The 55,279-nt window shown below is 73.8% G+C and carries 54 protein-coding genes and 1 riboswitch (1 of these 55 only partly in view); of the genes, 32 read left to right on the top strand and 22 right to left on the bottom strand.

Annotated elements, in window-relative coordinates:
* Positions 1-738: the 5' portion of an alpha/beta hydrolase-fold protein gene (locus P3T41_RS12625; protein WP_280689810.1), read on the bottom strand. The gene continues 447 nt to the left of window position 1, outside the view; only the first 738 of its 1,185 coding nucleotides appear in the window; its start codon is at positions 736-738; the stop codon falls past the left edge of the window.
* A gap of 495 nt (positions 739-1,233) precedes the next feature.
* On the opposite strand from P3T41_RS12625, the gene P3T41_RS12620 reads away from it, so the two are divergent.
* The 7 genes from P3T41_RS12620 (at position 1,234) to P3T41_RS12590 (ending at position 7,330) form a co-directional block, all read left to right on the top strand.
* On the top strand, positions 1,234-2,937 hold the full coding sequence (locus tag P3T41_RS12620; protein WP_280689894.1) for a phosphatidylglycerol lysyltransferase domain-containing protein: 1,704 nt from the start codon (positions 1,234-1,236) through the stop codon (positions 2,935-2,937).
* 49 nt (positions 2,938-2,986) lie between these two features.
* Positions 2,987-3,841: a dihydropteroate synthase gene (folP, locus tag P3T41_RS12615; RefSeq protein ID WP_280689808.1), complete on the top strand. Its 855-nt coding sequence runs from the start codon at positions 2,987-2,989 to the stop codon at positions 3,839-3,841.
* Positions 3,842-3,893: 52 nt separating this feature from the next.
* Positions 3,894-4,382, top strand: a complete 489-nt coding sequence (locus P3T41_RS12610) for a nuclear transport factor 2 family protein (protein ID WP_280689893.1) — start codon at positions 3,894-3,896, stop codon at positions 4,380-4,382.
* 106 nt (positions 4,383-4,488) lie between these two features.
* Entirely contained in the window at positions 4,489-4,848 is a 360-nt protein-coding gene (folB, locus tag P3T41_RS12605; RefSeq protein ID WP_280689891.1) for a dihydroneopterin aldolase, read from the top strand.
* A gap of 67 nt (positions 4,849-4,915) precedes the next feature.
* Positions 4,916-5,515 (top strand): 2-amino-4-hydroxy-6-hydroxymethyldihydropteridine diphosphokinase, encoded by a 600-nt coding sequence (folK, locus tag P3T41_RS12600; RefSeq protein ID WP_280689807.1) that lies wholly within the window; start codon positions 4,916-4,918, stop codon positions 5,513-5,515.
* A 123-nt stretch (positions 5,516-5,638) separates the two neighbouring features.
* A complete protein-coding gene (locus P3T41_RS12595) occupies positions 5,639-6,133 on the top strand; it encodes a DUF3180 domain-containing protein (protein ID WP_280689806.1) in 495 nt (164 codons plus the stop codon).
* A gap of 105 nt (positions 6,134-6,238) precedes the next feature.
* On the top strand, positions 6,239-7,330 hold the full coding sequence (locus tag P3T41_RS12590; protein ID WP_280689805.1) for a hypothetical protein: 1,092 nt from the start codon (positions 6,239-6,241) through the stop codon (positions 7,328-7,330).
* A 32-nt stretch (positions 7,331-7,362) separates the two neighbouring features.
* Here the strand turns inward: P3T41_RS12590 and P3T41_RS12585 are convergent, their stop codons facing one another.
* Positions 7,363-7,848, bottom strand: coding sequence for a hypothetical protein (locus P3T41_RS12585; RefSeq protein ID WP_280689804.1), 486 nt, complete (start codon positions 7,846-7,848; stop codon positions 7,363-7,365).
* 77 nt (positions 7,849-7,925) lie between these two features.
* Between P3T41_RS12585 and arfB the strand changes: the two genes are divergently transcribed.
* A complete protein-coding gene (gene arfB, locus P3T41_RS12580) occupies positions 7,926-8,357 on the top strand; it encodes an alternative ribosome rescue aminoacyl-tRNA hydrolase ArfB (RefSeq protein ID WP_280689803.1) in 432 nt (143 codons plus the stop codon).
* A gap of 87 nt (positions 8,358-8,444) precedes the next feature.
* On the opposite strand, the gene P3T41_RS12575 is transcribed toward arfB, so the two are convergent.
* Entirely contained in the window at positions 8,445-8,981 is a 537-nt protein-coding gene (locus P3T41_RS12575) for a flavin reductase family protein (RefSeq protein WP_280689890.1), read from the bottom strand.
* A 410-nt stretch (positions 8,982-9,391) separates the two neighbouring features.
* Between P3T41_RS12575 and P3T41_RS12570 the strand changes: the two genes are divergently transcribed.
* Entirely contained in the window at positions 9,392-11,236 is a 1,845-nt protein-coding gene (locus P3T41_RS12570) for a diguanylate cyclase (protein ID WP_280689802.1), read from the top strand.
* A gap of 110 nt (positions 11,237-11,346) precedes the next feature.
* The gene (locus P3T41_RS12565) at positions 11,347-12,372 is read left to right on the top strand and encodes a hypothetical protein (protein WP_280689800.1); all 1,026 of its coding nucleotides are present in this window, start codon (positions 11,347-11,349) and stop codon (positions 12,370-12,372) included.
* 25 nt (positions 12,373-12,397) lie between these two features.
* Here P3T41_RS12565 and nagA read toward each other — a convergent pair whose 3' ends face one another.
* Entirely contained in the window at positions 12,398-13,567 is a 1,170-nt protein-coding gene (nagA, locus tag P3T41_RS12560) for an N-acetylglucosamine-6-phosphate deacetylase (RefSeq protein WP_280689799.1), read from the bottom strand.
* Positions 13,564-14,496, bottom strand: coding sequence for an ROK family protein (locus P3T41_RS12555; protein WP_280689798.1), 933 nt, complete (start codon positions 14,494-14,496; stop codon positions 13,564-13,566). The genes nagA and P3T41_RS12555 overlap by 4 nt, the downstream gene beginning before the upstream one ends.
* 193 nt (positions 14,497-14,689) lie before the next feature.
* Here P3T41_RS12555 and P3T41_RS12550 point away from each other — a divergent pair, with 193 nt between their 5' ends.
* The 3 genes from P3T41_RS12550 (at position 14,690) to otsB (ending at position 16,656) form a co-directional block, all read left to right on the top strand.
* Entirely contained in the window at positions 14,690-15,478 is a 789-nt protein-coding gene (locus P3T41_RS12550) for a DeoR/GlpR family DNA-binding transcription regulator (RefSeq protein ID WP_280689797.1), read from the top strand.
* Positions 15,479-15,550: 72 nt separating this feature from the next.
* A complete protein-coding gene (locus P3T41_RS12545) occupies positions 15,551-15,778 on the top strand; it encodes a DUF3263 domain-containing protein (protein WP_280689796.1) in 228 nt (75 codons plus the stop codon).
* 29 nt (positions 15,779-15,807) lie between these two features.
* A complete protein-coding gene (gene otsB / locus P3T41_RS12540; RefSeq protein ID WP_280689795.1) occupies positions 15,808-16,656 on the top strand; it encodes a trehalose-phosphatase in 849 nt (282 codons plus the stop codon).
* Here otsB and P3T41_RS12535 read toward each other — a convergent pair.
* Both P3T41_RS12535 and P3T41_RS12530 read right to left on the bottom strand, forming a co-directional pair.
* Positions 16,632-18,098, bottom strand: a complete 1,467-nt coding sequence (locus tag P3T41_RS12535) for a trehalose-6-phosphate synthase (RefSeq protein ID WP_280689793.1) — start codon at positions 18,096-18,098, stop codon at positions 16,632-16,634. The two genes, otsB and P3T41_RS12535, sit on opposite strands and share 25 nt — an antisense overlap.
* 128 nt (positions 18,099-18,226) lie before the next feature.
* Entirely contained in the window at positions 18,227-19,237 is a 1,011-nt protein-coding gene (locus P3T41_RS12530) for a glucosyl-3-phosphoglycerate synthase (protein WP_280689792.1), read from the bottom strand.
* A 152-nt stretch (positions 19,238-19,389) separates the two neighbouring features.
* Positions 19,390-19,521: riboswitch (SAM riboswitch) on the top strand.
* 17 nt (positions 19,522-19,538) lie between these two features.
* Between P3T41_RS12530 and thrC the strand changes: the two genes are divergently transcribed.
* From thrC to P3T41_RS12500, 6 genes are all read left to right on the top strand, one after another.
* Positions 19,539-20,816 (top strand): threonine synthase, encoded by a 1,278-nt coding sequence (thrC, locus tag P3T41_RS12525; protein ID WP_280689791.1) that lies wholly within the window; start codon positions 19,539-19,541, stop codon positions 20,814-20,816.
* A gap of 36 nt (positions 20,817-20,852) precedes the next feature.
* On the top strand, positions 20,853-21,131 hold the full coding sequence (locus P3T41_RS12520; RefSeq protein ID WP_280689790.1) for a MoaD/ThiS family protein: 279 nt from the start codon (positions 20,853-20,855) through the stop codon (positions 21,129-21,131).
* A 548-nt stretch (positions 21,132-21,679) separates the two neighbouring features.
* A complete protein-coding gene (locus P3T41_RS12515) occupies positions 21,680-21,883 on the top strand; it encodes a cold-shock protein (protein WP_030289665.1) in 204 nt (67 codons plus the stop codon).
* A 318-nt stretch (positions 21,884-22,201) separates the two neighbouring features.
* Entirely contained in the window at positions 22,202-23,824 is a 1,623-nt protein-coding gene (groL, locus tag P3T41_RS12510) for a chaperonin GroEL (protein ID WP_280689789.1), read from the top strand.
* Between the two features lie 100 nt (positions 23,825-23,924).
* On the top strand, positions 23,925-24,278 hold the full coding sequence (locus tag P3T41_RS12505) for a hypothetical protein (protein WP_280689787.1): 354 nt from the start codon (positions 23,925-23,927) through the stop codon (positions 24,276-24,278).
* A complete protein-coding gene (locus P3T41_RS12500; protein WP_280689785.1) occupies positions 24,275-24,568 on the top strand; it encodes a DUF4031 domain-containing protein in 294 nt (97 codons plus the stop codon). The genes P3T41_RS12505 and P3T41_RS12500 overlap by 4 nt, the downstream gene beginning before the upstream one ends.
* Here the strand turns inward: P3T41_RS12500 and P3T41_RS12495 are convergent.
* Positions 24,549-25,208, bottom strand: a complete 660-nt coding sequence (locus tag P3T41_RS12495) for a hypothetical protein (protein WP_280689784.1) — start codon at positions 25,206-25,208, stop codon at positions 24,549-24,551. The genes P3T41_RS12500 and P3T41_RS12495 overlap by 20 nt on opposite strands.
* Before the next feature lie 79 nt (positions 25,209-25,287).
* Between P3T41_RS12495 and P3T41_RS12490 the strand changes: the two genes are divergently transcribed.
* The 3 genes from P3T41_RS12490 to P3T41_RS12480 all read left to right on the top strand — a co-directional run bounded on the left by P3T41_RS12490 (position 25,288) and on the right by P3T41_RS12480 (position 27,313).
* Complete coding sequence (locus P3T41_RS12490) at positions 25,288-25,623, top strand: PadR family transcriptional regulator (RefSeq protein ID WP_280689783.1); 336 nt, start codon at positions 25,288-25,290, stop codon at positions 25,621-25,623.
* Positions 25,620-26,552 (top strand): hypothetical protein, encoded by a 933-nt coding sequence (locus P3T41_RS12485; RefSeq protein WP_280689781.1) that lies wholly within the window; start codon positions 25,620-25,622, stop codon positions 26,550-26,552. The genes P3T41_RS12490 and P3T41_RS12485 overlap by 4 nt, the downstream gene beginning before the upstream one ends.
* A 74-nt stretch (positions 26,553-26,626) precedes the next feature.
* A complete protein-coding gene (locus P3T41_RS12480; protein ID WP_280689780.1) occupies positions 26,627-27,313 on the top strand; it encodes a copper homeostasis protein CutC in 687 nt (228 codons plus the stop codon).
* Between the two features lie 44 nt (positions 27,314-27,357).
* On the opposite strand, the gene P3T41_RS12475 is transcribed toward P3T41_RS12480, so the two are convergent.
* Positions 27,358-29,424: an AAA family ATPase gene (locus P3T41_RS12475; protein ID WP_280689779.1), complete on the bottom strand. Its 2,067-nt coding sequence runs from the start codon at positions 29,422-29,424 to the stop codon at positions 27,358-27,360.
* Positions 29,425-29,718: 294 nt separating this feature from the next.
* On the opposite strand from P3T41_RS12475, the gene P3T41_RS12470 reads away from it, so the two are divergent.
* The gene (locus P3T41_RS12470) at positions 29,719-29,946 is read left to right on the top strand and encodes a hypothetical protein (RefSeq protein ID WP_280689778.1); all 228 of its coding nucleotides are present in this window, start codon (positions 29,719-29,721) and stop codon (positions 29,944-29,946) included.
* Between the two features lie 30 nt (positions 29,947-29,976).
* Here the strand turns inward: P3T41_RS12470 and P3T41_RS12465 are convergent, their stop codons facing one another.
* The 3 genes from P3T41_RS12465 to P3T41_RS12455 form a co-directional block, all read right to left on the bottom strand.
* Positions 29,977-31,611 carry a DNA repair helicase XPB gene (locus tag P3T41_RS12465; protein ID WP_280689777.1) on the bottom strand — a complete coding sequence of 545 codons (1,635 nt, stop codon included), beginning with the start codon at positions 31,609-31,611 and terminating at the stop codon, positions 29,977-29,979.
* A 131-nt stretch (positions 31,612-31,742) separates the two neighbouring features.
* On the bottom strand, positions 31,743-32,474 hold the full coding sequence (gene pgeF, locus P3T41_RS12460) for a peptidoglycan editing factor PgeF (RefSeq protein ID WP_280689776.1): 732 nt from the start codon (positions 32,472-32,474) through the stop codon (positions 31,743-31,745).
* A 10-nt stretch (positions 32,475-32,484) separates the two neighbouring features.
* On the bottom strand, positions 32,485-35,001 hold the full coding sequence (locus P3T41_RS12455) for a helicase C-terminal domain-containing protein (RefSeq protein WP_280689775.1): 2,517 nt from the start codon (positions 34,999-35,001) through the stop codon (positions 32,485-32,487).
* Between the two features lie 200 nt (positions 35,002-35,201).
* On the opposite strand from P3T41_RS12455, the gene P3T41_RS12450 reads away from it, so the two are divergent.
* On the top strand, positions 35,202-36,185 hold the full coding sequence (locus P3T41_RS12450; protein WP_280689773.1) for a hypothetical protein: 984 nt from the start codon (positions 35,202-35,204) through the stop codon (positions 36,183-36,185).
* A 20-nt stretch (positions 36,186-36,205) separates the two neighbouring features.
* Here P3T41_RS12450 and P3T41_RS12445 read toward each other — a convergent pair whose 3' ends face one another.
* The 3 genes from P3T41_RS12445 to P3T41_RS12435 form a co-directional block, all read right to left on the bottom strand.
* Positions 36,206-37,090, bottom strand: coding sequence for a methyltransferase domain-containing protein (locus tag P3T41_RS12445; RefSeq protein ID WP_280689771.1), 885 nt, complete (start codon positions 37,088-37,090; stop codon positions 36,206-36,208).
* Between the two features lie 166 nt (positions 37,091-37,256).
* Complete coding sequence (locus tag P3T41_RS12440; protein WP_280689770.1) at positions 37,257-38,225, bottom strand: iron-siderophore ABC transporter substrate-binding protein; 969 nt, start codon at positions 38,223-38,225, stop codon at positions 37,257-37,259.
* Between the two features lie 97 nt (positions 38,226-38,322).
* Positions 38,323-38,559 (bottom strand): hypothetical protein, encoded by a 237-nt coding sequence (locus P3T41_RS12435; RefSeq protein WP_280689768.1) that lies wholly within the window; start codon positions 38,557-38,559, stop codon positions 38,323-38,325.
* Between the two features lie 515 nt (positions 38,560-39,074).
* Between P3T41_RS12435 and P3T41_RS12430 the strand changes: the two genes are divergently transcribed.
* Positions 39,075-39,458 carry a cold-shock protein gene (locus tag P3T41_RS12430; protein WP_280689888.1) on the top strand — a complete coding sequence of 128 codons (384 nt, stop codon included), beginning with the start codon at positions 39,075-39,077 and terminating at the stop codon, positions 39,456-39,458.
* A 43-nt stretch (positions 39,459-39,501) separates the two neighbouring features.
* Here the strand turns inward: P3T41_RS12430 and P3T41_RS12425 are convergent, their stop codons facing one another.
* Genes P3T41_RS12425 through P3T41_RS12410 form a run of 4 tightly spaced genes read right to left on the bottom strand, consistent with a single transcriptional unit; the run spans position 39,502 to position 43,002 of the window.
* A complete protein-coding gene (locus P3T41_RS12425) occupies positions 39,502-40,350 on the bottom strand; it encodes a 1,4-dihydroxy-6-naphthoate synthase (protein ID WP_280689767.1) in 849 nt (282 codons plus the stop codon).
* Positions 40,343-41,041 carry a futalosine hydrolase gene (locus P3T41_RS12420; RefSeq protein ID WP_280689766.1) on the bottom strand — a complete coding sequence of 233 codons (699 nt, stop codon included), beginning with the start codon at positions 41,039-41,041 and terminating at the stop codon, positions 40,343-40,345. Before P3T41_RS12420 ends, P3T41_RS12425 begins: the two co-directional genes overlap by 8 nt.
* Positions 41,038-41,643: a hypothetical protein gene (locus P3T41_RS12415; protein ID WP_280689765.1), complete on the bottom strand. Its 606-nt coding sequence runs from the start codon at positions 41,641-41,643 to the stop codon at positions 41,038-41,040. Before P3T41_RS12415 ends, P3T41_RS12420 begins: the two co-directional genes overlap by 4 nt.
* A gap of 27 nt (positions 41,644-41,670) precedes the next feature.
* On the bottom strand, positions 41,671-43,002 hold the full coding sequence (locus tag P3T41_RS12410) for an MFS transporter (RefSeq protein ID WP_280689886.1): 1,332 nt from the start codon (positions 43,000-43,002) through the stop codon (positions 41,671-41,673).
* 623 nt (positions 43,003-43,625) lie between these two features.
* On the opposite strand from P3T41_RS12410, the gene P3T41_RS12405 reads away from it, so the two are divergent.
* Both P3T41_RS12405 and P3T41_RS12400 read left to right on the top strand, forming a co-directional pair.
* Positions 43,626-44,504, top strand: a complete 879-nt coding sequence (locus P3T41_RS12405; protein WP_280689763.1) for a DUF3027 domain-containing protein — start codon at positions 43,626-43,628, stop codon at positions 44,502-44,504.
* A 348-nt stretch (positions 44,505-44,852) separates the two neighbouring features.
* Positions 44,853-48,167, top strand: a complete 3,315-nt coding sequence (locus P3T41_RS12400) for a molecular chaperone Hsp90 (RefSeq protein WP_280689761.1) — start codon at positions 44,853-44,855, stop codon at positions 48,165-48,167.
* A 27-nt stretch (positions 48,168-48,194) separates the two neighbouring features.
* Here P3T41_RS12400 and P3T41_RS12395 read toward each other — a convergent pair whose 3' ends face one another.
* Together P3T41_RS12395 and P3T41_RS12390 are read right to left on the bottom strand one after the other, a co-directional pair.
* Positions 48,195-50,639, bottom strand: coding sequence for an HAD-IC family P-type ATPase (locus tag P3T41_RS12395; protein WP_280689759.1), 2,445 nt, complete (start codon positions 50,637-50,639; stop codon positions 48,195-48,197).
* A gap of 120 nt (positions 50,640-50,759) precedes the next feature.
* Complete coding sequence (locus tag P3T41_RS12390; protein ID WP_280689758.1) at positions 50,760-51,029, bottom strand: DUF2530 domain-containing protein; 270 nt, start codon at positions 51,027-51,029, stop codon at positions 50,760-50,762.
* A 122-nt stretch (positions 51,030-51,151) separates the two neighbouring features.
* Here P3T41_RS12390 and P3T41_RS12385 point away from each other — a divergent pair, with 122 nt between their 5' ends.
* The 3 genes from P3T41_RS12385 (at position 51,152) to P3T41_RS12375 (ending at position 53,253) form a co-directional block, all read left to right on the top strand.
* The gene (locus P3T41_RS12385; RefSeq protein WP_280689757.1) at positions 51,152-52,558 is read left to right on the top strand and encodes an NCS2 family permease; all 1,407 of its coding nucleotides are present in this window, start codon (positions 51,152-51,154) and stop codon (positions 52,556-52,558) included.
* Between the two features lie 78 nt (positions 52,559-52,636).
* Positions 52,637-52,837 (top strand): type II toxin-antitoxin system VapB family antitoxin, encoded by a 201-nt coding sequence (locus P3T41_RS12380; RefSeq protein WP_280689755.1) that lies wholly within the window; start codon positions 52,637-52,639, stop codon positions 52,835-52,837.
* Entirely contained in the window at positions 52,834-53,253 is a 420-nt protein-coding gene (locus P3T41_RS12375; protein WP_280689754.1) for a PIN domain nuclease, read from the top strand. The genes P3T41_RS12380 and P3T41_RS12375 overlap by 4 nt, the downstream gene beginning before the upstream one ends.
* 7 nt (positions 53,254-53,260) lie before the next feature.
* On the opposite strand, the gene P3T41_RS12370 is transcribed toward P3T41_RS12375, so the two are convergent.
* A complete protein-coding gene (locus P3T41_RS12370; RefSeq protein WP_280689753.1) occupies positions 53,261-53,878 on the bottom strand; it encodes a histone deacetylase in 618 nt (205 codons plus the stop codon).
* A gap of 84 nt (positions 53,879-53,962) precedes the next feature.
* Here P3T41_RS12370 and P3T41_RS12365 point away from each other — a divergent pair, with 84 nt between their 5' ends.
* Both P3T41_RS12365 and P3T41_RS12360 read left to right on the top strand, forming a co-directional pair.
* Positions 53,963-54,205, top strand: a complete 243-nt coding sequence (locus tag P3T41_RS12365; RefSeq protein ID WP_280689752.1) for a hypothetical protein — start codon at positions 53,963-53,965, stop codon at positions 54,203-54,205.
* Positions 54,206-54,257: 52 nt separating this feature from the next.
* A complete protein-coding gene (locus P3T41_RS12360; protein ID WP_280689749.1) occupies positions 54,258-55,181 on the top strand; it encodes a DUF4231 domain-containing protein in 924 nt (307 codons plus the stop codon).
* The last annotated feature ends 98 nt before the right edge of the window (positions 55,182-55,279 follow it).

Raw genomic sequence — 55,279 nt, 5'->3', positions numbered from 1 at the left:
TGAGCGGCTCACCCGGTAGGCGGAGCGCAGCGCGGCGGGCAGGTCCTTGGCGAACCAGGTCTCGCTCTGCGGCCCGCCGGGCACGTCCACGCACTCGGTGTCGCGCGGCGCGGCCACGGTGGGCCGGGCCATCACCACTACGGTCGGCGCCATCTTGCCGGTGCGTTGCAGGTCCCAGACCGTCTGCGGGGTGTGCAGCTCGTTCAGCAGGCTCACCGGCCCGCCCGGGAAGCCGGCCAGGGTGAGCAGCACCGGGAAGCGCTCCCGGGAGTACTTCGGATTGAAGTACTCGGGTGGCAGATAGATGAACATCTGGTCGGAGAGCCCGGTGGCCTTCCCGCTCACCCGGATGGAGTCCACCCGGCCCACTTCTTCCGGCTTGCCCTGCGGCAGGTCGTCGGCGACGCCCGACAGGCCGCCGTCGTCGCTCGGCTGGACCAGGGCGTCCCCGGTCGGCGGCCCGCCCTTGCCGCCGCTCTGCGCCGGCCCGAGTGCGAGCGTGCTGGTGTCGGGGGCGAGCAGGTCCCGCCAGGACGTGTAGAAGCCGTAGGCGTTGTTGACGGTCAGTCCGCAGACCGCCAGGACCGTCAACTGAGTGAGCGCCAGCAGGCCGAGCCGGCCGAGCAGCGACAGCGGCCGCTGGCGGGCCAGCCGCGGCCAGAGCCAGAGCGTGGCCAGCAGGGTCAACGCGGCCAGCGCCGCAACGGCGTACACCAGCACGCTGCTGGTCAGTTCCATCCCAGAGCCTCCCCCGCACGGGGCCGGACGATCTGTCGGGGCGTCATGTCTCAGCTTCAAATGTCTTGGCGAGTTGGGCAACGCGGCGTGAACGGTGAGCGGCACGGGCGCGCCGGTGGCTGCCGGTCGGCTTCACCCACAGGAACCAAGGCTCTAGACTTCGGCGTCGCCACTCGTGCGGGGGGCGCGGATCGGCCGCCCGGCGGAGGTCCGACGCAGGTGGACCAGCCATTACTCGCTCTTGACGGTCACATGGTCAAGGTAAGGACATACGTATGAAGGCCCATCACGGCTCATCCTCCGGGGTGACCGGGCACCCGCGCGTTACCTCTACGCTGAGTCCCCATGAGCGTTCCCGTGTCCACTGAGCCGACCCCTCAGACCCCGGAGCAGCCCCGTCGACGAGGGCTGCAGACGCTGCGCAGTCAGGCCGCCGCCGTCCCCCGGGCGTGGCTCCCGGGCGTGGTGGGGTACGCCTCTCTGCTGATCGGCCTGATGGACATCGCCAGCGCGGTCTTCCCCAGGCTGCGCCGGACCCGGGTGCACACCTGGGCCGGACAGCTGCCCGGCACCACCACCACGCTGGCCACCGCGGGCACCCTGCTGATCGGCATCCTGCTGGTGCTGCTGGCGCACGCGCTGCGCCGCCGCAAGCGCCGGGCCTGGCGGATGGTCTGCGTGCTGCTGCCGGTCGGTGCCGCGCTGCACATCCTGCGCTGGCACCAGATGGGCCCCGCGGTGGTCTCGCTGGTGGTCCTCGCGGTGCTGCTGGTGCACCACGGCGAGTTCTACGCCAAGGCCGACCCGCGCACCCGCTGGCGGGCGCTGCTCAACCTGGTCGTGATGGGCGCGGTCAGCCTGGGCCTCGGGTTCCTGATCGTCAGTGCCCACCCGAGGCGGGAGATGGGCTCGCCCAGCCTCTTCGACCGGGCGCACGAGACCGTCTGGGGGCTCTTCGGCCTGGACGGCCCGATCAGGTACCACCCGGACCGGATCGGCGACGTGGTGGGCTACTCGCTGGCCGGGCTCGGCCTGCTGACCGCCTTCTCCACCGCCTACCTGCTGCTGCGCCCCGAGAAGCCGGAGCCGGAGCTGACCTCCGAGGAGGAGGTCAAGGTCCGGGCGCTGCTGGAGCGGCACGGCGAGCGCGACTCGCTGGGCTACTTCGCGCTGCGCCGGGACAAGAGCGTGCTCTTCTCGCCGACCGGCAAGGCGGCGATCTCCTACCGGGTGGTCTCCGGGGTGATGCTCGCCTCGGGTGACCCGGTGGGCGACGTGGAGGCCTGGCCGGGTGCGATCAAGGTCTTCATGGCGCAGGCCCGCGAGCACGCCTGGGTGCCGGCCGTGATGGGCTGCAGCGAGGTCGGCGGCGAGGTCTGGACCCGGGAGGCCGGGTTGGACGCGCTGGAGCTGGGCGACGAGGCGATCGTCGACGCCAGCACCTTCTCGCTGGCCGGCCGGGCGATGCGCAACGTGCGCCAGATGGTCAAGCGGATCGAGCGCAACGGCTACTCCTGCCAGGTCCGCCGGGTCGGCGAGCTGAGCCAGGCCGAGAAGATCCGGATCGCGGACGCCGCCGCCCGCTGGCGCGGCACCGACACCGAGCGCGGCTTCTCGATGGCGCTGGGCCGCTTCGGCGACCCCAACGACGACGACTGCGTGGTGGTCACCGCGCACAAGGCGCCGGAGGAGGGCGAACCGAACGGTGACGACCTCAAGGCCGTGCTGCACTTCGTGCCCTGGGGCCCGGACGGCATCTCGCTGGAGCTGATGCGCCGCGACCGGGCGGCCGATCCCGGCCTGAACGAGCTGCTGATCGTGGCCGCGCTGCAGGCGGTGCCCGCCATGGGCGTGCGCCGGGTCTCGCTGAACTTCGCGATGTTCCGCTCGGCGCTGGCCCGCGGTGAGCGGATCGGGGCCGGACCGGTGCTGCGGGCCTGGCGCGGGCTGCTGGTCTTCCTGTCGCGCTGGTTCCAGATCGAGTCGCTGTACAAGTTCAACGCCAAGTTCCAGCCGGAGTGGGAGCCGCGGTTCCTGGTCTACCCGAGCACCCGCGACCTGCCGCGGATCGGCTTCGCCGCGATGCAGGCCGAGGCGTTCATCACGCTGGGCATGCCGAAGTTCGGGCGCAAGCGCCAGCGGCAGGGGCTGCTGCCGGTCCCGGCGGGTGAGCCGGGATCGATCGCCCCGGCGGCGTAGGCCCTGGTGGTCACCAGGACCGGGCGGCGGGGCGTTCGATAATGGCCCCATGAACAACCCGCTGCCCGGCCTGCCCGCCCTTGACCGCTGCGCCGTGATGGGCGTCGTCAATGTCACGCCCGACTCGTTCTCGGACGGCGGGCTCTGGCTGGATCCGGGCGCCGCGGTGGCGCACGGTCTGGACCTGGTGGCGCGGGGCGCGGACCTGGTGGACGTCGGCGGTGAGTCGACCCGCCCCGGCGCCAAGCGGGTCACCGAGCAGGAGGAGCTGCGCCGGGTGCTCCCGGTGGTCCGGGAGCTGGCCGCGGCCGGCGTGGTGGTCTCGATCGACACCATGCGCGCCGCGGTCGCCGAGCAGGCGCTGGCGGCCGGTGCCGCGCTGGTCAACGACGTCTCCGGTGGTCTCGCGGACCCCGTGATGGCCCAGGTGGTGGCCGATCATGGTGCCCCGTTCGTGGTGATGCACTGGCGCGGTCAGTCCGACGACATGGACAGCCTCGCGGTCTACGGGGATGTGGTGGCCGACGTGCTGGCCGAGCTGACCGTGCGGATCGAGGCGCTGCTGGCGGCGGGCGTCAAGGAGGAGCAGCTGATCCTGGATCCGGGCCTCGGCTTCGCCAAGACCAGCGCGCACAACTGGGCATTGCTCGGGGGTTTGGACGCGCTGACCGCCTTGGGCCGCCCGGTCCTGGTGGCCGCATCGCGCAAGCGCTTCCTGGGTACGCTGCTGGCCGACCCGAAAACCGGGGAGCTGCGCCCGGCCCGGCAGCGCGACGATGCCACCGCGGCGATCTCGGTGCTCTCGGCCCGGGCCGGTGCCTGGGCCGTCCGGGTGCACGACGTGGCGGGTACGGCGGACGCGGTCCGTGTGGTGGCCGCCTGGCGTGCGGCGGGGGCGAGTTGAGCTGACGGAAGTGGGTGGTGGCGTGACTGGTGACAGCACGGCGGGCAACGGCATGCTGGGCAACGGCGCGGCGGCCTCGGCGGCCGCCGACCGCGAGGCGGTGCTGGCCGCCAACCAGCGGCTCTACGAGGCCCTGGAGAACGGCGACCTGGAGGCCATCGAGGACGTCTGGCTCTCCGCGGCGGACGCCGACGACAAGACCGGCGTGGTGTGCGTGCACCCCGGGTGGCCGGTGCTGCGCGGGCGGGCCCAGGTGACCCGCTCCTATCTGCTGATCATGATGAACACCGAGTACATCCAGTTCTTCCTGACCGATGTCGAGGTCGAGGTGCAGGGCGATGTGGCCCTTGTCACCTGCACCGAGAACATCCTCTCCGGCGGCGAGGCCGAGGAGGAGGGGGAACTGGGCCCGCTGGTCGGCGGCAAGGTGGTCTCGACCAACCTGTTCCGGCGGACCGCCTCGGGTTGGCGACTCTGGTCACATCACGGCTCACCCGTGCTGACCAGCGGAGATGACGAGGACGACGAGGACGGGGCCTGACCGTCGGCGCTGTCGGGGGCCGGGGGTAGATTCGCCGGAGGGTAGATTCGACGGACGGCGGGCGATGGTGCCTGCCGTTCCAAGATCAGGAGCAGTGATTCAGGTGCTGGACCGCGTCACCCTGCGGGGCCTGCGCGCCCGCGGCCACCACGGTGTCTTCGAGCGCGAGCGGATCGAGGGGCAGACCTTCGTGGTCGACCTCGTGCTCTTCCTCGACACCCGCCCGGCCGCCTCCGGCGACGACCTCGCCCGCACGGCCCACTACGGGATCGTCGCGGAGGAGGTCACCGCGATCATCGCCGGTGAGCCGGTGGACCTGATCGAGACCTTGGCCCAGCGAATCGCCGACCAGTGCCTCAAGCACGACGCGGTCGAGGAGGTCGAGGTGACCGTGCACAAGCCGGACGCTCCGATCACGGTGCCGTTCGACGATGTGACCATCACCATCCACCGGGGCCGCGCATGACGGTCCCGGTGATTCCCGCAGTCTCAGCCGCGGCCGCAGCCGTGCCACCAGCCGAAGAGGACTTCCGATGAGCACCAGCGACCCGACCGCCTCGCCGACCACGTTCGACCTGGAGCACCGGGTGGACAGCGTCGACGCCACCCTGCAGAACCCGCGCACCGCGGTGGTGGCGCTCGGCAGCAACCTCGGCAACCGGCTGGAGACCCTGCAGGGCGCCGTGGACGCGCTGGCGGACACCCCCGGACTGAAGATCACCGGCGTCTCCGCGGTCTTCGAGACCGCGGCCCTGGGCGGCCCGGACGAGCAGCCCAACTACTACAACGCGGTGGTGCTGCTGCGCACCACGCTGCCGCCGTACTCGCTGCTGGAGCGGGCGAACGCGATCGAGGACGCCTTCGGACGCGAGCGCGCCGTGCGTTGGGGCGCCCGCACCCTGGACGTCGACATCCTCAGCTACGAGAAGGTGCTGAGCACCGACCCGGTCCTGCTGCTGCCGCACCCGCGGGCGCACGAGCGCGCCTTCGTGCTCGCGCCGTGGACCGACGTCGACCCGGCGGGCGAGCTTCCGGGGCACGGCAAGGTGGCCGAGCTGCTGGCCGGGCTCGGCGGCGAGGGCGCCCAGGGCGTGCGGCGGCGCACGGACATCCAGCTCCGGCTGCCGGAGTGAGCGTGACCGCGCCCTGAGTCGAAGGGCGGCGATCCGGACACGCCGGTGATCGGCCGCCAGGGTGCGGGTACGGTGGGTTGGCGCTGCCCGCACCACCCACCGTCGGGAAGGACCCTCTTTCCAGTGAAGCCGCTCCGCCTCCGTCTCCTGCTCGGCATCTTCGTGGTCGCGACGGCGCTCTCCTGGGCCGGTGCCAAGCTGTGGAACTCGCTGGACACGCTGCCCGGGGTGCCGGCGGCCGCTCCGGTGGTGCTCGCGGTGATCGCGGTGATCCTGCTGGCGACGGCGATCTCGCTGCGGTCGCGGCTGAAGGCGATCCGGGACCGGCAGCCGGGCGCCAAGCGGGTGGACCCGCTGGGGGCCGCCCGGGCGCTGGTGCTCGGGCAGGCCAGTGCGCTGGTCGCGGCCCTGGTCAGCGGCGTGTATGCGGGCCTGGGCATCGAGTTGCTCACGCTGCCGGACTTCGACGCCCACAAGAGCGCGGCGCTCACCGCGGGTCTGGCGGTGCTCGCCGGGGCCGGGGTGGTCGCGGCGGCGCTGTGGCTGCAGCACATCTGCAAGCTGCCCGAGGACGGCGGCAGCGGGAACGGCAAGGGCGCGGCCCCCTCGCCCCGCTGACGATCCGTCGGTTTCGGTTGGCGCTCTGTAACGACCTCGGTCTGTCAAGGTCGAGATCGGGTCTCAGGCTGACAATGCCGGTATTCGCACGCTAGTTTCTTGCTCATGCCTCGCGGACGCCACCGACACTCCTCTCTGCTCAGCCGCGCCGTGCCGCCCACCGCGGCCGCCGGCCTCACGGTGGCCGCGCTCGCCGCCCTGCTGGTCAGCGAGGACCACGTGGTGGTCAGCTCGGTGGGCGTCGCGGCGGTCTTCGCGGTGCTCGGACTGGCGCTGGTGCTGCGGCAGCGTGACGCCGCCGCCCGCACGGCGGCGGACGCCGCGGCCGTGCGCCGGATCCGCGACGAGGAGCGGTTCGAGGAGCAGCTGGCGGAGGCCGAGTACGCCGCCGAGGTCGCCGAGGAGCGGGCCACCCGGCTCGGCCGGCGGCTGACGGCGGAGAAGTCGCGGCTGGCGAAGGCGGAGACCGAGATCGCCCGGCTGCTGCGCGAGCGGGCCGTGCTGGCCGCCGAACAGGCGCTCAGGGAGGCCGAGGCGGCCCAGCGGGCGATCGAGGCGGCCCGGCCCGTGCACCCGGTGACGCCGCTGGCCTACCTCAAGGCGGCGAACGCGCTGCGGGCCCTGGAGCAGCGGGCGGCCGAGGCGGAGCGGGCGGCGCGGCGGCGGGGGAGTGCCCTGGCACTGCCCGAGGTCCGCACCGCCCACGCCCCGGCGGTGCCGGTCGAGCGGATCGGCCGGCTGGAGCCGGCCGCGCCGCGTGCGGAGCGGCCCGCCGTGGCCGCCTCGCCGGTGCGCCCGGTGCTGGCGGGCCCGGCCGAGGCGGCCGTCGCGGCCGCCGCCATGGTCCCGGTCGAGCGGCAGCGCCCGCGCCCGCAGCAGGCGACGGGCCGGGGCCCCGGGTTCAGCTTCTTCGACCGCGCCGCCGCGGTCCGTGCCGCGGCGCCGGCGCCCGCGGTCGGCTCGGTCACCGAGCTGACCGAGCCGGCGACGCAGGCCGAGCGCCCCGGGCTGGTCGAGCGGCCCGCACCGGCTGCGGCGCCGGTGACCGCAGGTCAGCGGGAGCTGGCGGATCTGGCGGATGTGCTGGGCGACGAGGTCGCGGCCGAGCAGGAGCGGCCCGAGGTGGTCGACCTGACGCCGGAGGACGACACCGAGCTGCTCGACCTGGGCGAGCTGCGCGCCTCCCGGAGTAGCTGAGCCAAGCTCACGTTCGTCTTTTCCCCGGGTGGTCAGATCCGGGGGAAGCGGGCCTGCACCGTCCAGATGTTCGGGTTGTCGGCCAGTCCCGGGTGCAGGTCGGTGAGATCGGCCAGCACGTCCTGCAGGAAGTCCCGGGCCTCGCGGCGCAGCTCCGCGTGCCGGACCACCAGGGGCTCCTCGTCCAGCCAGGTGGCCGAGACCTCGACCAGCCCGAACCGGCGGGCGAACCGCAGGAGTTCGGTGTTCTGGGTGAAGTCCAGGTCGGCCCGCTGGAGCGCGGCGGCCCGGCTGCCGCGCGGGTCCTCGTCCAGCCGCTCGGCGATGTCGCACAGCGCCCAGGCGAAGTCCAGCACCGGCACCCATCCCCAGGCTGTGGACAACTCCAGCTCGTCCTGCGCCAGGTAGACGTCACCGCAGAACAGGTCATGGCGCAGCGCCCGCACCGCGGCGGTGCGGTAGTCGGTCTGCGGCGGGTCGGGGAAGCGTACGGACAGGGAGTAGCCGATCTCGATCACGTGGGCCATTGTTCCGGCCCGCGGCCATGGGCGATAACCGGGTGACGGCACGGGGCCGGGCCGGGGATGATGGACCCATGCCCGAGCCCATACGCGTGCGGGGCTCGGTGGTGGTTCCGGAGGCCGAGCTCCAGTGGCGGTTCTCCCGCTCCAGCGGCCCCGGTGGCCAGCACGTCAACACCTCCGACACCCAGGTCGAGCTGCGCTACGACCTGGCCGCCTCGGCCGCGCTGCCCGAGGTGTGGAAGCAGCGCGCCCTGGAGCGCCTGGCCGCCCGCCTGGTGGACGGTCGGGTGCTGGTGGTGCGGGCCAGCGAGCACCGCTCCCAGTGGCGCAACCGCGAGGTCGCGGCCGCCCGGCTGGCCTCGCTGCTCGGTGAGGCGACCGCGCCGCCGCCCCGGACCCGCCGGGCCACCAAGCCCAGCCGGGGCATGGTCGAGCGGCGGTTGGAGAACAAGAAGCGCCGCTCCGAGGTCAAGCGCGGCCGTGGCCCGCTGCGGGCCGACTGAGCGGGCCTCCTGCTACGCGCCGCCTGCTACGCGCCGCCTGTTACGGGCCGCCTGTTACGGGCCGGCCGTTCGGTCGGCCGGCGCCGGTCAGGCCAGCTGGCGGTAGCCGGTCCGGAAGTAGATCAGCGGGCGGCCGTCCGGCGCGGGGACCCGCGCCTCCAGCACCCGCCCGATGAGCAGCAGGTGGTCGCCGGCCGGTATCCGCTGCTCGGTGCGGCACTCCACGGTCGCCAGCGCCCCGGTCACCAGCGGCGCTCCGCTGGCCGGGCCCCGCTCGTGCGGGGTGTCGGCGAACAGCAGCCGGTCGCTGAGCCGGCCCTTCATCGCGAACCGCGAGGCCAGCGTCCGGTGCTGCTCGCCCAGCAGCGAGACCGCCCAGCGGTCGTTCCGGGAGAGCAGCTCGTCCATCCGGGAGTCCTCGCGCACCGAGATCAGCACCAGCGGCGGCTCCAGCGAGACCGACAGGAACGAGGTCGCGGTCATCCCGGCGTCCTCGCCCGGCTCGTCGGCGTCTTCGCCCGTGTCATGGACCGTCACCAGCGCCACCCCGGCGGCGAGCTGGGACAGGGCGGCGCGGAACTCGTCCGGCGTGGCGAGGGAGGCAGCGGCGGGCTGCGGCGACATGGACACGTACCGCACGGTAGTCGCCGTACGGGTGCGGCTGCATCAGGCGGTGGGCCTAGGTCCATCGCCCCGGGCCCGGCGGCTCGCCGGTCGGCCGTCCGGCCGCCTGCGGTTCACCCTGGACGGGGGCTCGCCTCACTCCGGGCGGTGAAGCGGTGCGGCCCGCTGGCGGGCGCGGGCTACAGCTCGCGGCCCGTCCGACCGAACTCGAAGGTGTCCATCGCTGCATCGTGTCCGGGCATGACCGGGATGAACCGGGTTTGCCTGTCTATGCGTTGTGTGATTTGAGTCACAAGTGGCGACCTATTGCTGACCGAGCGTGCCGATCGCTGTGCTCGCTGTGATTCAGTTCTTCTGGCAATCGGACGATAACCATCAAGACCTATCCGAAGAAGCCGGGGAGCCCCCGCATGGAAGCCGAGTCGGAGCCGTACGTCCGCCTCGCGACCCTCCGCACCTTGCACCGGGTCGTGGCGGACCTCAATGCTGCCCGCAGCCTGCCGGGCACTCTGCAGGCCGTGGTCGAGGGTTCGGTGCACGGGCTCGGCTTCGACGCCGCGGCGCTCTCCCTGGTCCGCCCGGACGGCGACCTGGTGGTGGCGGCCGTCTGGGAGTACCAGGAACGCGACTACGGCGGTCCGTCGGTGCTGCTCGGCCAGGTCGGCACCCGGGAGTCCTGGGACCGGCTGCTGGCGGTCAGCGACCACTGGGGGACGCTGCGCTTCCTGCCGCACGACCGGGGCTGGGCGGTGGGCACCGACATCCCGCGGTGGACCGGGGACGGCCCGCTGCCGATGTACGCCAACGACTGGCACCCCGAGGACGGCCTGCTCGCGCCGATGTACAGCGCCGGCGGCGAGCTGCTCGGCGTGCTCAGCGTGGACCGCCCGCGCAGCGGCAAGCGCCCCGGCGCCTGGACCCGCGAGGCGCTGGAGATGTTCTCCCTGCAAGCCTCCATCGCGATCGGAAACGCCCGGTTGCGCGCGGAGATGCAGCGCGCGCTGGCCCGCCTGGAGAAGGAGCAGCAGGCGCTGCGGGCCAGCGAGGAGAGCTTCCGGCACGCCTTCGAGTACGCCCCGAGCGGGATGGCCATCACCGAGCTGCACGGCAGCTCGCGCGGCCAGCTGACCCGGGTCAACGACGCGCTCTGCCGCCTGCTCGGGCGCCCGCGCGCCACGCTGCGCCGGCAGAGCTTCCTGGACCTGGTGCACCCCGACGACCGCGGCCTGCTGGAACGCACCAGTGCCGAGTGCGGCCGGGCCGAACTGCGGCTGGCCCGGCGCGACGGCGACTACCGCTGGGTCTGCCTGCGCAACTCGATCGTGGCGGATTCGGCCGAAGGGCCGACCTTCCTGCTCACTCATGTGGAGGACATCGAGGAGCGCAAGCGGCACGAGCTCCAATTGGCCCACCGGGCCAGCCACGACGCGCTCACCGGCCTGCCGAACGGCGCCGAGCTGCGCTCCCGGCTGGCCCGCCGGCTCTGCTCGCTGCCGCAGGGGCCCGGCGGCGCGGCCGAGCACGGGGCGGTGGACCCGGTGCCGTGCGCGCTGGAGGGGGCGGCGACCGGGCACGGCCCGCTGGGCTCCTACGGGCCGCACAGCCCCCGCTCGGGGCACGAGGCGCTGGAGCCGGCCGGCGGGCCGCTGGAGGGCGGCTGGAGCGCCGCGACGCGCGGCGGCACCCTGGTGCACGGCTACTCCGACCGGGTGGGGCGCGGCGGTTACGGTGGCGTGCCGGCCGAGCATGTGCACGCGGTGGTCCCCACCGAGGCGCCGAGCCCGCCGGAGGCCTGGCAGCGCCGCTCCCGCCCACCGGCAGGGCCCCCGGAGAAGGGGCTGGCGGTGCTCTTCTGCGATCTGGACGGTTTCAAGTCGGTCAACGACCGGTTCGGCCACAACGCGGGCGACGCGGTGCTGGTGGAGGTGGCCAGGCGGCTGCAGCAGGCGGTCCGCGAGGGGGACACGGTGGCCCGGCTCGGCGGCGACGAGTTCGTCGTGCTGGCCGACGGGATCGGCAGCGAGGAGGCTGCCGACCTGGCGCTGCGGCTGCGCAACGCGGTGGTGCCGCCGATGCGGATAGCGGGCCGGGTGGTCCGGGTCGGGGTGAGCATGGGGATCGGCTGGGCGGGCTGCGGGATGAGCATCGAAGAGGTGCTGCACGCCGCCGACAAGCGGATGTACGACGAGAAGCGGGCCCGCGGCGGGGCGGTCCGCGGGGCCCGGGGCGAGCGCTCGCACCGCCGGGCGGTCTAGGCGCCGTCCGGGCGCCTTTTCGCCTCCTCAGCCGCGACGGGTAGGGTGCCGTGGACAACGGGTCCAGCCGGCCTCGGCCGTAGACCGCCTTTGGGGAGTTGACCAGCGCGATGACAGCCGACAGCAGCCGCGGACCCGAGGGCGCCGAGCAGCCACCCGCCGAGGACGATCCTTTCGCCTACCTCTACCGCTCCGAGGGCGGCGAGGGGGACGGCGCGCCGGAGCGCGCGCCCGGCGTACCGCGCACCTCGTACACCCGCCCGATGGAGGTCGGCCGCACCCAGTACGGCGCGCCCCCGCAGCAGCCGCAGGGCGGCTACCCGCCGCCGCACGCCCAGCCGCCGCGCGGCCCGTACGGGCCAGGCCCGGACGCCACCACGCAACTGCCGCACCAGCAGTCCCGCTACGCCGAGCGGTCCCGGCCGCAGCCCGGCGAGGACGCCCCGCGCGGGCGCGGCAAGGGCCCGGTGATCGGCGTGGTCGCGGTGGTCGCGGCGATCGCCATCGGCTCCGGGATCGCGCTCTCCGGCAACGACGGCAAGAGCACCAAGGACAACGGCGCCCCCGGCCCGGCGACCGCGACGAGCACCGGCCACGCCACGGCGCCCGCCGGCTCGGCCGCCGGGAGCAGCCCGTCGGCTGCCGCCTCGCCCCCGGCGAGCGCCTCCGGCGGCTCCATCAGCTTCGTCGACGGCTCCAAGGCCCAGGCCCAGGGCGCCGCGCCGGGCACCGGGGTGAAGGGCGCGATCTCCTCCGACGGCAGCTACCTGACGCTCCAGCAGGGCTCCTCGGCGACCTGGACGTTCACCGCGCCCGCCGCCGGGCAGTACAAGTTCTGGGTGCACTACAACAACGGCGGCGGCCCGGTGAAGGCCTCGGTCAGCGTCAACGGCCAGGACAAGGCCGGCGGCACCACCTTCAAGAACTCCAACCCGGCGGGCGGCGACCCGTACTGGTCCTACACGAACGTCTGGCCGGACCTCCAGGCGGGGAACAACACCATCACGGTGTCGGTCCCCGCCGGTGGACCGGTCCTGGTGGACCAGGTGGCGCTCACCCCGTTCTCCTACAACGGCGACTACCCGAGTGCGGCGGGCGGTGCCTCGGCCGCCGCGCCGGGGTCCGCCAGCAGCTGACGGACGGGAGAAACCTGAGGGAGACTCAGTTCCCCTTGGTGAACCGCTCGGCGCCGTTGATCCACTCGCCGCGGCGCAGCACGGCGACCAGGGCGTAGGACTCGGAGTCCAGGACGGCCAGGTCGGCCCGCAGCCCGACGGCCAGCGAGCCGACCGTGTCCGACAGCCCGAGCAGGGCGGCCGGTGTGGTCGAGATCGACTGCACGGTCTGGGTCAGGCTCAGCCTGTTCACGGTGACGGAGCGCTGGAAGGCGACGTCCAGGGTGAGGGTGGATCCGGCGATCGAGCCGCCCTCGACCAGCCGGGCCACCCCCTGTTCCACCCGGACCTGGAGCGGGCCGAGCGGGTAGAGCCCGTCGCCCATGCCGGCCGCGCCCATCGCGTCGGTGATCAGCGCGACCCGCGCGGCACCGGCCGTGCCGTAGGCCAGGTCCAGCACCGAGGGGTGCAGGTGGGTGCCGTCGTTGATCAGCTCGACGGTGACCCGCTCGTCCTCCAGCAGCGCGACGATCGGGCCCGGGGCGCGGTGCTGGATGCCCGGCATGGCGTTGAACAGGTGGGTGGCGACGGTGGCGCCGGCCTCGATCGCCTCCAGCGTCTTGGCGTAGTCGGAGTCGGTGTGGCCGACCGCCGCGATCACCCCGAGGTCGGCGAGCAGGCGCACCGAGTCCAGGCCGCCGGGCAGTTCGGGCGCCAGGGTGACCATCTTCGCGGTGCCGCGGGCGGCGTCCACCAGCTTGCGGACCAGCGCCGGGTCGGGTTCCCGCAGCAGGTCGGGCCGGTGCGCGCCGCACCGCCCGGGGGAGATGAACGGCCCCTCGAAGTGGACGCCCGCCAGCACCCCGTCCTCGACCAGCTCGGAGAGGACGGCGGCCTGCCGGCAGACCTCGTCGATCTCCCCGGTGACGGTGGAGGCGATCGTGGTGGTGGTGCCGTGTGCCAGGTGGGTGCGGGCCGCCGTCAGCGCCTCCTCGGCGATGCCGGCGGCGTACGAGGCGCCGCCGCCGCCGTGCACGTGCAGGTCGACGAAGCCGGGCACCACCGTGTACCCGGTCAGGTCCAGGTCCGCCGGGGTGCGCTCGCCGCCGATCTCCGCGATGGTGCCGCCCTCGATGGCCAGCCGGCCGTCGTCGACCACACCGCTGGGCAGCACCAGCCGGGCTCCGGACAGAACAGTTCGCTGCGCGGTCGTCACGCGGTCACCTCCGTGGAGAGCAGATCCCAGGCGAGCAGGCCCGCGCCCAGGGCGGCGGCGGTGTCTTTGAGCATGGCGGGTACCACCTTCGGGGGCATGTGGAACGTCAACCGCTCGGCCACCGCCGCGCGCAGGGGAGTGAAGAGGGTGTCGCCGGCCTCGGCGAGGCCGCCGCCGACGATCACCGTGCCGGGGTCGAGCAGGCTCTGCGCCAGCACGATGCCGTCCGCCAGGGCGTCCACCGCGCCGCGCCAGACCGCCGCGGCCCGCGGGTCGCCGGCCTCGACGGCCAGCGCGCAGCCCGCCGCGTCCGCCGCCGGGTCGCCGATCGCCTCGGCCCAGGCGCGGGAGACCGCGGCGGCCGAGGCCAGCGTCTCCAGGCAGCCGCGGGCGCCACACCCGCAGGCCGGGCCGCCGGGCCGGACCACCACGTGGCCGATCTCGCCGCCGTAGCCGTGCGCGCCGGCCTCGATGCGTCCGTCGATCCCGATCGCGCCGGCGATGCCGGTACCCAGCGCGATGAAGAGGAACCGCGCCACCCCGAGCCCCGCGCCGATCCGCCCCTCCGCCAGCCCGCCGCTGCGGACGTCGTGGCCGAGCGCGACCGGCAGGCCGCCGAGCCGCTCGCCGAGCAGCTTGCGCAGCGGCAGGTCCCGCCAGCCGAGGTTGGCGGAGAAGACCGCGATCCCGTTCCTCTCGTCGATCGTGCCCGGCACCGCGACGCCGGCCGCCAGCGGGTGCTCGCCGAAACGGCGGCCGCCCTGCTCGGCGAGGTCGGCGGCGAAGTCGAGGATGGCGGTGACCACGGCGTCCGTGCCGTGCTCCCGCCCGGTCGGTCGGCGTGCTTCGAACAGCACGGAGCCGTCCTGGGCGAGCAGCGCGGCCTTCATGCCGGTGCCGCCTACATCGAGTGCGATGACGTGCTTCACGGGGACAGTTTCCCTTGACTGAGGAGGAGAGGTCTAGTCCACTGCCGGGTTTTGTCGATCCGCCGCAGTGAGTTCGGTCGCACGCGGCGAGCGCGCGGTGGCCCCCCGGCCGGCGCGGTGCGTGCGGGACGCTGTGCGACGCTGTCCACGCAGGAGTGGACGTTCAGGGTGGAAACAGAACGGAAGGTGCGGCGTGTCCAGATACGAGCGGTGGAACAGTCTCCTCGAACTCCTCGCCGAGCACGGCAAGTTGGAAGTCGAGGAGGCGGCGGTCGCGTTGGACGTGTCGGCCGCCACGATCCGCCGCGACCTCGACCAACTGGCCCGCCAGCAGATGGTCACCCGCACCCGGGGCGGGGCGGTGGCGCACAACGTCTCCTATGACCTGCCGCTGCGGTACAAGACGGCCCGCAATGCCGGGGCCAAGCAGCGGATCGGCGCCGCGGTGGCGGGACTGATCGCGCCCGGCGAGGTGGTCGGGCTGAACGGCGGGACCACCACCACCGAGGTGGCCCGTGCCCTCGCGGTCCGCCCGGAACTGACCGAGCGCGCCGAGGCGGGGCACCTGCTGACCGTGGTCACCAACGCGCTGAACATCGCCAACGAACTGACGGTCCGTCCGGCCGTGAAGATCGTGGTGACCGGCGGGGTGGCCCGGCCGCAATCGTACGAGCTGATCGGCCCACTGGCCAGCACGGTCCTCGCCGAACTGACGCTGGACGTCACGGTGCTGGGCGTGGACGCGCTGGACACCGGGATCGGGGCCAGCGCGCACCACGAGGGCGAGGCCAGCGTCAACCGGCTGCTGGCCGAGCGGGCCCGCCGGGTGGTGGTGGCGGCCGACTCCTCCAAGCTCGGTCGGCGGGCGTTCGCCCGGATCTGCGGGCTGGACGCGATCGACACCCTGGTGACGGACCAGCCGCTGAGCGAGGAACTGGCGGCGGGCTTCGCCGAGGCGGGCGTGCGGGTGCTGACGGCGTGACGGGGCGGCGACGAGCGGCTGCGCCCACTGGGCATGCCGCGCTGGGCAGGCCGCGCCGGGCACAATGGCCTCATGGGTGAGCTGACCGAACGCGAGCGGGCCGTGCTCGCCCTGGAGGGCGCGGGCTGGCGCACGCAGGGCGCCAAGGAGCAGGCCGTCCGGGAGCGGTTGGGCATCTCCGCCACCCGCTACTACCAGCTGCTGAACGGACTGCTCGAGCGCCCCGAGGCGCTCGAGCACAGCCCGGTGCTGGTCAACCGGCTGCGCCGGATCCGGGACGCCCGCCGCGCCGAGCGTTAACCGCGGCGGGCCCTGGGTAGGCCTTCGCCATGGGCATCGTGCTGGAACCGACCACCCCCGCCGGCCGCGCGGGCCTCGCGGCCGTGCTGGCCGACCCGGCCGGCGCCGTCGTCGCGCTGGACTTCGACGGCACCCTCGCGCCGATCGTCGCCGACCCCGAGCGGGCGTACGCGCACCCCGACGCCGCCGCGGCGCTGGCCCGGCTGGCACCGCTGGTCAACACGGTGGCGGTGGTGACCGGCCGCCCGGTGCTCAGCGCGGTGCGGCTCGGCGGCTTCGACCGGCTGCCCGGCCTGGACCGGCTGGTGGTGCTCGGCCACTACGGCGCCGAGCGGTGGGAGGCCGGCAAGCTGACCGCCCCCGAGATCCACCCGGGGGTGGCCGCCGTCCGCGCCGAACTGCCCTCCCTGCTGGGCGTGCTGCCCGCCCCCGAGGGCACCTCGATCGAGGACAAGGAACGCTCGCTCGCCGTCCACACCCGCCGCACCGCCGACCCGCAGGCCGCCCTGGAGCTGCTGCGCGCCCCGCTGGCCGAGCTGGCCGCCGCCCACGGCCTGGCCGTCGAACCGGGCCGGTTCGTACTGGAGTTGCGCGCGCCGGGCGTGGACAAGGGCGCGGCGCTGACCGGGCTGCTGCGCGAGCGCGGCGCCCGCTCGGTGCTCTACGCCGGGGACGACCTCGGTGACCTGGCCGCCTACGCGGCGGTGGAGCGCCTGCGGGCCCAGGCGCTGCCCGGGGTGCTGGTGGCCAGCGGTCCGGTGACCGGCGAGCCGCCGGTGCGCGAGATCGCCGAACGGGCGGACCTGGTGGTGCCGGGCCCGGCCGGGGTGGTCGAGCTGCTGGACCGGATCGGTCAGTCGCTCAGCTCCGCCAGCTGAGCCAGGAACCACTGCTGCGGGGAGAGCGCGGTGGCGGCGGTGGCCAGCCGCGCGGTGCGCTCGCGCCGCTCCGCCGCCGGCATGTTCAGCGCCCGGTGCAGCGCCTCGGCGGTGCCCACCACGTCGTACGGGTTGATGCCCAGCGCGTCCTCGGCCAGCTCCGGGTACGCGCCCGCCTCGCGGGAGAGCACCAGCGCGCAGCCGGCGTCGGAGACCACCGGGACCTCCTTGGCGACCAGGTTCATGCCGTCCCTGATCGGGTTGACCAGCGCCACGTCCGCCAGCCGGTAGGCGGCCAGCGAGCGGGCGAAGTCGTCCTCGACCTGGAGTATCAGCGGCTGCCAGGAGTCGGTGGCGAACTCCTCGGTGATCTCCTGGCTGATCCGCAGCACGGCTGCGGTGTACTCGCGGTACTCGGCCAGGTCCTGCCGGGAGGGGTAGGCGAAGGCGATGTGCACCACCCGCCCGCGCCACTCGGGGCGGCTGCGCAGCAGGTGCTGGTAGGCCTGCAGACCGCGCACGATGTTCTTGCTCAGCTCGGTGCGGTCCACCCGGACGATGGTCCGGCGGTCGCCCACCGCCGCGCGCAGCGTGGCCAGCCGCTCCTCGACGTCCGGCCGGTGGGCTCGCTCGAGCAGGAAGTCGGCGTCGGCGCCCAGCGCGTGCACGCCGAGCCGGGTGGTGCGGCCCTGGTAGCTGACCGAGAGTTCGGACCCGGGGCCCGCCCCAGAGATGATCTTCGCGTCCAGCACCCGCTCGCAGCAGTCGGCGAACGCCTCGGCCCAGCGCCGGGTGTGGAAGCCGGCCCGGTCCGCGCCGAGCACGCCGGTCAGCACGGCGGTGGCCAGTGCGTCCGGCAGCAGCCTGAAGTAGTCGACCGGGGCCCACGGGATGTGCAGGAAGTAGCCGATCCGCAGGTCCGGGCGCAGCTCGCGGAGCAGCGCCGGCACCAGGGTCAGGTGGTAGTCCTGCACCAGCACCGCCGCGCCGGGCGCCGCCTCGGCGGCCAGCGCCTCGGCGAAGGCCCGGTTGTAGGCCTCGAAGGCCCGCCAGTGCTCGGCGGCGGCGGCGTCGAAGACCGGTGCGGTCGGGGTGTCGTAGAGCAGGTGGTGCAGGAACCAGAGGGTGGAGTTGGCCACCCCGTTGTACGCGTGGTCGAAGACCTCGGGGTCGATGTCCAGCATCCGGACGGCCTGTCCACCGACGTCGAAGCCGCCCCGGTCCAGGCGCCCCTGCGGCGAGCGCCGGACCGCCTCGCGGTCCGCCGCGCCGAGCGCGGCGCAGACCCAGACGGCGTTCGGATCGTCGATCGCGGACAGGCCGGAGACCAGCCCGCCGCCGCCGCGGCGCAGCGTCAGCGAGCCGTCCTCGGCGCTGCTGAAGGAGACCGGGCCCCGGTTGGAAGCCACCAGGACGCGGGCGGTGGTCGGATGATCGGCCATTTCTCCTCGAAACGCTCGGCGGTCAGCCGGCTCTGCGGAGCCGGGTGGGCGGCCGTCCCTCCCGAGGGAGTGGAGGGGTCACATGTTCAACCTTGCCGGAGGCGGTGGACCGCAAACCCCGGCGAAGGTCACACCCGGCCGGCCCGGTACTCGGGCAGGCCGATCATCGGTGGCCGTTCGGTGGCCGTCACGACGTGGCTGTGGGCCCGGAAGTCACGCGTTCGCGGATCCCTGCCGAACTGGGTCAGCACCGGGCGGGCCAGGTCCTCGGTGGCCTTCAGCCGGTGGGTGCGGTCCAGTCGCTCCAGCGCGGTGCGGTAGATGGTGGCGGCCATCCGGCCAAGGGCCTGGCTGTCCTGGTGGCGGTGGTGGCGCACGCCGACGTCCACCTGGGCCAGCGCGTCCAGGCCGACCAGCTCCAGCGCGTCCACCAGCAGGCCCAGTTCCACCCCGTAACCGGTCGGGAAGTGCAGCTGCTCCAGCAGTGAGCGGCGGGCCGCGTACTCGCCGCCGAGCGGCTGGACGAAGCCGGCCAGCTGGGGCCAGTGCAGGTTGAGCAGCGGCCGGGCGACCAGCTCGGTGACCCGCCCGCCGCCGGCCGGCACCACGGCGCCTTCGGTCTCCAAGGGTCGGTCGTACATCGCCTTGACCAGCTGCAGGTCCGGGTCGGTGAGCAGCGGGCCGATGATGCCGGAGACGAAGGCCGGGTCGAACTCGCGCAGGTCGGCGTCGATGAAGCAGACGATCGCGCCGCTGGTCACCAGCAGCGAGCGCCAGAGCACCTCGCCCTTGCCGGCTGCCGGGGGCACCCGGGGCAGGATCTCGTCCCGGTGCACCACCCGGGCCCCGGCCGCGGCGGCCACCTCGGCGGTCCGGTCGGCCGAGCCGGAGTCCACCACCACCAGTTCGTCCACCAGCGGCAGCCGCTCGATCAGCTCCCGCCGGATCACCTCGACGATCCCGCCGACCGTGGACTCCTCGTCCAGCGCGGGCAGCACCACGCTCACCGTCCCGGCCGGCCCGGCGGCGCGCTTGGCGGCGAGCAGGCCGGCGGCCGAGCGGTCGGCCGACCGCCAGGACCGGCGGCGCAGCCAGTCGGCCACCTCCGGGAGTGGCGCTGGGCTCTGCTCGGCAGGCAAATCTCGCTCCTCGTAGTTCTCGTCTCGCGTGGCGGACGCTCCGGGTCGGTGGCCCGGCCTTCGGTTACAGTCTTCGTACTGCCGTCAGACCTTCGCACGCCGGGGTCGGCCGCAGAGCAAGACCAGCACAACGCAGGACCACAACTTCACAGAGCTCATCCAGAGGGACTGAGGGAACGGCCCGTCGACGTCCCGGCAACCTTCTCGCCCGGCCATCGCAGGCGCCGGCGGGACAGGTGCCAATTCCGGCCTGTGGCGCGACCGCGCCACGGGGAAGATGAGGAGAGAGGCCTCCGCCATCATGGCTACCGCTACCCCTGTCGAGCCGTCCACCGTCGACCTCGGCCCCGCCGCTTCGCTGTCCTGTCGCGAGTGCGGCACCAAGTTCCCGCTCGGCCCGAGCTTCGCCTGCCTGGAGTGCTTCGGGCCGCTGGAGATCGCCTACGACTACGCCGGCTACGACGCCGAGGAGCTGCGCAAGCGGATCGAGTCGGGCCCCGCCTCGATCTGGCGCTACGCCCCGCTGCTGCCGGTGCCCGCCGACGTCGCGTCCAAGCCCAACCTGAACCCGGGCTGGACCCCGCTGGTGAAGGCCGACAACCTGGGCCGCGAGCTCGGCTTCACCGCCCAGCTGCACGTCAAGGACGACTCCGGCAACCCCACCCACTCCTTCAAGGACCGGGTGGTGGCCTGCGCCATCGAGGCCGCCCGCGCCTTCGACTTCACCACCCTGTCCTGCTCCTCCACCGGCAACCTGGCCGGCGCGGTGGGCGCCGCGGCGGCCCGGGCCGGCTTCAAGTCCTGCGTGTTCATCCCGCACGACCTGGAGCAGGGCAAGATCGTGATGGCCGGCGTCTACGGCGGCGAGCTGGTCGGCATCGAGGGCAACTACGACGATGTGAACCGGTTCTGCTCCGAGCTGATCGGCGACCCGGCCGGCGAGGGCTGGGGCTTCGTCAACGTCAACCTGCGCCCGTACTACGGCGAGGGCTCCAAGACGCTGGCGTACGAGATCTGCGAGCAGCTCGGCTGGCGGCTGCCGGAGCAGATCGTCATCCCGATCGCCTCGGGGTCGCAGCTCACCAAGATCGACAAGGGGCTGCAGGAGCTGATCAAGCTCGGCCTGGTCGAGGACCGGCCGTACAAGATCTTCGGCGCCCAGGCGGCCGGCTGCTCGCCGGTCGCCACCGCCTTCAAGGACGGTCGCGACGTGATCCGGCCGGTCAAGCCGGACACCATCGCCAAGTCGCTGGCGATCGGCAACCCGGCCGACGGCCCGTACGTGCTGGACATCGCCCGGCGCACCGGCGGCGCGGTCGAGGACGTCACCGACGCCGAGGTGGTGGCCGCGATCAGGCTGCTGGCCCGCACCGAGGGGATCTTCGCCGAGACCGCCGGCGGCGTGACCATCGGCGTGCTCAAGAAGTTGGTCGAGAACGGCCTGCTGGACCCGGCCAAGGAGACCGTCGCGATCAACACCGGGGACGGCCTGAAGACGCTGGACGCGGTCGCCGACGCCGGTCTGACCGCGACCATCCGGCCGACCCTGGAGTCCTTCCGCGCCGCCGGCCTGGCCTGACCCACCCCCAGCACTTCGCTAGCGAGGAGTAACCCCATGAGCGCGACCGTCCGCATCCCGACCATCCTGCGCAGCTACACCGACGGCAAGGCCGAGGTGGGCGTCGAGGGCGCCACCTTGCAGGAGGTCATCGCCGACCTGGACGCGAACTTCCCCGGGATCGGCCAGCGGATCCTGGACGAGACCGGCAAGCTGCGCCGCTTCGTCAACGTGTACGTGAACGACGACGACGTGCGGTTCGCCGAGGGGCTGGCCACCGCGGTCGGCGACGGCGCCGGCGTGTCGATCATCCCGGCGGTGGCCGGCGGCTGCTGACGGCCCGTCACCGCTCCCGTCAGGCGCTCAGGGCGCCGGGCCCGTGCGCCGGTCACCGGCGGCGGGCGCGGCGCCCTGAGGCGTGTCCGCGGCGGTCGTCGGCAGGGCATAGGCTGTCCCCGACTTCCGGCCCCGTTCTGGTGCGCGGCTGGAGCACGGCTCGGGGTGTCCCGGGTCCTGAGACGGCAGCTGCCGCTGTATCACCCGAATCATGTCGGCGGATCGTCAGAATTCTTTGTGCTATTCGTGAGTTTCGTCCGCTATGTCCCGGCCGAATTGGCGAGTTCTGTCGCATTCCTCCCTTGCTATCCCTTCACGGCCCCGCCGAATTTGCGCTCAGTGGGCCTGTTGCACAGGGCTCCGATGCGGATACATTCAGCCGCGGTCGATGCATTCGCCTGCTCCGTCGGCGCCAACTGGCTTCCGGGGGTGGGGCGGTGCGGCATGCGGGAGCGCGCCCAGGGGGGTTTCCTCGGGCATCTCCGCCAGACCCGCGCTCGTGACCTGCGGGCGCGTGAAGGGCCAGCACAGCACTAGGGGAGTTCGGAATGGCTCAGGGCACCGTCAAGTGGTTCAACGCGGAGAAGGGCTACGGCTTCATCGCGGTCGACGGTGGTGCGGACGTGTTCGTCCACTACAGCGCGATCCAGATGGACGGCTACCGCACCCTTGAAGAGGGCCAGCGGGTCGAGTTCGAGATCTCCCAGGGGCAGAAGGGCCCGCAGGCGGACATGGTCCGCGCGGCGGTCTGACCTTTCCGAACCTCGGAGCCTCGGCTCTCACCGAGCTGGTGGTTCAACGGCAGGCCCGCACCCACCCCCGACCGCGGGGGAGGGTGCGGGCCTGCCGTTCGTTCGCCCCGAGTTGACGTCCGGTCGCCGAAGGAGCTTGCACTCGTCATGCCGGAGTGCTAATCATTGGCGTTAGCACTCACAGTGTGAGAGTGACAAACGGACCGGGTCGGTGAGGCCCCCGGGAGCGGTAGGGGACAGGACCCCCGCATACCAGGGCCGTCCGTCGCGGGCACCACTGGTCCGAGCAGTCGACCGTGTCCTGGAGGACCACTTCCGATGGCCAAGATCATCGCGTTTGACGAGGAAGCTCGCCGCGGCCTTGAGCGCGGCATGAACCAGCTTGCCGATGCCGTCAAGGTGACGCTCGGCCCCAAGGGCCGCAACGTCGTCCTTGAGAAGAAGTGGGGCGCCCCCACGATCACCAACGACGGCGTCTCCATCGCCAAGGAGATCGAGCTCGAGGACCCGTACGAGAAGATCGGTGCGGAGCTCGTCAAGGAGGTCGCCAAGAAGACGGACGACGTCGCGGGTGACGGCACCACCACCGCCACCGTGCTCGCCCAGGCCCTGGTTCGCGAGGGTCTGCGCAACGTCGCCGCCGGCGCCAACCCGATGGCCCTGAAGCGCGGCATCGAGAAGGCCGTCGCGGCCGTCTCGGACCAGCTGCTGGCCCAGGCCAAGGACGTGGAGACCAAGGAGCAGATCGCTTCGACCGCCTCCATCTCCGCCGCCGACACCCAGATCGGCGAGCTGATCGCCGAGGCCATGGACAAGGTCGGCAAGGAAGGTGTCATCACCGTCGAGGAGAGCAACACCTTCGGCCTGGAGCTCGAGCTCACCGAGGGCATGCGCTTCGACAAGGGCTACATCTCCGCCTACTTCGCCACCGACCTGGAGCGGATGGAGGCCTCCTTCGAGGACCCCTACATCCTGATCGTCAACTCCAAGATCGGCTCGGTCAAGGACCTGCTCCCGCTGCTGGAGAAGGTCATGCAGAGCGGCAAGCCGCTCGTCATCATCGCCGAGGACGTCGAGGGCGAGGCCCTGTCGACCCTGGTCGTGAACAAGATCCGCGGCACCTTCAAGTCCGTCGCCGTCAAGGCCCCGGGCTTCGGCGACCGTCGCAAGGCCATGCTCGGTGACATCGCCATCCTCACCGGCGGCACCGTGATCTCCGAGGAGGTCGGCCTCAAGCTCGAGAACGCCGGTCTCGACCTGCTGGGCACCGCCCGCAAGGTGGTCATCACCAAGGACGAGACCACCATCGTCGACGGTGGCGGCGACAGCGAGCAGGTCGCCGGGCGGGTCAACCAGATCCGCGCCGAGATCGAGAACAGCGACTCGGACTACGACCGCGAGAAGCTCCAGGAGCGCCTCGCCAAGCTGGCCGGCGGCGTGGCCGTCATCAAGGCGGGCGCGGCGACCGAGGTCGAGCTGAAGGAGCGCAAGCACCGCATCGAGGACGCCGTTCGCAACGCGAAGGCGGCCGTCGAGGAGGGCATCGTCGCCGGCGGTGGCGTGGCCCTGCTGCAGGCCGGTATCGCGTTCGACAAGCTCGAGCTCGAGGGCGACGAGGCCACTGGCGCCAACATCGTCAAGGTCGCGCTGGAGGCCCCGATCAAGCAGATCGCCGCCAACGCCGGCCTCGAGGGCGGTGTCGTGGTGGAGAAGGTCCGCAACCTGCCCGCCGGTCACGGTCTGGACGCCAGCACCAACGAGTACAAGGACCTGATCGCCGCGGGCATCATCGACCCGGCCAAGGTCACCCGGTCCGCGCTGCAGAACGCCGCCTCCATCGCGGCGCTCTTCCTCACCACCGAGGCCGTCATCGCCGACAAGCCGGAGAAGGCCGCCGCGGCCGCCGGCGGCGGCATGCCGGGCGGTGACATGGACTTCTGATCCTCCGTCGAGGGTCAGCTGGTCTGAACAGGGCGGTCTCCTTCGGGAGGCCGCCCTTTCGCCTGCGGGGAGCCTTTCGCGGATGCGGGACAATGGACGCATGCCCGATCTCGAAACCGCCTTGCACAACGCCCGCGCGCTGATCCTCGCCGACCTGTCCGCCCGCGAGGTGGCCGACGCCGCCGTGGTCTCGCTGGTGGAGGACGCCGTGACGCACCGGCGCTGGTGGCTGGAGCAGTGGCCGGACGGCGCCGAGTTCGTGCTCGGGCTGGTCGCGCAGGACGTGCAGGACGCGCTGCTGGAGGCGTACGGGCGCTGGCCGCTCTGCGAGGAGTGCGCGCGGGCCGACGACGACCCGCACGCGCTCGGCGTGGAGCCGGAGTTGGGGCCCGACCCGCACTGGGTCTGCGGCAAGCGCGGGGTCGCGGTGGCGGCCGTCGGGTCGCTGGCGTGATCCTGATCGACCCGCCGACCTGGCCCGGCCACGGCCGGCTCTGGTCGCACCTGGTGAGCGACACCGACTACGCGGAACTGCACGCCTTCGCGGCCCGGCTCGGCGCCCCCGCGCGCGGTTTCGAGCGCGACCACTACGACATTCCGGAGTCGCGGTACGCGGACGCGCTGAGCCTGGGCGCGCAGCCGGTCGGCAGCAAGGAGCTGGTGGCCCGGCTCACCGCCGCCGGGCTGCGTCGGCGCAAGGCCGCGGCTGCAACGCCTGCTACGGTTACGGCGCCGGCTCGCTGAGTTCGGCGAGCTCGGCGGCCAGGTTGGCGCGGGCCGGGCCGTCGTAGCGGGCGTGCGCGGCCGGGGTGCGGTAGAGCGCGGGCAGCGCCAGCAGTTGGCGCAGGATCGCGGCACGCCCCTGCCGGAACGCCGCCTCGGGGACGAAGGCGTACTCCTCGCGCACCGCCGCGGCGTACCGGGCGTAGGCCTGCGGGGACCGGCCGAGTACCGCGAGATCGGCGTCGCAGAGCACCTCGCCGTCCCGGTCGCCGGGCCGCGGGCGGTGACCGACGGTCAGTCTGACCAGCCGCACCACCTCGGCGACCAGCGCCGCCGGCAGCCCGGCCTCGTCCAGCGCGCGGATCGCCAACTGGGCGCTGCGCTCCTCGTTCTCGGAGCGGTCCGGCTTGTAGACGGCGTCGTGGAACCAGGCCGCCAGGCGCACCGCGTCCGGGTCCGCGGCGTGCTCGGCGAGCGCGTCCACCTCGTCCAGCACGGCCAGCAGGTGGTCGGTGGTGTGGTAGCGGCGCTGCGGCTCGGCCCAGCGGGCCAGCAGCGCGCGGCCGTAGGGCTCGGGGTCGGCGGTGGCGCCGCAGCGCTCCAGCAGGGCGTTCCAGCGCTCCAGCAGGGCGTCGGCGGCAGGGTGCGGTTCGGTCGGCATGACGGTCATTCTGCTCCCGCCACGGTTCTGGACAGATATGACGATGATCTATATATATAGACCTATGACAGGACGGGCTATGCAGGAGCCGACGTTGCTCCTGCTCACCGCGCTGGCCGATGCCCCACGGCACGGCTACGCGCTCATCCAGGAGATCGCCGAGATCTCCGGCGGCCGGGTCGCGATGCGCACCGGCACGCTCTACGCGGGGCTGGACCGGCTGCTCGACCAGGGGCTGATCCGGGTCGAGAGCGACCAGGTGGTGGACGGTCGGGCCCGGCGCACCTACGCGCTGACCGACGCCGGGCGCTCCTTGCTCGCCGAGGAGGCCGAGCGGCTGCGGGCCGTGGCGGCCGAGGCCCAGCGCCGACTCGCAGTGGTACGACGGCCGATCAACCGGGGGGCGTGGGCATGAGCAGTCGTCAGGAGGTACTGCGGCTCGCCCTGCGGTGCTACCCGAAGCGCTACCGGGTCGAGCGCGGGGCGGAGATCGCGGAGGTCTACGCGGAGACGACGGAGGAGGCCGGGCGCTTCGGGCGGGCGCGCGAGCTGTACGGCGTCGCCGCGTACGGCGTCCGGCTGCGGCTCGGGCTGGCCTCCAGTCAGCCCGCCGGCCGGCTGCTCGGCACGGCGGCACCGCTGGTCGCGGGGGTGTGGGCGGGGGTGAGCCTGCTCTGGTTGCTGGAGCTGCTGGGCGGGTCGATCCTCCGGCACTTCGGCCTCTTCACGGTGCTCTGGTTCGCGCAGTTCGTGTTCGCGGGGCCGGCGTTGATCGCCGTGCTGCTCGACCGGTGGACGCTGGTGCGCTGTGTCGCGCTGCTCGCGGTGGGGGTGACGGTCCTGGTGGAGGCCAGGCAGATGTACGCCTTCATGCCCGGTGCCACCCACTGGCCCTTCTACCTGGGCTGGGTGCTCGAGCAACTGGCCCCGCTGGTCTGGCCGCTGCTGCTGCTCGCGGTGCCGCGCGACCTGCTCGACCTCGACCTCGGCCGGGTCGGCCGGCACCGGCCCTGGTCGGCCCTGGCCATGGTGCTGGGGTCCGGTTTCGTCTCCATCACGGGGGCCGCGGTTCGCGTGCTCAGGGAGCCGTTGGCCCCGTGGGCCGAGCTGGGCACGGCGCTCGCGCTGATCCTGGTGACGGCGGCGGTGGTGCGGCGCGGCGCGCTGACCCTCCCGCTGCTGGCGGTGGCGCTCTTCTCGCTGCTCGAGCCGCTCGACGACCTCCTGTTCAACGGCGCCACGCCGGGCGGGGAGCTGATCGTGCTGCCGCTGGGGATCGCGGCGCTGGCGCAGCTGCGTCGGGAGCGGTCCCGTCGAGCGGGTACCGGGGTCCCGCTCGGCTGAGTCCTCGGGCGGCCCGGCCGCGGGTGCGGTACGGGGGCTCGCGGCGGAGGCGGGCGGTGTGGCAGTCTACGGATATGTCTAGACCAATCTTCGAAGTCATCGCGCTGACCGCCCAGGACGCGAAGGCCGCGCAGGCCGGCGGTGCCGACCGCCTCGAACTGGTCACCGACATGGCCGCCGACGGCCTCACCCCCGCCGTCGCCGACTTCGCCGCGATCCGGGCCGCCGTGGACCTGCCGCTGCGGGTGATGCTGCGGATCCGCAGCGGCTTCGGCTCCGGCGACCTGGACGAGCTGCGGGGCCGGGCGACGGCACTGCGGGCCGAGGGGGCCGAGGAGTTCGTGCTCGGGTTCCTGGACGCGCACGGGAACGTGGACCTGCCCGCCGTGCGGGCCGTCGCCGAGGCGGTGGCCGGCTGCCGCTGGACCTTCCACCGGGCGATCGACCACAGCGCCGACCGCTGCGCGCTGCGCGCGGCGGTGGCCGAGCTGCCCGGGCTCGACACCTTCCTCACCTCGGGAGCCGCCGCCGGTGTGGCCGCCGGGCGCGAGGTGCTGACCGGGGAGCTGGCCAAGGCGGGGGAGCCGGGGTACCGGCCGCGGATCCTGATCGGCGGCGGCCTGCGCGTCGAGCACCTGCCGGAGCTGGTCGCGGAGGGCTTCGACGCCTTCCACGTGGGCGGCGCGGTGCGAGTCGCGGGCTGGGACTCGCCGGTGGACGCGGCCAAGGTCGCCGAGTGGCGGGCGCTGATCGGGGCGTAGCGGCGGGCGGGGGTGGTCCGGTCGCCGGGACCACCCCCGCGTGCTCAGCCCAACTCGGCCGGCAGCGGCTCGGTGTGCAGCACCGTCAGGCCCGAGACCGCACGGGTGAGCGCCACGTACAGCCGGCGCAGGCCGGTCCGCCGGTCCGGCTCGCCGGCCACCACGGCGGCGGGCTCGTCCAGCACCACGTAGTCGTACTCCAGGCCCTTGGCGAGCGAGGCCGGCACCAGCGTGAGCCGGGCCTCGGCGGTGGTCTCGGTGCCGGGCGTCAGATAGCCCAGGCCGGCCTCGGCCAGCGCCTGCTCGAAGAGCGGCAGTCGGGCGTCGGCGGCGATCAGGCCGGTCGAGCCCTCGTGGGCCAGCGCCTCGCGGCAGGCCCGCAGCACCGCCTCGACCTGGGCGTCCGGCTCGGCCTGACGGATGCTCAGCGCGCCTGCGGTGTCGCGGATCGAGGTCGCCGGGGTCAGGCCGGGGGCGATGGCGGGCAGCAGTCGCGAGGCGTAGCCGATCACCTCCTCCGGCACCCGGAAGCCGACGGTCAGCTCCTCGACGTGCGCGCCCGGCTTGCCCAGGTGGTGCAGCGCCTCGGACCAACTGCCGGTGGCCCAGGGCGTGGTGCCCTGGGCGAGGTCGCCCAGCACGGTGGCCGAGCCGGTAGTGCAGCGCCGGCCCACCGCGCGGTACTGCATCGGCGAGAGGTCCTGCGCCTCGTCCAGCACCACATGGCCGAGCGAGGGGGTGCGGTGCACCAGGTCGGTCGCCTCGTCGACCAGCACGGCGTCCGCCGCCGTCCACGGTGCGGTCTTGAGCGAACGCCCGGGCTTGGGCCAGCGGATCGCCGCCTGCTCGGCCGCGTCCAGGACGCCGTCCGCGCAACTCGCCAGGAACGCCGCGTCGGTGAGCAGCCGGTGCACCAGCCTGGCCGGGTCCACCGGCGGCCAGCAGGCCTTGACCAGCGCCTTGACCTCGCGCGACCTGGCCACCGCGTCCTGCACCCGGTCGTCCGGAGCCTCGCCGCCCTGCTCCATCTTCAGCAGCACGGCATGCGCGACCCGCTGCGGCAGTGCCTCCATGGCGGCTCCGTAGCGGATCTCCCGGCTCGCCAACTCCTCGATGATCTCGATCAGTTCGTAGGCGGGAACGCGCCAGCGGCGGGAGCCGCGGACCACCACGCAGGGCTCGGTGGGCAGCGTGATGCCCGAGCGCACCGCGCGGCGCAGCACCTGGGCCAGCCGCGCGTCGCCCTTGATCCCGGCCGCCTCGGCGGAGTCGGTGCCGCGCACCTCGACGTGCCGGACCAGCTGCTGCACGGTGGCCTGCGCCACGTCCAACTCGCCCAGCGCGGGCAGCACCTGCTCGATGTAGGAGAGGAAGGAGCTGTTCGGGCCGATCACCAGGGTGCCGGACTTGGCGAGCCGCTCGCGGTGCGCGTACAGCAGGTAGGCCACCCGGTGCAGGCCCACCGCCGTCTTCCCGGTGCCCGGGGCGCCCTGCACGCAGACCGTGCCGGTCACGTCGGCGCGGACGATCTCGTCCTGCTCGGGCTGGATGGTGGCCACGATGTCGCGCATCGGGCCGACGCGGGGCTTCTCGATCTCGGCGGCGAGCAGCGCCGAGGCGGTGTCGGTCTCCGCCGGGTCGCTCAGGTTCTCGTCCTCGTAGGCGGTCAACTCGCCGCCGGTGTAGCCGAACCGGCGTCGCTTCTCGATGTCCATCGGGTCCTGGCGGCTGGCCCGGTAGAACGACTGGGAGACCGGCGCGCGCCAGTCGAGCACCATCGGGTCGCCCCCGGCGTCGTGCACGTGGCGGCGGCCGATGTAGAAGCGCTCGCCGCCCGCTCCTTCGGAGACCTCGGTCGAGATCGCGTGCCGGAAGTCGAGGCGGCCGAAGAAGAGCGGGGTGTGCGCCAGATCGGCCAGCGCGGCGATCCGCCGTTGGATCTGGTCGTGCAGCACCTGCTGGGTGACCCAGGTGCCGGCGACATCGGAGATGTTCAGCGTCTGGGCGTCCTCGCGCATCGCGCGCAGGGCGGCGCGGGAGGAGGCGAGGTGGTCGCGCTCCCGCTGCAGCGGGTCGGCGTCGGTGGTGGCGGTGGTGGCGGGGGAGTGCACAGCGAACCTTCCCGGCCGCGTTCCGATGGGTCGCGGCGGTCTCGTCGTAGCTCACGGTGGAAGCGGCCTGACCGGTTGCCGAGCGGTCAGGGCCTCCCGGCGCGGCCAGGACCGGCAGCACGGATCGGGAGGGGGCAGGCCGGACAGCTTAGACCCGCCGTTCGCCCGCGCGCCAACGGATATTCGCCGGATAAGGGTCTCGGGGTCGTATACAACCGCAGGACGACCTAGGTCCTGTCAGGTACGGCCTTTGGGCTGATGTGCCGGCGGCGGCGGAAAACTACCGTGGAACACATGAGCACCGTGCATCCGCCGGCGCTCCCGGCTGCGGCCAAGGCCCCCCGGGCGCGCACCACCACCGAGTCCCTGTCCACCCCGCCGGTCGGCGCCACCGCGGCTTCCGCCGTGGCCGACAGCCCGCGCCGCCGAAAGCCGCTGACCCAGGCCGTGCGCAATGTCGGCATCGTGCTCGACACCGCCGCGCGCGTGATCCTGCTCGGGCGCGACGGCGTCAAGCTGTAGCGGAACTACAGCGGACCCGTCCTGCACGTCCTACACGTCGTCCGCGTCGATGATCCGATAGGCGTACCCCTGCTCCGCCAGGAACCGCTGGCGGTGCGCGGCGAAGTCCTGGTCCACCGTGTCACGGGCCACCACCGAGTAGAAGTGCGCCGAGTGCCCGTCCGCCTTGGGGCGCAGCACCCGGCCCAGCCGCTGGGCCTCCTCCTGGCGCGAGCCGAAGGTGCCGGAGACCTGGATGGCCACCGTGGCCTCCGGCAGGTCGATCGAGAAGTTCGCCACCTTGGAGACCACCAGCACGCTGATCTCCTTGGTCCGGAACGCCTCGAAGAGCTTCTCGCGCTGGGCGTTGCTGGTCTCGCCCTTGATCACCGGGGCGTTCAGCACCTCGCCCAGCTCGTCCAGCTGGTCGATGTACTGCCCGATGATCAGCGTCTGGTCCTTCTCGTGCTTCTTGACCAGCGCCTCCACCACCCGCCGCTTGGTCGCGGTGGTGGAGCAGTACCGGTAGCGCTCCTCCGGCTCGGCGGTCGCGTAGGTGAGCCGCTCGGAGTCGCTCAGCGTGACCCGGACCTCGCAGCAGTCGGCCGGCGCGATGTAGCCCTGCGCCTCGATCTCCTTCCACGGGGCGTCGAAGCGCTTGGGGCCGATCAGGCTGAACACGTCGCCCTCGCGGCCGTCCTCGCGCACCAGGGTCGCGGTCAGCCCGAGCCGGCGGCGGGCCTGCAGGTCGGCGGTGAACTTGAAGACCGGCGCGGGCAGCAGGTGCACCTCGTCGTAGACCACCAGGCCCCAGTTGCGGGCGTCGAACAGTTCCAGGTGGGCGTAGCTGCCCTTCCGCTTGGTCGTCATCACCTGGTAGGTGGCGATGGTGACCGGGCGGATCTCCTTCTTCGTCCCGCTGTACTCGCCGATCTCGTCCTCGGTCAGCGAGGTGCGCTTGACCAGCTCGTGCTTCCACTGGCGGGCCGAGACGGTGTTGGTGACCAGGATCAGCGTGGTCGACTTGGCCTCGGCCATCGCCGCCGCGCCGACCAGCGTCTTGCCCGCCCCGCACGGCAGCACCACCACGCCGCTGCCGCCGTGCCAGAAGCCCTCCACCGCCTGCTGCTGGTAGGGGCGCAGCTGCCAGCCGTCCTGGTCGAGCTCGATCGGGTGCGCCTCGCCGTCCACGTACCCGGCGTGGTCCTCGGCCGGCCAGCCGAGCTTGAGCAGCACCTGCTTGATCTGCCCGCGCTCCGAGGGGTGCACCACCACCATGTCCGGCTCGACCCGTGCGCCGACCAGCGGCGCGATCTTCTTGGACTTCAGCACCTCTTCGAGCACCGGCCGGTCCGTGGTGGAGAGCACCAGCCCGTGCACCGGGTGCTTGCTCAGCTGCAGCCGCCCGTACCGGGCCATGGTGTCCGCCACGTCCACCAGCAGCGCGTGCGGCACCGGATAGCGCGAGTACGTCACCAGCGCGTCCACCACCTGCTCCGCGTCATGCCCGGCGGCCCGCGCGTTCCACAGCCCCAGCGGCGTCACCCGGTAGGTGTGCACATGCTCGGGCGCCCGCTCCAGCTCGGCGAACGGCGCGATCGCCCGCCGGCAGTCGGCGGCCTGGGGGTGGTCGATCTCCAGCAGGAGAGTCTTGTCACTCTGGACGATCAGTGGCCCGTTGTTCACGGTGTGGAGTCCTCCATCGGGTCAGGCGCAGACCCTCCAGTGTCGCGCATCGGCGGACCGTTCGGAGCGGGAGTGCCCGAAGGCGGGGCGCCCGAAGGTGGGGCGCACGGAGAATCCGCCGCATCGCAGGATCAGTCCGCGGGCTCCGTCAGCCACAGGTACGCCGCGAAGCGTCCGGTGCGCTGCTCGCGCCGGTGCGAGAAGAGGTCGGGGTCCTCGATCGTGCAGCGGGCGTCCTGGCGCACCGTGGCGACGCCGGCCCGGGTCAGCTGGGCGGTGATGCCGGCCCGCAGGTCGAGGGCGGGGGTGCCCTGGCGGGTGGTGGAGTGGGCCTCGGGCAGGGCGGCGGTGGCCTCGGCGCGCATCGGCTCCGGGACCTCGTAGCAGCGGCCGCAGGCCATCGGCCCGACCAGCGCGGTCATCCGGGCCGGCTGGGCGCCCGCCTCGGCCATCGCGGCGACCAGGTTCGGCACCACGCCGGCCAGCGTGCCGACCCGCCCCGAGTGGGCCGCGCCGATCAGGCGGGCTATCGGGTCGGCCAGCAGCACCGGCGCGCAGTCCGCGGCCAACGAGGCCAGCGGGAGGCCCGGTTCGCTGGTGAACACGCCGTCCAGCCGGGGGCGGTCGGCGCCGAAAGGTGCGCTGACCCGGGTCACCGAGGCGCTGTGCACCTGGCTCATCCAGACCACCCGGTCCGGGTCGAGACCGAGCTGACGGGCCGTCAACGCCCGGTTCTGGAGCACGTTCTGGAAGTCGTCGGCGGTGCTGCCGCCCAGGTTGCGGCCGTACGGGGCCGGGCTCACGCCGCCGTGGCGGTCGGTGACGGCGTAGCGGACCCCGGGGACGAGCTCGGTTGCTTCCATGGTCAGGACCCTAGCCCTCGTCCAGCCCGGCCACACCGGTGATCCGGTGCAGCGCGAAGGTGTTGAGCTTCTCGGCGTGGTGGTCGAACGCGGTGACGTAGCCGCCCTCCACCTTCACCGGGTCGATCACCCGCTGCGAGGCCAGCCCTTCGGCGTTGACGTAGCCGATCCACATCCGCTCGCCGAGCAGCACCGCGGTCTGCAGCGCGGCCAGCGTCTCCGCGGCGACGGTGCGCGGCAGTTGACGGGTGTCGGCGGGCGTGGCAGCGGGGCCGGCGACGGTCTCCCGGCGGTGCGCGGTGGCCGCCCGGTCGCCCGCCCGGATCGCCTTGACGGCGGCGCCGAGCAGCACTTCGTCCGGGGTGGCCGGGCCGTCCGCGACCGGGGCGGGTGCGGTGCGCGGCGGGGTGCGGTAGCTGTCGGGGCGGGTGATCAGCAGGTCGCCGTCGGCCGACTCGGCGGCCGGCGCGTAGCCCATCGCGCGCAGCACGCCGAGCACCGTCTCGGGCCCGGCCTGCGCGGCCAGCACGGTCGGGGCGAGCAGCCGCAGCCGCAGTTCCAGCGCGCGCCGGTCGGCCAGCACCTCGGCCAGCAGCGCCGGGTCGTCGCAGCGCAGGTAGGCGGAGGCGGCGCCGACCCGCAGCACGCCGTGGCGCCTGGCGACGTCGTCGATCAGGTAGCTGAGCGGCTGCGGCACGGCGGTGCGCGAGTGCTGCTCCAGGAAGGAGTGCAGGTCGGCGGCGCTGCGCCCGGCGTCCAGCGCCCGGCGCACCGACTCGGGGGTGAACCGGTAGACGGTGGCGCCGCCCTTGGACTCGATCTCCGCGCAGAGGGCCAGCGCCTGGGCGAGCGGGGTGAGCAGCGGTCCCGGCGCGATGGCGGTCAGGTCGGGCTGCAGGATCACGTGGTCCAGCGGCTGGGGCAGCAGCGGCGCGAGCACCGGAGCCGGAGCCTGGCCGGCGAGCAGGGCCCGGGCCGGGGAGCCGAGCGCGCCGCGCCCGGTGATACCGAGCAACTCGGCCTCGGCCAGGGTCCACCCGGTCAGCTGGTCGCGCAGGTCGCGCCCGTCGGGGCCGGTGGCGCCGCCGCGCAGCGGGCGGTACCAGCGCTGCACGGGCAGCAGCGCGGCCGCGTCGGCCACCGCGCCGGGCGGCAGGGTGGCGAGCAGGCTGAGCAGGGCGCGCCGGGTGGCGGGGGCCAGTACCCGGTCCAGTTCGGGGCCGAGCGCCGCGCGCGCCTTGCCCTTGCCGTCGGGGGTGCCGACCAGCCCGGCGACCCGGGTCGCGGCCAGCCAGCCGCGCGCCAGTACGGTCCACCGTTCGGCCACCGGCTGCTGCAGCCACAGGTCGTACGCGGGGGTCGGCGCCCAGACCTCGCCGGTCCGCCCGGCCACCTCGCCGCTCTCCCCGTCCGGGGCCAGCAGCCCGGCCCCGTAGGCGAGTTCCAGCCAGAACGCGGCCTGGGTCTCGTCCGTCTCCAGGGCCAGCGCGGCCCGCTTGAGGTCGCGCACCCCGAGGCCGCCGGCCCGCAGGGTGGACGGCGGTTGCAGGCCCCAGAGGTCGAGCAGCTCCTCGACGGTCCGCACCGCCGTGTACGCCTGGCCGGCCGCCGCGCTGTCCACAGCCTGTGGATCGCGCTCGGTGCTCGGCACCGGCACGGGCGGTGTGGGTTCCGCCACCCGGTGGCTGCGCCCGCCGCGCAGGTGCAGGGCCAGCTCGCGCGGGAGCACCACGCTGCCGGGACCGGAGGGCAGCAGCAGGCCGCGGGCCAGCAGCCACTCCAGCGGGCCGCGCGCCTGCTCGGCGGTGACCGGGCGGGCGGCGTCGGGGACGGTGCCGGTGGGCGGGCCCCAGACCAGCCGGTCCAGCACCCCGAGCGCGGCCTCGGGCGCCTCGGCGAGCAGCGCGGCGCAGCGCTTGCGGTCCGCCAGCAGGGCGGTCAGCGCGGCCACCGCCGTCACCGGGTCGGCCGTGCCGGGCAGCCCGGCGCCGGCCAGCAGTTGCTGCAGGCGGGCGGGGGACATCCCCAGCGTGGCCTCGGCGAGGGTCGGGCCCAGGCCGGTGCCGCCGGGCGTGCCGGCGCTCGGGGCCAGCGCCTCCCGCACCGCGATCACCAGGCGAGGCGCGCTGTCCGGCCCCCAGAGCAGCGCCCGTTCGCGCAGCGCGGCCAGTGCCCGGGGCAGCGCGGCGATCACGGCGGCCCGCTCCACCGGCTCGGCGCCGGGGTGCGCCTTGACCCGGGCGGGGCCGGCCAGCAGATCGCGCAGCATGGTGCCCGGGCTGCCGTCGGGCAGCGCGGCCAGCGCCTCTGCGGTCTGCAGGGTGAACCGGTCGAGCCGCTCCAGCGCGCGCAGCGCGGAGGCTCGACTGGAGAGCCGGGCGGTCAGCTGCGTGATGTCGGTGGGCACGGGGTTGAGCAGATCGGGGCGCAGGCGCAGCAGGGTGGCCAGTGCCTGGTCGCTGCTGGCGCGGAGCTCGTCGGCCAGGGTGCGGGCCCTGTTGGACGCTCCGTTCGGCTCGGTGGTCATCCGACCCAGCGTAGTCGGACCGGATGAAGGGCGGCGCCCACCGTTTCAAGAGCGACCCCGGGCTCGGGTGTGCGCCGCAGGTGGGCTGGGGTGGCACGGCGGCGGGCGGGGCATAGGGCGGGTAGCTCTCGCGCGGGTGGGCGCCAGTGGGTAGCGTCAGCGGACGGCGGGGCCTGGAGCACGGAACAGGGTGGCGGGCGATGGCGGGCGAGCAGGCGGACGAGCGGCCGGGCGAGGCGATGAAGGGGGGCCTGTCGGGCGGCGAGTGGTGGCGGGTGGACGGGCCCTGGCGGGTGCTGGACAGCGCGCCGCAGCCGGGGGAAGCGGACGCGCGGGACGGGGACGACGTGTACCTCGCCGACTCGCCGCCCGAGCCACCGGTCGTCCATCGCACCCGGCAGGCGAGCCCCCAGCAGTCGGGTTGGCCGCGGGGCCGCAGACCGGCGCCGAGCGGGCCCGAGGTCCCGGTGCCGGGCGCGTCACGCTCGTTCTTCCGCAGATCCGCCGAGCGCGGCTCCCCCGAGCATGGCTCCGCCGAGGCCGAGCCGGCCCAGCCCGCCGCCGCCGTCGAGGACGGCGGCACGCCCGCCGCCTGGCTGATCGCCCCCGCCGCGCCCGGCGCGCTCCGGCCGCCGACCAGCGCCGACTTCCCCGGCTGGGACTCGGTGGTGATCGAGTTCCCGCCGGACGACACCGAGGCCGCCGAGCCGCCCGGCGAGCAGCGCCCGATCCCCGAGCAGCGCGGCAAGGGCGGGGAGCAGCCGGCCGACGGCGAGCTGGAGCCGACGGCCGGTCAGGAGGCGCTGCCCAAGGGTTCCTTCCTGGCCGGGCGCCGTCCCTCGCCGCTGCTGTTGCTGGCGGCGGCGGTGCTGGTCGGCGGGGCGGTCAGCGGGGTGATCCTGGTGCTGCTGGCCGGCTGGGGGCTGGCCTACCTGTCCGCCCGGCTGGGGGACCTGACCAAGAAGTTCGTGGTCTTCGGCATCCCGCTGATCAGCATGAGCGCGTCGACCCTGTGGTTCTGGGGCCGGGCCCAGGGCCGCTGGGGCGGCGCGCTGGGCAAGGGCGCTCCGATGACGCACGCCGCCTTCGCGGCCGCCCCGGGGGTGCTGCGGGTGGCGGGGGTGCTGTCGGCGCTCTTCGTGCTGGCGGTGGCGATGAAGCGGCGTGGTCCGAAGCTCGGCTGACCCGGATGGGCGCTGACCCCCTACTCCCGCAGGGCGGTGGTGTAGCGGATCGCGGTGCGCCGCACCAGGGTGCCGTCCGCGGCGGCCAGCGGGGCGAGTGCGGCCAGGGCCGCCGCGCGCGCCTCGTCCAGGCGCTCGGCCGGGATCGCCTCCAGCACCCCGCGCCACCCGCCGGCCCGTTGCGAGCGCCACCAGGCCTCGGCGCTGGGGTAGTGGGTGGCCGCCGGGTGTTCGACCGTTCGTACGTCGGTGAAGCCGGCCCGGTGGAGCAGCTCGGCCGCTTCCTCGGGGCTGCGGCCCAGTGGATTGAACCTGGCCGCCCGGCTCTGCCGCAGCCGGGCCGCCGGCGCCGGCAGGAAGGCGTTGAGCGCCGCGCCGGGGCGCTCCCAGCCGGGCTCGTCCGCGCCGAACGCGGTGAAGCCGAACCGGCCGCCGGGCACCAGCACCCGGTGCACCGAGGCCAGCGCGGCCACCGGGTCGGGGGTGAAGATCACCGCGAAGGAGGAGAGCGCGGCCTCGAAGGAGTGGTCGGGGAAGCCGAGCGCCTCGGCGTCGTCCACCCGGACGTTGACGTTTCGCAGCCCGTGCCCCGCTGCCTGGGCGGCCGTCGCCCGGACCATCCCGGGAGCCAGGTCGATCCCGACCACGTAGCCCTCCGGGCCGACCTCGGCGAGCGCGGCGAAGAGCACGGCGCCCCGGCCGCAGCCGACGTCCAGCACCCGGTCCCCGGGCCGCAGTCCGGCCAGGCGGGCCAGCCGGGCGCCGATCGGATTGAAGAAACCGCCGTTGGCCTCGTCGTACTCGTCGGCGGCGAGCGTGAAGGCGTGGGCCAGGGCGGCCTTGCGGCGGCGGGCCGCGTCGTCCTGGCCGGCGGGTGACTCACCTCGGAGCTGAGTGTTCGTCATACCGTCATGGTGGTCCCGCTGTGGTGAGCGTCACAAGGGGGCGGACCGGGGTGGACGGGAGCACGGGCGGGCACATAGACCGACCGGCACATGGTGGGCGGCGTCGCGGCGCCCGGACTCGGCCCGGACGCTGCTCCTTCCTCCACCCACCATGTGCCGGTCGGTCTCAACCGCTGAGCAGGCACTGGAGTTGGGAGAGCACCAGGTTGGCCCCGGTGCAGCCGATCCCCTGGAACCAGAGCTGGTCGTCCACCGGATAGGCCCGGTTCGTCCGGACGGCGGTCAGCGCCCGCCAGGCGGGGCCGGCCAGGACCGCGGTGGTGCCGGCCGCGTCCGGGTCGCCGTAGGTCGCGTAGAGCAGCAGGTCGCCGTCGGCGCCGGCGAGCTGGTCGGGGTTGACCTCGACGTCGAACCGGTCGACGTTCTGCGCGTCGGGCCGGCCGAGCTGCAGGTCGGCGAGGACCGTGCCGAGGAAGTTCTGCCGCCCGTACAGCCGGATCCGCCCGCCCTGGACGAACCGCACCAGGCTGATCCGGTGCCCGGCCGCGACGCCCGGGCCGCCGATCGCGTGGGAGGTCTGGGCGAGCTGGGCGTGGTAGCCGGCGATGACCGCCTCGGCCGCGGTCTGCCGGCCCAGCGCCCGGGCGTGCAGCTGGAGGTTCTCCTTCCAGGCGGAGCCGGTGCCGCGGCTGAGCACGGTGGGCGCGATCCGGCGCAGCGCGTCGTAGTGCGCGCCGTCGCGGGCCTGGCTGCCGAGGATCAGCTGGGGGCGCAGCGCGCCGATCGCCGCCAGGTCCGGCGCGCCGATGGTGCCGGTGTCGGCCACCTCGGCGAGCCGGGAGGCCGGCCAGTAGCGCGGCAGGCCCCGGTCGACGGGGGCCCGGCAGGCGCCGACCGGGGTGATCCCCAGGGTCATCGCCGAGTCCAGTTCGGCGGTGTCCAGCACCACCACCCGCCGCGGGTCGCCGGGCACCGTCACCGGCCCGGTCGCCGCGGTGACGGTGGCCTCGGCGCTCGGGTCCGCGGTGTCCACGGCCGGCTGCGGGGCCCGGATCCCCGGGGTGCGGTCGCAGGCGCCGAGGGCGGCCGCCAGGGTCACGCCCAGGACGGTCCGGCGCGACGGGGGACGGTGCATCGGAACTCCTCTGACGGATGGTCAGAGATCAGGATGTCCGACAAGTCCCAAAATCGACGTCATGCGGGGCCCAGCGGCTCCGGCCGAACCCGGTGGCTCAGGCCGGGCCCTGGACGTTCGCCCGGCGGCGCTGCGCGCGGGCCGAGCGGAACAGGCCGAGCAGCGCGAGCAGGAAGCCCAGCGGCATCAGCATGCTCGCGAAGTAGGCGGGGGTGGGCAGCGGGGTGAGGTGGAAGAAGAGCGGTACGAAGGTCGCGATCGTGGCCAGCGCACCCACCACGAACACCACCGCTCCCACCCGCACCAGGCCCTCGCCCGACTCCTTGCCGCTCATCGCAGCCTCCTTCGCCCGCACCCGTCACGCCTCTAACCGACCGCCCCAGTCTCGCAGAGTCCGCAGGCCGTCCGGTCGGCGCCGGTCCGACCCGCGCCACCTGCGCGGATCCGGTACCCGTCACTGCCTGCGGTTCGCCGGGGACAGGGAGTTTCGACCGCCGGGCGGGGCGGGTATGCAGGTCTCGCACGGGGTCGCCGACCCCGCTTCCTGCCAGGGGGTGTGAGCCATGACGATCGACCGAGCGCCGTCGTCCGGGCCTGTCGCCGTGCCCTGGCCGGCCTTCCTCGCCAGAGCCGGGCTCCAACCACCGGACGTGTGCGAGTGAAACCCTTGACCGGTCGTTAGCCTGCTGCAGGCGGGCCGTCCTTCACCGGCCCGCCCGTGCCAGCGTCCAGCCGTGACCGCGCCGGACGCACCGCGCGACCGGACCACCCCACCCCCGTTCAAGGCACCCCGGCGACGCACGCCGGACGCCGCCACACCCGACCCACCCACTGATGAGGACATTCGAGATGCCCACCGGCCAGGTCAAATGGTTCAACGAGACGAAGGGTTTCGGCTTCCTGTCGCGCGACGACGGTGAGGACGTCTTCGTCCACAGCAAGGCGCTGCCCGCCGGGCTGAGCACGCTCAAGCCGGGTCAGCGGGTGGAGTTCGGCGTGGTCGCGGGGCATCGCGGCGACCAGGCGATGGGGGTCACGCTGCTGGAGGCGCTGCCCTCGGTGGCCGCCGCGCAGCGCCGCAGCGCCGACGACATGGCGCCGATCGTGCAGGACCTGATCACCATGCTGGACACCGCGCTGCCCGGCCTGCAGCACGGCCGCTACCCGGCCAAACCGGTCGGCCAGAAGCTGGCGGCGGCGCTGCGTGCGGTGGCCGACCAGTTCGACGCCTGATCCGGCCGCCTGATCCGTCCTGCGGAACTTCCCGTGGCCGCGGCTACGGGAAGGCCAGCGCGTCCGGCGACACGGCCGGCACCAGCCCCTGCTCGGCCGCCCGGTCGAGCAGGGCGCGCACGGCCGCGTAGCCCTCGGCGCCCAGCTCCGCGGTGAACTCGTTGACGTACAGCCCGATGTGCTGGTCGGCCACCGCCGGGTCCAGCTCCTGGGCGTGCGCCAGCACGTACTCCCGGGAGGCGGCCGGGTCGGCCCAGGCCGCCTCGACCGAGCCGCGGATCGCCGTCGCCAACTCGCGCAGCCGGGCCGCGCCCAGCGAGCGCTTGGCGATGATCGCGCCCAGCGGGATCGGCAGGCCGGTGCGGGCCTCCCAGGCCTCGCCCATGTCGGCCAGCTTCGCCAGGCCGTACCGCTGGTAGGTGAACCGCGCCTCGTGGATCACCAGTCCGGCGTCCACCCGGCCGTCCCGGACCGCCGGCATGATCTCGTGGAACGGCAGCACCACGACCTCGCCCAGCCCGCCGGGCACCGCCTCGGCCGCCCAGAGCCGGAACAGCAGGTAGGCGGTGGAGCGCTCGCTCGGTACGGCCACCACCTTGCCGCTCAGGTCCGCGTCGGCGCCGGGCCTGGTGAGCACCAGCGGTCCGCAGCCGCGGCCCAGTGCTCCGCCGCAGGGCAGCAGCGCGTACTGGTCGAGCAGCCAGGGCAGCGCCGCGTAGCTGACCTTGAGCAGGTCCAGCTCGCCGCGCTCGGCCAGGCCGTTGGTCACGTCGATGTCGGCGAAGGTGACCTCGGGGGCCTCGGCGCCCGGCACCAGGCCGTGTGCCCAGGCGTGGAAGACGAAGGTGTCGTTCGGACAGGGTGAGTACGCGACCCGCAGCGGCTCAGCCACCGGTGGCCTCCTTCAGCAGTCGGTCGTAGGGCAGCACGGCGAAGGCGTCCGTCAGCGCGGCCAGTGCCTCGCCGATCCGCCAGGCGGTCCGGTCCCGCGGGCCCACGGCGTTGGAGACGGTGCGCAGCTCCAGCGCCGGCACCCGCAGCCGGGCGGCCGCCTCGGCCACCCCGAACCCCTCCATCGCCTCGGCGGCCGCGCCCGGGTGGCGCTCGGTCAGCTCGGCCGCGCGGGCGGCGCTGCCGGTGACCGTGGAGACGGTCAGCACCGGGCCGACCACCGCCCCGGTGGCCTCGGCCAGCAGCGCGACGGCGCCCGCCGGCGGCGTGTGCGTGGTGGTGCCGAAGCCCAGCTCGGCGACGTCCCGGAAACCCTCCGGGGTCTGCGCGCCCAGGTCCGCGGCGATGATCGCGTCGGCCGCGACCACCGCGCCGATCGGTGCGCGCGGGGCGAAACCGCCGGCGATCCCGGCGGAGAGCACCAGCGGGTGGCGTTCGGTGGCCAGCGCGATGGCGGTGGCGCCGGCGGCGGCGGCCGGGCCGACCCCGGCGGTCACCACGGTGACCCTGCCGGCCGGCGCGCCGCGCAGCACCGCCTCGGCCTCGGCGGCCACCGCGACGACGACGAGCAGCCGATCCGTCCCGGGCCGGGGGCGGATCGGCTGCTCGGTGCTGCCGTACGGGTGGGTCACTGACCCTGGCTGGCGCCCTGACCGGCGCCCTGGCCTGCGGCGTCCTGCGGCGAGGTCGCCGGAGCGGCGGAGTTGACCAGGTCGACGAACCAGACCGCGACGATCCCCGGGTTGGCGCTGCCGGCGGTCTTCGGGTCGAACTCGATCACGGTCAGCGCGGTGTCGCGGCTGCTGGTGAGCAGGTTGGCGGCCGGCTGCAGGCCGGAGAAGGTGGTGTCCTTCTGGAAGTTTGCCACCAGGGCGCCGCCCTGGCCGCCACCGCCGTTGGTGAAGGCCCGCCAGCCGTTCTTCGCGGCGTCCGGGTCGATGCCCACGCCGAGCTGGTCGCTCCACTTCACCGAGACCTTGTCGGGGAAGGTGCTGGCCGCCTGGTTGGAGAGCGTGGCGCAGGCCTGGCGGGCCGCGTCGCTCAGCGGCTTGCCGCCGTTGAAGCACGTCGGGTTGGGGTCCAGCGCGTGCGAGGAGCGGCCCACGGTGACGGTGGCCTGGGTCTTCGTCGGCGTGGGCTGGCCCGACGCGTAGGCGATGGAGCCGCCGATCGTGCCGGCGCCGATCACGACCACGGCGCCGAGGGCGGCGATGACACGGGTGCTGAGGCTCATGGGACGAAGGCTATCCAACTCTGCCGATCACGCGACGCGGGGGTGCGGTGCGCCGCCGCGAACCCCCAGCCGGACCAGCGCGAGCACCGTCCAGACCAGCGCCACGCCCAGCAGCGCGGCCGCGACGGACAGGCCCAGCGTGCCGTCCAGCGGCAGCAGGATGCCCAGCGCCCCGCCGGCCACCCAGGAGAGCTGCATCAGCGTCTCGGAGCGGGCGAAGGTCGAGGTGCGCACCGCCTCCGGGACGTCGCGCTGGATCAGCGAGTCCAGCGCCAGCTTGGCCAGCGACGCGGCGATGCCGGCGACGGCCGCCACCACCAGCACGGTCACGATCCCGTACCAGAGCGCGGCGGCCACGGCGGCGGCGGTGGCCAGCAGCAGCATCAAGGTGATCGTCGCCTCCGCGCCGCGGCTGCGCAGCCAGGAGCCGAAGACCGAGCCCAGCGCGTTGCCGCCGCCGGCCGCCACCGCCAGCAGACCCAGGCCCACGGTGGGGGAGACGCCGCCGACCGGGTCGACGCGCAGCAGGAAGGCCAGGAAGAGGGTGAGGAAGCCGCTCAGTCCGCGCAGCGCGGCCACCGCCCGCAGGCCCAGCACCACCGAGGGGCCGACCGTGCGCAGGCTGGCCTTGGTCCGCGGGCTCTCGGGAACGCCCGACGCCGGCGCGCCCGGGTCCTGGTGCGGGCTGGCGTGCAGCACCGCGCGCTGCTCGCCCTTGGCCGAGTCCACCTGGCGCGGCAGGTGAAAGGCCATCAGGGTGCCGATCACGAAGACCAGGAAGGCGCCGCGCAACGGCCAGGCGGGCCCGGCCAGGTGCAGCAGCCCACCCACCCCGGCGGCCAGGAAGGTGGTCAGCAGCCCGGCCAGGGTCACCCGCGAGTTGGCCTTCACCAGGGTCACCCGGGCCGGCTTGAGCCGGGGCACCACCACGCTGCGCACCACGCCGTACGCCTTGGAGGCGACCAGGCAGCCGAGCGCCTCGGGGTAGAGCGCCAGGTTGCCGCCGCTGATCGAGCTCGCCATGGTCCAGGCAAGCACCGCGCGGCTCAGCATCGCCATCGCCATCGCGGCCCGGCGACCGTGCGGCAGGCGGTCCAGCAGCGGGCCGATCACCGGCGCGAGCAGCGCGAACGGGGCCATGGTGACCAGCAGGTAGAGCGCCACCCGGCCGCGAGCCTCGCTGGTGGGCACCGAGAAGAAGATGGTGGAGGCCAGCGCGATGGTGATCAGCATGTCGCCGAAGGAGTTCAGCGCGTGCAGCTCGATCAGCTTGGCCAGGCCCGACTCGCCGGCGCCGTCGGCCGAGGTGGCCTTGCGGATCCGGCGCCCGGTGCCGTGCACCACCCGCCCGGTGCGCAGGCCGGCCGCCGAGGCGCTGCGCACCAGCAGACCGCGCCGCGGTGACTCCTCGGCATCGGTGTCGTCATCCGTGCGATCGGCGTCGGCGGGATCGGGCTCCTCGCCGGGGCGCTCGGGCAGCGGGGACCCGTCCTCCGACTGTGGGCCCGAGTCGTCCACAGAGGGGACCGAGAGCTGCTGTCGCGGCACGGCGACCGGTGAGGCGTGCTGCGACGGCGTTTCGTCCGCCACACACGCAATCCTGCCTGACAATCCCCGCCAGGACGAGGGATTGAGGTCAGCTCGGCGCGGCCCGACGGCGCTGGTACTCTCGGCGCCCGCCCACGGGCTGTCGCGCGGAGCTGCCCGGCGGGTAGCCTGCACTGTGCGGACCGCTGCGGTGGAACGTGCTGCGCACCGGTCGGGCTGGTCCGACGGCGGCGCGGCCGGTCCTCGCAAGGCTTCTGGTCACGCAGAATAGGGGCGGTACCACGAGCGAGCGGTACCGGCGGCAGGTTCGAGCGATGCGACGCCCACGGGCGCGCACCAGGCGGCCGCGACGGTCCCGAACGGCCCGGGCGAGCCCCCGGGCGATTAGGCTGCAGGTAAGAAGACTGGAGAGAACCGACGCCGTGAGTGCTGCGATGCGAAGCCGTACCCCCGACCGGCTCTGTGCCGAAGCCGTCGAACTCGCCAGGCAGGCAGCGGTCGAGGCGGTCGGCGCTGCCGCCGTCGGCACCCACCTGGCCGCCCGGGCCGAGGGCGAGCGAGTCGTCACGCACACCTTCGAGTGCCTGGACGCCGCCTACCGCGGCTGGCACTGGGCCGTCACCGTGGCCCGCGCGCCACGGGCCAAGGTGGTCACCCTGGACGAGGTCGTGCTGCTGCCCGGCACCGACGCGGTGCTGGCGCCGCAGTGGGTGCCGTGGAGCGAGCGGCTGCGGCCCGGCGACCTGGGCCCCGGCGACCTGCTGCCCACCGACGCGGACGACGAGCGGCTGGAGCCCGGGTGGACCGGTGAGGACGAGCCCGCGCCCAACTCGGCCGTCTTCGACGGCGAGGAAGAGCTCGAACTGTCCGACCCGCACGTGCAGCCCGCCCCGGTGCGGGCGCAGATCGGTGCGGTCGCGGACGAACTGGGCATGGCCCGCCCCCGGGTGCTCTCCCGGCTCGGGATGCACCTGGCCGCCGACCGCTGGGAGAAGGCGCACGGGCCGCAGACGCCGATGGCGCAGTCCGCCCCGGCCTCCTGCACCAGCTGTGGCTTCCTGATCCCGATCGGCGGCTCGCTGGGCCAGGCCTTCGGCGTCTGCGGCAACGAGTACGGTCCGGCGGACGGTCAGATCGTCTCGCTCGCCTACGGTTGCGGCGGCCACTCCGAGGCGGCCGTGCTGCCCGCACCGCCGGTGCCGGCCGAGCTGATCCTGGACGAGACCGTGGTCGAGCCGCTGCACCTGCACCCCGACCGCAGCGGCGGTTCGGTCGAGCCGGACGCCCCGGCGGAGGAGCTCGGCCACTCCTGATCCCGCACCACCCGCGAGCCCCGGGCAGCCTCCTGGCACCCGGGGCTCCGCCATACCCGCAGGCTCCCGCCGGCAGTACCCCGCACCGGGCTGTGACAGAACCCTGCGGCGGACGCGAGAGAACCACCCACCAGGCCGTGACAGAAACCCCGCACGGCCCGCGAGTGAGCCAAAGGGGCGCGCCGGTGTCGAAAGCGAGGAGCGACAAGCGACCGAGGTACGAGGGAGCGCCGGAGCGACGAGTGTCGACACCGGGTCCGAGCGCCCCGGCGGCGAACCGAGCCCCAAAAGAGAGAGACAATGCCCCCCAAGGATCTCGTGTGACGTTTGGGGAAGGCGGCGGGTCCAGTGGAGCCTCGCATCATCGGCAGTGGCGGCGACGAGCAGGTGGCCGATCACTTCGGCACGGCCGAGTTGCGGCGCAGGGTGCTGGACGCTTGGGCGGCCTCGCCGGCCCGGTTCCGGGAGGATGCCAACGCGGAGGAGGAGCTGGCGCTCGGTGGTTACCGCGACCGCCTGGTCGTCGAGTTGGCACAGAACGCCGCGGACGCGGCGGCCCGCGCGGGCCTGGGCCCGGGGCGGCTGCGGCTGACCCTGCGGGACGGTGTGCTGGCCGCCGCCAACACCGGCGCACCGCTGGATGCCGCCGCCATCGAGTCGCTCTCCACCCTGCGCGCCTCCTCCAAGCGGGCCGATACCACCCCCACAGTGGGCCGGTTCGGCGTCGGCTTCGCCGCCGTGCTCGCGGTCAGTGACGAGCCGGCCATCGTCGGCCACGCGGGCGGCGCCCGCTGGTCGCTCGCCGAGGCCCGCGAGCTGGCCGATCGGGCGGCTGCCGAACAGCACGAGCTGGCCGAGGAGTTGCGTCGCCGCGACGGGCACGTCCCGTTGCTGCGGTTGCCGCTGGCCGCCGTGGGCGAGCCGCCGGCCGGCTACGACACGGTGGTCCTGCTGCCGCTGCGCGATGGCGCCGCAGAGGACCTGACCCGCCGTCTGCTGAACGGCGTGGACGACGCGCTGCTGCTCACCCTCCCCGGGCTGGCCGAGATCGTCGTGGAGACCCCGGACCGGGGCATCCGCACGCTGACCCGCTCGGTCGCCGAGCGCACCGAGGAGGGGCTGGGTCAGGTCACCTTGACCGAGCGCACCGAGCACGGCGACGCCGTCCCGTCGCTCTGGCAGACCGTCACCACCACCGGCGCGCTGGCCCCGGAGCTGCTGGCGGACCGTCCCGTCGAGGAGCGGGCCCGCCCGTACTGGACGGTGACCTGGGCCGTGCCGGTCTCCGCCGTCGGCACCCCGCAGCCGCTCCCGGTGGCCCCGGTGCTGCACGCGCCCACGCCGAGCGAGGAGCCGCTGGGCGTGCCGGCGCTGCTGATCGCCTCCTACCCGCTGGACTCCACCCGGCGCCATGTCGCGCCGGGCCCGCTCACCGAGTTCCTGACCGAGCGCGCCGCCGAGGCCTACACCGACCTGCTGCGGGCCCGTGGCGCCGACCTGGGCTCGCTCGCGCTGGTTCCCGGGCCGCTGGGCCAGGGCACGCTGGACAACGCGCTGCGCACCGCGATCCTCTCCCGGCTGCCCGGCACCGCCTTCCTGCCGCACCCGACCGCCGTCGAGGAGGGCACGCCCGCGCTTCGGCCGCGCGACGCCACGCTGCTGGAGGGGGCGGACTCCTCGGTGGTCGAGGCGCTGGCGCCGATCTTCCCCGGCCTGCTGCCGGCCGGCCTGGAGCGGCGGGCGGAGCTGCGCGCGCTGCAGGTGCGGCGGATCCCGCTGGCCGAGGTGGTCGACCAGCTCGGCGGCCTGGACCGGGAGCCGGCCTGGTGGCGCAGCCTGTACGGGGCGCTGGCCGGCGCCGACCCGGAGGCGCTCGGCGCGCTGCCGGTGCCGCTGGCCACCGGACGCACCGTCACCGGCCCGCGCCGGGTGCTGCTGCCCTCCGAGGACGCCGACTGGGCGGGGTTCCCCGGCTACCCCGAGACCCTGGCCGAGGCGCTGGACCTGCTGGACCTGCGGCTGGCCCACCCCGACGCGGCGCACCCGCTGCTGGCCAAGCTCGGTGCCGCCACCGCCACCCCGGCCGGCATCCTGCAGACCCCCGAGCTGCGGGCCGCCGTGGCCCGCTCGCTGGACGTCGGCGAGGAGGACTTCGAGGCCGCCGCCGACCTGGCCGACGCGGTGCTCGGCCTGGTCAAGGCGGCCGACGCGAAGGCCGGCGACCACCCGTGGCTGGCCCGCCTGGCGCTGCCCGACGACGAGGGCGAGCTGGCCAGGGCCGGTGAACTCATCCTCCCCGACAGCCCGTTCGCCCAGCTGGCCCGCCCCGAGGACGCGCCCTTCGTGGACGAGGACCTGCTGGACCGCTGGGGCCCCGAGGTGCTGGCCGCCGTGGGGGTGCTGAGCGACTTCGTCCTGGTCCGCGCCGAGGACGCGCTGCTCGATCCGGACGACCTGGAGCGCCTGGACCCGACCGCCCCCGCCGACCGCGCGGTCGGCGGCGCCCCGACCGGCCTGCTGGACGAGGCGCCGGACGGGCTGGCCGACTGGTGCGAGGAGGTGCTGGAGCGGCTGCACGCCGACGACGCCGATGAGGTGGGCGTGCCGCCGGTGGCCGCCGAGCTGCTGGCGGTGCGCGACCTGGACCTGATCGACGAGGAGGCCTGGCCCGAGGCGCTGGCCCGGCTCGCCCGGCCGCCGTACCGGGACGCGGTGATCACCCCGGTCCGCGCGCTGCTGCCCGACGGCGGCTACGCCGACCTGCCGCCGTACACCGCCTGGTGGCTGCGCGACCACCCGGTGCTGGGCGGTCGCGAGCCGGCCGGGCTGCGCGCGGCGGGCGGCGACTGGCTGCTCCGCGGCCTCTACGACGAGGCCCGCACCACGTTGGACGCCGAGTTCCTGCACGCCCTCGGGGTGCGCACCACGCTCGCCGCGCTGCTCGCCGAGCAGCACGGCCCGGACGAGCTGCTCGACCACCTGACCGACGAGCAGAGCGAGGTGTCGCACCGCCAGCTGCACGGCATCTACACCGCGCTGGCCGCCGTCGAGGTGGATCCCTTGGACGTGGTGCGGGCGCTGCCGCCGCTGGACGAGGCCACCGGCCGCCGCCCCGGGTACACCGTGGTGGTGGACGCCACCGAGGCCGTCGTCGCCGACGCGCCCGACCTGGTGCAGCTGCTCCACCCGTACCCGCTGATCCCGGTCGCCCCGGCGCTGGCCCCGGCGCTGGCGGAGCGGCTGCACGTCTCGCTGGCCAGCGAGATCGCGGGCGGTCGGGTGCTCTCCGAGGGCTCCCTGCACCGGGTGCCGCCGTTCGTCCGGGAGCTGCTGCCCGGCTGCCCGGCCGTCTACGAGGAGCACGAGGAGCTGCTGGTGGTCGGTCCGGACGGTGAGGAGGCCGCGGTGGACTGGCGCTGGGACACCACGGCGGCCGCGCCCGAGCTGCCGTACGACCCGGAGTCGGCCGAGGCCGTGGACGAGGACGACGAGTTCGAGGTCCCGCCGGTGCCGGGCCTGCTGCACGCGGCCACCCCGGAGGGGCTGGCGGCCGGTCTGGCCTGGTCGGTGGGCCAGTGGCACCGCCGGTTCGAGGTGCTGGCCGCGCTCACCGAGCCCGACCGCGCCTACGAGCTCTCGGCGGCCCGGGACTTCGAGGGCTGACCGTCCGTCCGGCGGGCTGGGCGTCCTCTAGGCTTCGTCGCCGTCCAGCCCCCGCCGGACGAACCGCCAGACCACCTCCAGCAGCAGCCCGGCCACGATCGCGATCCCCACGCCCGTCCACACGTCGCGGCCGGCGACCAGCTTGAGCTGGAAGAAGTTCGACAGCCAGGGCACCGTCAGCACCAGGGTGAAGGCGCCGCCCATGGCGGCGATCAGCAGCACCCGCCACCAGGTGTAGGGCCGGGCCACGATCGCCAGCACCCAGATCGCCACCAGGAAGAGGGTCAGGGTGGCCACGCTGGTGTCGGCCTTCAGATCGGTGGCGTGGTCGGCGCGGGCCAGCGCGTAGGAGGTGAAGGTGGCCGCCCCCGCGATCACCCCGCCCGGGACGGCCAGCCGCAGCACCCGGCGGACGAACCCGGGCTTGGCCCGCTCGGTGTTCGGGGCCAGGGCCAGGAAGAAGGCCGGGATGCCGATGGTCAGCGAGCTCAGCAGGGTGGAGTGCCGCGGCAGGAACGGGTACGGCAGCTGGGTGAAGACCACCAGCAGCGCCAGCAGCACCGAGTAGACGGTCTTGACCAGGAAGAGGCTGGCCACCCGCTCGATGTTGCCGATCACCCGGCGGCCCTCGGCCACCACCGAGGGCAGCGTGGCGAAGCTGTCGTCGAGCAGCACGATCTGCGCCACCGCCCGGGTCGCCTCGCTGCCCGAGCCCATCGCCACGCCGATGTCGGCGTCCTTGAGCGCCAGCACGTCGTTGACGCCGTCGCCGGTCATCGCGACGTGGTGGCCGCGGGACTGCAGCGCGCCGACCAGTTCGCGCTTCTGCTGCGGCGTCACCCGGCCGAAGACGGTGGTGCGTTCGGCGGTGTCGGCCAGTGCCTCGGGGTCGCTCGGCAGGGTCCGGGCGTCCAGCGGCTGCTCGGCACCCGGCAGTTCCAGGCCCGCCGCGACCGCGCCGACCGAGATCGCGCTGTCCCCGGAGATCACCTTCGCCTGGACCCGCTGCTGCTCGAAGTAGCGCAGCGTGGCCGCCGCGTCCGGGCGCAGCCGCTGCTGGAGCACCACCAGGGCCAGCGGGCGCAGGTCCTTCGCCGGGTCGGGGGTGTCCAGCGGCACCGGGGTACGGCCGAGCAGCAGCACCCGCAGGCCCTGCGCGCCCAGCTGGTCCACCTCGGCCAGCGCCGGGTGCCCGGTGGGCAGCAGCACGTCGGGGGCGCCGAGCAGCCAGCTGGCCTCGGCACCGGCCGGCTCCAGCAGCTGCACCCCGCTCCACTTGCGGGCCGAGGAGAACGGCATCGCCTCCAGCACCCGCCAGTGCCCCTGGCCCTCCCCGGCGGGGGCCGGGTAGGCGTCCAGCACCGCCCGCATGCTGGCGTTCGGCCGGGCGTCGGCCGCCGCCATCACGCCGAGCGCCTGCCGCAGCCGCTGCTCACCGTCGGCGGTCCCGGCGTGGTCGAGGGTGCGCAGCTCCAGCACGTCCATGCCGCCCTCGGTGAGGGTGCCGGTCTTGTCCAGGCAGACGGTGTCCACCCGGGCCAGCCCCTCGATCGCGGGCAGCTCCTGGACCAGGCACTGCTTGCGGCCCAGCCGGACCACCCCGATCGCGAAGGCCACCGAGGTCAGCAGCACCAGCCCCTCGGGCACCATCGGCACGATCCCCGCCACCGTGCGGCGCACCGCCTCGCGCCAGTCGTTGTGCTCGACCGCCCACTGGCTGATCACCAGACCGATCGCGGTGGGGATCAGCAGGTAGGTGATGAACCGCAGGATGGTGTCGATGCCGGTGCGCAGCTCGGACTTGACCAGGGTGAACCGGCTGGCCTCCTCGGCCAGTTGCGCGGCGTAGGCCTGGCGGCCCACCTTGGTGGCGGTGAAGGCGCCGGCGCCGGCGACCACGAAACTGCCGGACATCACCAGGTCGCCCGGGTGCTTGAGGACCGGGTCGGGTTCGCCGGTGAGCAGCGACTCGTCGATCTCCAGGCCCTCGGCCTCGGTGACCGCGCCGTCCACGATCACCTTGTCGCCGATGCCGAGCAGCACGGTGTCGTCCAGCACGATCTCGGCCACCGCGACCTGGGTCACCTGGCCGTCCCGGCGCACCTCGGGGCGGGCCTCGCCGATCAGCGCGAGGCTGTCCAGGGTCTGCTTGGCGCGCACCTCCTGGATGATGCCGATCGCCGTGTTGGCGACGATGACCAGGCCGAACAGGCCGTCCTGGATCGGGCCGACCACCAGGATGACCGCGAAGAGCACGCCGATGATCGCGTTGAAGCGGGTGAAGACGTTCGCCCGCACGATCTCGCTGACGGACCGTGAGGAACGCGCCGGAACGTCGTTGACCTGGCCGTTCGCCACCCGCTCGGCGACCTGGGCCGCCGTCAGACCGCCACGCCCGGCGGGCGCGAGGCCGGTGGCGCCGGCGGCGGTGCCGCTGTCGGGGACGGGCCGGTCGCCGGCGGGATGCGTCATGGCACCGACTCTACGGGGGCGAAATGTCCGGTGCGTCCCCCTGTGGTTCCGGTCCGGCCGACCGGGTGGACCGCTCGGCGGGGGCGCGGCTCCTCCCCGGGGCGGAGCTGTCCACCGGCGTCACTCCTCCCCGGGACCGACCTCCGCCGCGGCCCGGTCCCGCTGGATCGCGGCCCGTCGGGCCCGGCAGTACCAGAGCCCGATCAGGCCGAGCAGACCGCCGGAGAGGCAGATCCACGGCCAGCTGCCGTGCCCGTGCTCGGAGAGCGTGTGCTGGAAGGGGAGCAGCACCAGGAAACCCACGAACCAGACCACCGTGCCGCCGCCGACGATCGCGACGTCGTTGGCTTCCAGGGGAGGTGGCGAGGGGTGCAGCGGGGTCTTCGGCATGGGGCTCAGCCTACGGCTTCCGGTGTTGACCACTCGGTTGCTCTACGCGCGAAGATGGCGCGTGCACGACCGGTGAACACATACTGAAGGCCCTCCTTTGCCCCCACCAGAGGACAAATCGCATGCCTTCCGCGGCCATCGACCGCTACTTCCGGATCTCCGAGCGCGGCTCCAGCGTGGCGCGGGAGATCCGTGGCGGTGTCGCCACCTTCTTCACCATGGCCTACATCCTGGTGCTGAATCCGATCATCCTGTCCAACGCCGTGGACATCAACAAGCAGTCGCTGAGTTTCCCGCAGCTGGTCACGGCCACCGCGCTGACCGCGGGCCTGACCACGCTGCTGATGGCGGTGATCGGCAACGTCCCGATCGGCCTGGCCGCGGGCCTGGGCGTGAACACCGTCGTGGCGCTCCAGCTGGCGCCCAAGATGACCTGGCCGGACGCGATGGGCATGGTCGTGCTGGCCGGCTTCTGCATCATGCTGCTGGTCGCCACCGGCCTGCGCGAGCGGGTGATGACCGCCGTGCCGCTCGGGCTGCGCAAGGCGATCGCGATCGGCATCGGCCTCTTCATCACCCTGGTCGGCCTGGTCGACTCCGGCTTCGTCAGCCGGGTCCCCGACATCGCCCACACCACCGTCCCGCTGGAGCTCGGGACCGGTGGTCACCTGCACGGCTGGCCGGTGCTGGTCTTCATGCTCGGCGTGCTGCTCACCATGGTGCTGGTGGTGCGCAAGGTGCCGGGCGCGATCCTGATCTCGATCGCGGCGATGACCGGGCTGGCCCTGGTGATCCAGAAGCTGGCGAACCTGCCCGCCGACGCCTGGGGCCTGACCGTCCCCAAGTGGCCGGGCGACCCGGTGGCCAGCCCCGACTTCTCGCTGGTCGGCAAGGTCAGCCTGTTCGGCGGCTTCCACTACGTCGGCGCGCTGACCGGGATCCTCTTCGTCTTCACCGTGCTGATGAGCGCCTTCTTCGACGCCATGGGCACCATCCTCGGCGTCGCCGACGAGGCCCACCTGCTCGACGAGAAGGGCGACCTGCCCGGCATCAACCGGGTCCTGATGGTCGACGGCATCGCCACCGCGCTCGGCGGCGCCACCTCCTCCTCGGCCAACACCTGCTTCGTCGAGTCGACGGCGGGCGTCGGCGAGGGCGCCCGCACCGGCTTCGCCAGCCTGGTCACCGGTGCGCTCTTCATGATCGCGCTCCTCCTGACCCCGCTGGCCACCATGGTCCCGGCCCAGGCCGCCACCCCGGCGCTGGTCACGGTGGGCTTCCTGATCCTGGCCAACTCGATCCGCGAGATCGACTGGAGCGACTACACGATCGCGATGCCGGCCTTCCTGACCATGGTGCTGATGCCGTTCACCTACAGCATCACCAACGGCATCGGGATGGGATTCATCACCTTCTGCGTCCTGCGGGTGGCGACCGGACGCTGGCGAAGCGTGCCGGTGGCGCTGTACGTGGTGGCGGGAGTGTTCGCCTTCTACTACATGATGCCGGCGCTGGGGCTGGCGAAGTAGGGCGAATTCGGCAATTTATATCTGTCGTGCGCGGGGATTGATGTCGTTGTCTTGTTGTCGGCCTCTGGAGGAGCGACCATGGCACGCACCGTTATCGACCTCGACGATGATCTGCTGGCCGAGGCGCAGCAGCTCTTCGGTACGAAGACCAAGGTCGCGACCGTCAATGCCGCCCTGCTCGAGGCCGTGAAGCTGGCCCGCCGGATAGAGTTCGCGGACGCCATTGCCAGTGGCGAGTTCAACCTTCTCGATGAGCCGGGCGATCAGGCGGCGGCGTGAGCCGAGAGCGCTACCTGATCGACAAGTCGGCGCTTGCCCGCTGGGGCAAGCCCGCCGTGCGACCCGTACTCGACGACCTCTCCCAGCGGGCGCTGCTCGCGGTGAGCGCGGCTGTCGAGATGGAGGTCCTGCACAGCGCCCGCTCGGCGGTCGAGGCGGAGCGGCTCCGCCACCTGCTCACCGGGTTCGACCACCTGCCCTGCACGGACGAGGTCTGGGACCGTGCCAAGGAGATCCAGAGTCAGGCGCTGTTCCGCGGCGACCATCGAGCGCTGTCGATGGCCGACATGCTCATCGCAGCGACCGCTGAGCGGCATGGGGTGACGGTGCTGCACTACGACGGCGACTACGACATGATCGCGGCCATCACCGGACAGCGCACGCGATGGGTGGTCCCTGCGGGCACTGCAAACTGAGGTCTGGTCAGGCGAGCAACTCGGTGAGTGCCGCGGCGCTCCAGTGGCCCGCCGCGCCCGGGCGGGTGCTGAGGTAGGCGGCGATCCGGTCGGTGGGCCAGGCGTGGGACTCGCGCAGGCCGGCGGCGAGGTGGCGCAGGTAGCCGAGCGACGGCGGGGCGAGGGGGGCGTCGGCGGTGCGCCAGGGGGCGGTGAAGGTGAGCAGGGGCAGGCCGTCGAGGGTGCCGGGGTGCACCAGGGTCTCGTAGCGGCCCGGGCCCAGGGTGGCGCGGCCGTGGGTGAGGGCGGGGGTGAGGTCGAGGTCGGTGCCGGGTGGGCGGCGCATCTCCTGGGCGGCGAGGTCGGCGAACTGCTCGGCGGTGAGCAGGTAGGCGCGGGCGGGGGTGTCGCCGGGGTCGAGCGGGTCGTAGAAGGCCATGCCGCCGGTCCAGACGGCGGACTCCAGGGCGAAGTGCACCCGCCCCGGCAGCGTGATCGGGCGCATCGCGCGCGGCGGGCTCGGGTCGCGGCAGCCCGGGTAGACCCGGGCGCCACCGGGTGGCTGACCGCCGGCGAGGTAGGCGGTGAGGCGGACCAGGTGCAGGTTGGAGCCGTAGGCGGCGTACCAGATCAGGGGCCCGGTCATAGGGGAAGGCTAGGGCGGGATCAGGGTCCGCTGGGGGACGTTCCGGATACCGGCCGGGGCGGCTCGGGCTGAATCATCGTCAGCATGCTGACAGTGATGCGGATCGCCAGGTCGACGCTGCTCTGCGTGGGTGGGGCGTGGGCCGCACTGTGCCGGCTGGTCGGGGCGATCCCGCTGGGCGCCGAGGTGCTGGGCGGTCCCTGGCTGGTGGTCGCCGAACTCGGGGTGCTGTGCGCGGTGGTGGCCCTGGTGGCGGCCGTCGTCCCGGCCGGCGGCGCGCGAGTAGCCGGATTGTCCGCACGAGTGTCCGGAAAGCGCGCTGTGTAGCCGAGTTGGGGCTGGGCATACTGCCGGGTGAGTCGTGAGGGGGCACTGGCCGATGGAGCGTTGGGATCCAACCGGTATCGACGAGGCGGACTTCCTGCCGGAACCGTTCCAGACGGCCGACCGGGCGTCGATCGAAGGACAGCGGCAGACACTGCGCTGGTACCGCGGAATGATCCTGATGCTGGTGGTCGCGGCCGCGGTCAGCGCCGTGATCGCGCCCAGCGGCCACGGGAAGACCAGCGCCGCGCCGTTCGTCTCGGTGGCCGCCTTCCTGCTGGCCGGGTACTTCTGGTCCCGGCTGCGCCGGGTCAATCCGCAGGCCCAGTGGTACGGGGCGCGGGCCGCCGCCGAGTCGGTGAAGACGCTGGCCTGGAAGTACACCGTGCGGGCCCGCCCGTTCGGCGGCCCGGCCGACTCGCCCGAGGTGGACGAGGAGTACCGGGCGCAAGTCGCCGACCTGCTGCGGAACTTCGAGGAGACCGGCGCGCTCGCCCCCGGCGCGGTGCCCGAGATCACCGACGGCATGCGCGCGCTGCGGGCCGCCGAGCTGCCCGCCCGGCGCACCATGTACCTGCGGGTGCGGGTGGAGGGCCAGCGCACCTGGTACCTGGCCAAGGCGGACGCCTGCGAGTCGCAGTCCGTCTCCTGGGGCCTGGGCATCGTGGCCCTGATGATCGTCGGCGGTGCGGCGGCCGTGGCACAGGCGCTGGGCGCGATCTCGGTGAGCATCTTCGGCGCCTGCTCGGCCGCCGCCGCCGCGATCATCGCCTGGACCCAGCTGAAGCAACTGCGCCCGCTGGTCTCGGCCTACCAGCTCGCCGCCAAGGAACTCGACGTGGTCTGGGGCAAGTTGACCGCCATGGACGTGAACGACCCGGACGCCGAGGCCACCTGGTCGCTGCTGGCCGGCGACGTGGAGGACGCGGTGGCCCGCGAGCACACCAGCTGGCGGGCGCGGCGGGCTTTTCCGCACTGAGGCTTCGTCAGGAGAGGACGGCTGAGCGGAGCTTCAGTTTGGCCGGCCTCGGCCGGGGCGGAGCTGCAGGCCTCAGCCGCCGGAGATCGAGTCGCGCC

Origin of the sequence: Kitasatospora sp. GAS204B (genome assembly GCF_029892155.1) — a bacterium.
Classification (GTDB): Bacteria; Actinomycetota; Actinomycetes; order Streptomycetales; family Streptomycetaceae; genus Kitasatospora.
Note: the sequence above shows the minus strand (reverse complement) of the source record. Positions and strands in the feature narration are given on the sequence as shown.

Excerpts from the sequence above, each read along its gene's own strand:
- P3T41_RS12620 (WP_280689894.1), top strand. The coding sequence starts at position 1,234 with ATGGACATCGCCAGCGCGGTCTTCCCCAGGCTGCGCCGGACCCGGGTG.
- folP (WP_280689808.1), top strand. The coding sequence starts at position 2,987 with ATGAACAACCCGCTGCCCGGCCTGCCCGCCCTTGACCGCTGCGCCGTG.
- P3T41_RS12610 (WP_280689893.1), top strand. The coding sequence starts at position 3,894 with ATGCTGGGCAACGGCGCGGCGGCCTCGGCGGCCGCCGACCGCGAGGCG.
- folK (WP_280689807.1), top strand. The coding sequence starts at position 4,916 with ATGAGCACCAGCGACCCGACCGCCTCGCCGACCACGTTCGACCTGGAG.
- P3T41_RS12590 (WP_280689805.1), top strand. The coding sequence starts at position 6,239 with ATGCCTCGCGGACGCCACCGACACTCCTCTCTGCTCAGCCGCGCCGTG.
- arfB (WP_280689803.1), top strand. The coding sequence starts at position 7,926 with ATGCCCGAGCCCATACGCGTGCGGGGCTCGGTGGTGGTTCCGGAGGCC.
- P3T41_RS12575 (WP_280689890.1), bottom strand. The coding sequence starts at position 8,981 with ATGTCGCCGCAGCCCGCCGCTGCCTCCCTCGCCACGCCGGACGAGTTC.
- P3T41_RS12570 (WP_280689802.1), top strand. The coding sequence starts at position 9,392 with ATGGAAGCCGAGTCGGAGCCGTACGTCCGCCTCGCGACCCTCCGCACC.
- P3T41_RS12565 (WP_280689800.1), top strand. The coding sequence starts at position 11,347 with ATGACAGCCGACAGCAGCCGCGGACCCGAGGGCGCCGAGCAGCCACCC.
- P3T41_RS12545 (WP_280689796.1), top strand. The coding sequence starts at position 15,551 with ATGGGTGAGCTGACCGAACGCGAGCGGGCCGTGCTCGCCCTGGAGGGC.
- otsB (WP_280689795.1), top strand. The coding sequence starts at position 15,808 with ATGGGCATCGTGCTGGAACCGACCACCCCCGCCGGCCGCGCGGGCCTC.
- P3T41_RS12535 (WP_280689793.1), bottom strand. The coding sequence starts at position 18,098 with ATGGCCGATCATCCGACCACCGCCCGCGTCCTGGTGGCTTCCAACCGG.
- thrC (WP_280689791.1), top strand. The coding sequence starts at position 19,539 with ATGGCTACCGCTACCCCTGTCGAGCCGTCCACCGTCGACCTCGGCCCC.
- P3T41_RS12520 (WP_280689790.1), top strand. The coding sequence starts at position 20,853 with ATGAGCGCGACCGTCCGCATCCCGACCATCCTGCGCAGCTACACCGAC.
- P3T41_RS12515 (WP_030289665.1), top strand. The coding sequence starts at position 21,680 with ATGGCTCAGGGCACCGTCAAGTGGTTCAACGCGGAGAAGGGCTACGGC.
- groL (WP_280689789.1), top strand. The coding sequence starts at position 22,202 with ATGGCCAAGATCATCGCGTTTGACGAGGAAGCTCGCCGCGGCCTTGAG.
- P3T41_RS12505 (WP_280689787.1), top strand. The coding sequence starts at position 23,925 with ATGCCCGATCTCGAAACCGCCTTGCACAACGCCCGCGCGCTGATCCTC.
- P3T41_RS12495 (WP_280689784.1), bottom strand. The coding sequence starts at position 25,208 with ATGCCGACCGAACCGCACCCTGCCGCCGACGCCCTGCTGGAGCGCTGG.
- P3T41_RS12490 (WP_280689783.1), top strand. The coding sequence starts at position 25,288 with ATGCAGGAGCCGACGTTGCTCCTGCTCACCGCGCTGGCCGATGCCCCA.
- P3T41_RS12485 (WP_280689781.1), top strand. The coding sequence starts at position 25,620 with ATGAGCAGTCGTCAGGAGGTACTGCGGCTCGCCCTGCGGTGCTACCCG.
- P3T41_RS12480 (WP_280689780.1), top strand. The coding sequence starts at position 26,627 with ATGTCTAGACCAATCTTCGAAGTCATCGCGCTGACCGCCCAGGACGCG.
- P3T41_RS12470 (WP_280689778.1), top strand. The coding sequence starts at position 29,719 with ATGAGCACCGTGCATCCGCCGGCGCTCCCGGCTGCGGCCAAGGCCCCC.
- pgeF (WP_280689776.1), bottom strand. The coding sequence starts at position 32,474 with ATGGAAGCAACCGAGCTCGTCCCCGGGGTCCGCTACGCCGTCACCGAC.
- P3T41_RS12455 (WP_280689775.1), bottom strand. The coding sequence starts at position 35,001 with ATGACCACCGAGCCGAACGGAGCGTCCAACAGGGCCCGCACCCTGGCC.
- P3T41_RS12450 (WP_280689773.1), top strand. The coding sequence starts at position 35,202 with ATGGCGGGCGAGCAGGCGGACGAGCGGCCGGGCGAGGCGATGAAGGGG.
- P3T41_RS12445 (WP_280689771.1), bottom strand. The coding sequence starts at position 37,090 with ATGACGAACACTCAGCTCCGAGGTGAGTCACCCGCCGGCCAGGACGAC.
- P3T41_RS12440 (WP_280689770.1), bottom strand. The coding sequence starts at position 38,225 with ATGCACCGTCCCCCGTCGCGCCGGACCGTCCTGGGCGTGACCCTGGCG.
- P3T41_RS12435 (WP_280689768.1), bottom strand. The coding sequence starts at position 38,559 with ATGAGCGGCAAGGAGTCGGGCGAGGGCCTGGTGCGGGTGGGAGCGGTG.
- P3T41_RS12430 (WP_280689888.1), top strand. The coding sequence starts at position 39,075 with ATGCCCACCGGCCAGGTCAAATGGTTCAACGAGACGAAGGGTTTCGGC.
- P3T41_RS12415 (WP_280689765.1), bottom strand. The coding sequence starts at position 41,643 with ATGAGCCTCAGCACCCGTGTCATCGCCGCCCTCGGCGCCGTGGTCGTG.
- P3T41_RS12405 (WP_280689763.1), top strand. The coding sequence starts at position 43,626 with ATGCGAAGCCGTACCCCCGACCGGCTCTGTGCCGAAGCCGTCGAACTC.
- P3T41_RS12395 (WP_280689759.1), bottom strand. The coding sequence starts at position 50,639 with ATGACGCATCCCGCCGGCGACCGGCCCGTCCCCGACAGCGGCACCGCC.
- P3T41_RS12390 (WP_280689758.1), bottom strand. The coding sequence starts at position 51,029 with ATGCCGAAGACCCCGCTGCACCCCTCGCCACCTCCCCTGGAAGCCAAC.
- P3T41_RS12385 (WP_280689757.1), top strand. The coding sequence starts at position 51,152 with ATGCCTTCCGCGGCCATCGACCGCTACTTCCGGATCTCCGAGCGCGGC.
- P3T41_RS12380 (WP_280689755.1), top strand. The coding sequence starts at position 52,637 with ATGGCACGCACCGTTATCGACCTCGACGATGATCTGCTGGCCGAGGCG.
- P3T41_RS12370 (WP_280689753.1), bottom strand. The coding sequence starts at position 53,878 with ATGACCGGGCCCCTGATCTGGTACGCCGCCTACGGCTCCAACCTGCAC.
- P3T41_RS12365 (WP_280689752.1), top strand. The coding sequence starts at position 53,963 with ATGCTGACAGTGATGCGGATCGCCAGGTCGACGCTGCTCTGCGTGGGT.
- P3T41_RS12360 (WP_280689749.1), top strand. The coding sequence starts at position 54,258 with ATGGAGCGTTGGGATCCAACCGGTATCGACGAGGCGGACTTCCTGCCG.